Origin of the sequence: Enterobacter sp. E1, assembly GCF_016809815.1 — a bacterium.
Lineage (GTDB): Bacteria > Pseudomonadota > Gammaproteobacteria > Enterobacterales > Enterobacteriaceae > Enterobacter > Enterobacter adelaidei.
The window spans coordinates 459,222-508,576 of sequence record NZ_JAFBJM010000004.1 but is presented as its reverse complement, the minus strand read 5'-3'; the positions used below and the strand labels follow the sequence as shown (position 1 = coordinate 508,576).

Below are 49,355 nucleotides of genomic sequence, written 5' to 3'. Positions count from 1 at the left end.
GCTATCGACTGAAGCAAAAACGAAAGGCCGGGGTTATAGCGGAAGCTAATCCTGAGTAAATAAGGTGGATCAATATTAAACCGTTGGTGGTGACGGTTAGTGGATCACTTTTTACCCGTCGTTGACAGGTGCCGGAAGCCAGTTATTCACTTTATCCTCTGATGGGCGATTTTTGCTGACGTACAGTGTCAGAGAGCCGTCATCGTTGTACTTCAGATTTTTATTTTTCGTCCCCAGAGAGTAACGGTTAAGCTCATTTGGACTAAACAGATGCTTGCTGTTGTAAAGCGTGAGTGACCAGAACCCTTTTACAGGAGGAAGTTCGCCTTTTGCGAAGGTTACCGTGTAGTCATGGGCTCCGGAAAGCTGTACGTTTGCGGCATCATTGTCGGTGTAGAAATACTGGGTTTCGTTCGGTTTGTTATCGAACATATTCGATTTGGAGGTGCCGGTTCGGTTGTAGTAGTCCACGCCGAACTCGGCGTTATTTTTAGAACGGTTCCAGCCATTGCCGGCAGGTACGCCGTTATTCTTCCATTTAAAGAATTCTGCAATAACCGTTTTATCCGTCTCGATGGCCGCTTCATCCATCCATTTGCGCACCTCAGGGTTTTTCTTCCCGGCCTCTACCAGATGGCGGTACTGAGCGTACATGGCCTCTTCGCCAGGCAGTGGCGGCACTTTTTCCAGCACATTTGCGAATTGATCAAAGAATTTCTCAGGCACCACCCAGCGCGTCTCGCCTGCGCTGGCATCTGGTTTATCACCAATAGCCGGAATTTTTGAGTATTCAAAGGATTTCATTTTCCCGTCAAACTGGTTTAACGGGTAGGTCATGATTTCTTTTATTGGAGCCTGAATCGCTTTACGATCTTCCGGGGTATCATCCATCTGTACGCGCGGAATAACGTTGGCCATTTCAGTAGACGAACGGATAATCCCTGCAATCCCCTTCGGTGTTTCGCCTTTCCAGTTCGGCCCGACTAATAAATAAAATCCAGGCTTGGTGCCGTAAGGTTTACCAACATTACCAATTTGATTCGTGCGCGCGTCATAGAGAGCGTAAACCCAGAAACGCTCACCAAAATCGGGAACCTGAATAACTATCGGTTCTTTATCTAACTCGAAGAAGCCCAGACCATATGCGACATCCTGATTGGGGCAGGTGACGAAGGTTTCTTCTGGTTTAATATAGTCTGTCAGCATGCTGAGTTGACCCATTGGCGCGACTGGAACCATCCCACCATTAAGTGCAGGATAGGGCGCTTTGGTGATGGTTTCCCGGCGGTTGAATTGGTTCACCATTGGCCAGCCCCAAATGTAGGCCTGCTGCGAAATTGCCTTTACGTAACTTTCAGGCATCGTTACATCGGCAGACGGCTGAGTTAACTGATCAAACTGGGTTGGATGCGGAATAGTCAGCGGTGCTGTTTGCGCATATACGCCGGCGCTGAGCGTCAGTGCAGTGAAGAGGGCGAGGTAATGTTTATTCATATTTTCTCTCAATTATTTGTTTGTCTGAATCAGATCGTCAGGTATCCATGTCTGATCGTAGAAGCCGTCCTCGGTTCCATACAGGCGTAGGGCAACAAGGAAATTACGGTCAGGGACTGTTTTAATAAACGCACTGTCCGCTACGCCATCAGGTTTGTTTGGACCAAACCAGAGATCGATAGAGCCGTCATTGTTTTTCGGGATGTTGTAGTAACCGTTGGTGGAAGGGAGTAGCTGATCGGTTTCAGGCATCGTGCCATCAGTGATGTTGTAGGCCGTCACCGCCCAGAACAGAGCAGCTGGTGGATTTGGCGGTAAATGCAGTTTGTAAGTATTACTGCCGTTCAGGAATTTACCGGTGTTGTCTTTGGTGGCGAAAGGGTATTTCGAGCCAGCTCCGGTGGTATGCATCACCATCGCAGCCGCGCTGGAATAGGCAATCTGGAAGAAGGCCGCGCGCTGGTTAGCATCAAGTGTGCCGTACTGCATCCATTCTGCGGTAGCACCTGCCCATGAGTTTTCCCACTGTCTGTCTTTGTAGTACAGCTGCCGCTGGTCATCTCGCCCAACCTGTCGGCGCGCCAGAATCATACGTGGCGCAGTAGCGACTGCTTTGTTGAGCATCTCCTGCTGCTTCGCCGTTGGGCTGAAGGGTTTACCTTTGACCATCCCAATACTTAACAGTGCGCTCCGTGTCGCTTCTGGTATCGCTGTTAAAGGCTCATAGTCCACGAAGGTTTTCAGTTTCTGCCAGTAGCTGGCGTCTGTTGGATACATCATATTGACGCGCTTGCCGCTGGCGTCCGGGAACTGCATCGGCTTGACCTCTTTTTCTACATCCCAAAGCGGATAAATACGCGTCGTTTCTGCATTTTTTACCGCCGGGACAGGATCGGGTTTACCATCACCCTTTGCCATGATGGTTCTGAAGAAGAGGAATACGTTATAAGTTGATGATTTAAAGGCATAGTAACCCTGAGGCACTGGCCCTTCATAGTCTGGGGGTAACAGCAAATACAAGCCACCGCGAGCGCGGTCAGGACCGATAGCACCCACGTCGGTGATGGTTTTCTGGAAGAAATCAGTAAACATGCCGATGACATTTGCCGGGGCTTTTATAACCAGCGGACCTGTCTCTTTAAGATCCAGATAACTCATCGAATAGATGACATCGCCGTTTGGCGTCGGCACGACGGCACGGCTGTCCATGCGCTCTTTCCAAATTGGCAGGACATTGTACCCTTTGCCAAATGCGGCTTCCGATCCGTCACGTAACCCGATGGTGTTCAGAAGGGGCAACGTTTGAATGTATACCTGAATAGCATCCTGATAATAAAGTTCGTCGCTGAGCGACTGCGCCTCATCAGGTGCCAGCCAGTTGCCGTTATTGAGTTGTTTCATCAATGGTGATAAAGGCGCATCGGCTGCGAATACTGGCTGAGAAAATGTCAGTGCCAGTAAAACAGCAGATGTGATTATCTGAACTTTCATAACACATTCCTGAATGAATAAGCTGAAAAACCAGTAGCGAATGCCTTCTGTACCCCTGAGGACATTAACGTCTGGCACTGAAAAATGCCGAATGCCATTTAATGATAGTTAAAGCTGAAAATTTGTAATCTTTAGATTTATTTATTAATAAATCTTCGAAATAAAAGCTTTCTTCTTTCTAAATGAAAAAAAGTCTTGTACGGAGGCGCAACGGACAGCGCTTAACGATCAAAATGACACCGGGTGGCTTGCGCTTTCCTCGGTGGAAACTGCGGTGGGGTTTACTGGTTGTTTACGGAATATAAGAATAGCAATTGTGCGATTTTTATCAGTTAACGAAGAAAAACCTCCACGTTTTTCACCTGCCGATTTAAAGTTGTGGTTGAAATCGCAGCTGTGAATAAAATCAACGTGTAGAAATTAAGAAAGTCTTCCTCCAGACATAACCATACTTTTCTGCATACCAGATAAGTAGCGGTGAAAAGGGTTTCATCAATATACCTGCAGTGTGCCAAACGCCCTCAGTTGGGCTGTAACCATGACGGGTATCGAATCAAACCCCACCTAAATACGCTTTCCTCACCTCCTGATTGCCCAGCAGCTCCTCGCCGCTACCGCTCAGGCGGATCTGGCCATTAACCATCACATATCCCCGGTCAGAAAGTTTCAGTGCATGGTGCGCATTCTGCTCGACCAGAAAAATCGTCATGCCGTTGCGGGCCAGCTCGCGCAGCGTCTGGAAAATCTGTTTTACCACAATGGGTGCCAGCCCAAGACTCGGTTCATCCAGCAGCAGCAATTTCGGGCGACTCATCAACGCCCGGGCAATGGCCAGCATTTGTTGTTCACCGCCGGACATGGTCATCGCGCGCTGCTTGCGACGCTCTTTGAGGCGCGGAAACAGGTCAAACATGATTTGCATATCTTCAGTCGCAAATTGATTGCCGATGGGGATAGTCCCCATCAGCAGGTTTTCTTCAACCGTCATATCCGGGAAGATACGTCTGCCTTCCGGCGCCTGCGCAATGCCGCCGGACGCGACGTAGTGGGTGGATTTATGGCTAATATCTTCACCACCAAAAAGGATCTGCCCGTTGCGGATACGGGGCTGGCCAAAGATGGACATCAGCAGTGTCGATTTACCCGCGCCGTTTGCGCCAATCAGCGCTACGGTTTCACCCTTATTGACCTCGAGGGAGACCTGCTTCAGCGCCTGAATGACGCCGTAAAACACGTCCACCTCGCGAAATGCCAGCAGCGGTTCGTTCATAAGGTGACCTCGCTTTCGTCCGTACCCAGGTAGGCGGCAATGACCTTTTCATCATGCTGGATCTGCTCGGGTTTTCCTCTGGCAATAACATCGCCGTGGTCGAGCACGATAATGTCGTCCGAAATCTCCATCACCATCCCCATATCATGCTCGATCAACAACACCGTGATGTCGTGATGATCGCGCAGAATACGAACTATGCTGCTCAGCTTATGTGTTTCTACCGGGTTAAGCCCGGCAGCGGGCTCATCCAGGCAGATCATCTCCGGCCCGGTACACATTGCCCGCGCGATTTCCAGACGCCGCTGTTGCCCATACGACATCTCTCCCGCCAGGCGATTGGCGCACTCCACCAGATCAACCACTTCCAGCCAGTAGAAGGCTCTGTCCAGGGCGTCACTCTCCGCCCGGCGGTATGCCGGCGTATTTAAGATCCCGGCAAGAAGATTGCGGTTAACGCGCATATGCTGTGCAACCAGCAGGTTTTCCACGACCGACATTTCGCGAAAAAGCCGGATATTTTGAAACGTGCGCGCCAGTCCGGCGCGGTTGACCAGGTGGGTTCCGCCAAACATTTTGTAGAAAAGACGCTGCCCAAACTGCGCGGGGTTAATCCAGTCACCTGGCTGGAATTTTTGGCCGAGGACCTGAATGACGTTGGTCGTTTTATTGCGGGTATTAAATAAAATGTTGCCGCCCGAGGCTCTGTAGAAGCCCGTCAGGCAGTTAAACACGGTGGTTTTCCCCGCACCGTTTGGCCCAATCAGGGCGGTAATAGAGCCACGCTGCACCTCCAGGTTGACATCGTTTAGCGCCTTAATCCCACCGAAGTGCATCATCAGATGTTCAACGCGCAATATCATATCGTTCATGGCGCAACGCCCTTACGCACGGCAAACCCGCTGCGGTTTATGCGGATCAAACCGCGTGGACGCCAGATCATCATCACCACCATCAGCATGCCAAACAGCAGGACCCGGTACTCGGCAAAACTGCGCAGCAGCTCGGGCGTGACGGTAAGCACAAAGGCCGCCAGCACGACGCCAAGCGTAGAGCCCATACCACCCAGCACCACGATGGCGAGGATTAGTGCCGATTCAAAAAACGTAAATGAGGTCGGATTCACGAAGCCCTGATACGTCGCAAAGAATACCCCGGCAATCCCGGCGGTCGATGCACCGAGCGTAAAGGCCGAAAGCTTGACCAGAACATGGTTCAACCCCATTGAGCGACAGGCGATTTCGTCTTCGCGCAATGCTTCCCACGCCCGGCCAATCGGCATCCGCGTCAGGCGGTGCTTAATATAGAGCACCAGCATCACCACCAGAAACAGAACCGCATAGATAAAGATAAACTTCATATTGGGGTTGTAGGTCAGGTGGAAAAATTCGTGGAAGGGCACTCCACCTTCTTTAGCCCGACGGCCAAACTCCAGACCGAAAAAGGTAGGAGGAGGGGCTGAAACACCATTGGGCCCTCCGGTGAAGGTCAGCCAGTTGTTCAGGATCAGACGAATGATCTCCCCAAACCCGAGGGTCACAATGGCCAGATAGTCACCGTGCATGCGCAGCACCGGGAAACCGAGCAGGGCACCTGCGGCAGCGGCCATGATTGCCGCCAGCGGTAGCATGCTCCAGAAGCCTAACCCAAGATACTCATAACCCAGCGCCAGGCCATAAGCGCCGATGGCATAGAACGCGACATATCCCAGGTCCAGCAGACCGGCCAGACCCACGACGATGTTAAGTCCCAGACCAAGAAGCACGTAGATCAGCCCGAGAATGGCAACGGTCAGCACATATTTGGTGGCGACAAACGGGAAGCAAATCGCAAGGGTAATCACCAGAGGAATAATCCAGCGCATGCGGCTTTTGTATTCCGGGGGGCGGACATACACGCCCGCGCTATCGGCTTCAAAGCGTGACTGGAAACGGGCTCCGGTGGCAGTACCCAAAAAAGCGCTCAACAGAAAGCGCCCCAGCATCACAATGCCAACCATCCAGGCCAGTCGCTGCCCGGCGAAGTTAAAGCTGTACCCGTCCAGCACCACGCCCGCAATTGGACCGAAGATAATCAGCGCAATCAGCCCGGAAAAAATGGCGTCCAGAGTGCAGCGTTTGAGAGAAAAACCGTGGCTTGTCATCGTTGCTCCCTCACACTTTGGCCACAATCGGGCGACCAAGCAGTCCCTGGGGACGGAAAATAAGGATCATCACCAGAAGCCCAAACGAGAACACATCTTTATAGTCCGAGTTCACCATGCCCGAGAACTGGGCTTCCGCCACGCCGAGAATAAGTCCGCCGAGCATTGCCCCGGGCAGGGAACCGATGCCGCCGAGTACCGCCGCGGTAAAGGCTTTGATGCCAATGACAAATCCGACGTAGAAATCAAAGGTGCCGTAATTCATGGTGATGAGCACACCCGCCAGACCCGCCATTGCCGCGCCGATGACAAAGACCAGCGAAATAATCCGATCTGTGTTTATCCCCAGAATGGAGGCCATTTTGCGGTCCTGTTGCACCGCGCGGCACATCCGTCCCAGGCGGGTATGGTTGATTATCCAGGTGAGGACCAGCATGCCGGCAAATGAAGCGACCAGAATAAACACTTTGGTATAGGTTATCTGAACGAACCCTTCCCCCAGATGCAGGCGAATAACGCCATCCAGCATGGTCGGAACCCCTTGCTGGCGCGGGCCCTGGCTCAACTGCGCGTAGTTTTGCAGAATAAGCGACATCCCGATGGCGGAGATCAGTGGCGCCAGGCGTGTGGAGTTTCGCAGCGGCTTATAGGCAATTCGCTCGATGGTCCAGCCGTAAACCCCGGTCACCACAATAGTGAAAACCAGCGTCCCGAGGATCAACAGAGGGAAAGACTGCAGGCCGAAGAATGACAGCAGCGCCAGGCCAATGGCGCAGAGATAGGCGGAAATCATATACACTTCGCCGTGGGCGAAATTAATCATGCCGATAATGCCGTAAACCATGGTGTAGCCGATGGCGATCAGGCCGTAGACGGAGCCCAGCGTTAAGCCATTAATTAACTGTTGCAGGAAGAATGTACTCATCTTAGCGCGCTCGTTTTTATAGGCTGCGCGACTTACGCAGCCTGATGTTTATTACGCGCCGACAGGCTGGCCTGCCGGCGTTGAGCGTGATTCCGTCCCGTTACTGCACTTCCTTATATTTTCCTTTGTCGTCCCACTGGTAAACCACGTAGTCAGACACTTTCAGATCGCCTTTGCTGTCCCAGGCTTTTTTGCCCATCACCGTGTCGACGGCATTGGCTTTCAGCCACTCGCTGGCTTTGGCAGAGTCCTTGCCACCGGTGGCTTTGAAGGCAGCAGCAATGGCCTGTACAGAGGCATAGGAATAGAGGGTGTAACCTTCGGGTTCGAATTTACCGGCGCGGAATTTCTCGATAACCGCTTTACCGTCCGGGATCAGGCGCGGATCTTTACCGAAGGTCATGTAAATACCGTTGGTGTATTGCGGGCCGCCCGCGGCGGTTACCATCTCTTCGTTGACAATACAGTCGCCGGAGAAGAATTTCGCCTGCACGCCCTGTTCACGCATCTGGCGAACCAGCGGACCGGCTTCCGGGTGACAGCCGCCGAAGAACACCACGTCCGGTTTTTGTGCACCGATCTTCGTCACCAGCGCGTTAAAATCTTTTTCACCGCGCGAAAGTCCCTCATACATCACATCCTGAACCCCGCGTTTCGCCAGCGCCGCTTTGGTGGCGTCAGCCAGACCCTGACCGTAGGTGTCTTTATCGTGAATGATCACCACACGTTTGGCTTTCAGCTTGTCGATGATGAAGTCGCTGGCGACCTGGCCCTGCTGGTCATCGCGTCCGCACATGCGGAACATGTCGCTCATACCGCGTTCCGTAATCAGCGGGTTGGTCGAGCCGGGAGTGATGGCAATAATCCCCGCATCGCTGTAAACCTCGGAGGCGGGCATGGTGGAAGAGGAGCAGAAGTGGCCAACCACGGCGTTGACTTTATCCTGGTCCACCAGACGGTTAGCAACAGCCACAGCCTGTTTCGGCTCGCAGGCGTCATCCCCCTGAACCAGTTTGATCTTCTCCCCGTTAATGCCGCCAGCAGCATTAATGTCTTCAGCGGCTTGCGTTGCGCCGTGCCAGTACTGATCGCCATAGGTGGCATTGGGGCCTGTGAATGGTCCGGCGACACCAATCACAATATCTGCCTGGGCGGAAAATGCGGTCACCAGGCAACCGGCCAACACAAGAGAAAGAGGCGTTCTGATAAATTTCAGCGACATTATTATGTTCCTTAGCAAAGAGGTTTTTGCACCACGGCGTATACCCAAACGCCCGACGGCGCAGCCAGTCCAAAACACGAGCAAGAACAAAATGCACTAAACGAACAAGATCCAGACTGCATCCTGCGTGATACGGCGAGGTTTCCATGCGCAACTTCGCGCGAAGAACATTAAGCAAAAACGTTGCCAGAATGGTTAACCCATTGATGGGTTTGCGACATGTTTGAGTATAGAGCCCCGTGTTATGTCGCCTTGCGGGAGGAGAAGAAATTACAGCGGAGATCACATATCGTTAACAATAAAGCCCATAAGTTGTGCAGGAGTCACGATTTGCACGTTTTTGCAGCAATAAAGACCTAAACTTCAACCCGGAAAGGTGTGCGATATGTGGTAGGATCCTTTCCTTTTTATCAGGAGTGTCAGCGATGACTGAAGGCCCATTGAATGAAAGCGAAATGGAGTGGCTTGAAGAGACATTAATGTCTTACGGTCACGACGATGCGTCCGTGATTGACGTCTCCGAACTGGACGGCATGCTTACCGCAGTGCTTTCTGGCCCCGTTGTCGTCGAGCCCGATACCTGGCTGGTGGCGGTGTGGGGTGGCGAGAAATACATTCCACGCTGGAAAAACGATCGTGAGATGAACCGTTTTATCGATCTCTGCTTTAAGCATATGAACGATATCGCCGAGCGCCTGAGCGAATACCCGGATCAGTTTGAACCGATGTTTGGTTACAACGACGTGGACGGTGAAAGCTATACCGTTGTGGAAGAGTGGTGCTATGGCTACATGCGCGGCGTGGCGCTGACGGACTGGTCTGCCTTGCCGGAAGATCTAAAGGCCGATCTGGATGTGATTGCGCTGCACGGTACGGAAGAGAACAGTGAGAAACTGGATGCGCTGACAGAAGAGGAATATAAAGCCAGCATTGAAAGCATCCAGCCTGCGGCACTGCGTTTGTACAATTATTGGGTGAACAACCCGCAGCAACCGGAAGCGAAGAAGCCGATTGTGAATGGGGCGAAGGTCGGGCGTAACGATCCGTGTCCTTGCGGTAGCGGGAAGAAGTTTAAGAGCTGCTGTTTGCACTGATAAAAAAGGGGCTGATGATAGCCCCTTTTTTAGTTACCCCACTTCCGGCAGCATTCCCGCTGCAATCAAAACCTGCACCAGAATAATCACCACGCCACAGCCAAATACAATACACAGCAGCGGTTTTCCCCCCGCCACGCGATACCCTTGCTGAGGATGTTGCTGACGGCTCTTCCATGCCAGCAGGGAAGGGAGCAACAGGGCAAGGATCGACAGTGCCACCCCCGCGTAACCCAGCGCCATCACAAACCCGCGCGGGTAAAACAGCGCAAAGGCCAGCGGTGGCAGGAAGGTAATTGCGCCCGTCTGCAACCGGCCAGCCGCGGTATTGCGACGCTGGAACAGGTCAGCCAGGTAATCAAACAGGCCCAGCGCAACACCCAGGAACGACGTGGCCAGTGCCAGGTCGGCAAACAGGTGTACCGCCAGTTCCACATGTGGAGAGGTCACAACCTCGCGCAGTGCCAGCAGAAAACCATTCAGGCCAGCGTGTTGCGCCATCAGTCCAATAAAGGTCGAAGAGTCAATGCTGCCCAGCGTCACCAGTTGCCAGAAAATATAGGCAATCAGGGGGATTGCGCTGCCGATAACAAAGACACGGCGCAGCTTGCGAATATCGCCGTTCATATAGCTGACAATGCTCGGCACGCTGCCGTGAAAACCAAACGAAGTGAAAATGACCGGGATCGCGGAAAGCGCCAGCCCTTTTTCCAGCGGCAGCGTCAGCAGGTTGACCTTGTGTACATGCGGCGCGAGCAGTACCAGCATCACAATCAGGAACAGAATTTTGGCGCTGAACAGAAAACGGTTAAACAGATCGACCAGCGATGTCCCCACGCAGACCACACCCCCGCCGATGAGTGCAAAGAAAATGGCGCCGGTTGCCGGGGTAATATCGGAGCCGAACCAGTCATTGACGCTGGAGGCGATGAGCTCCCCGGCGCCGCTAATATAGGCGGCAGTCAGAGCGTACATCAGGAACATCATGCTAAAGCCGGTTATCCACTGACCGTAGCGTCCCAGATAGCGTGCTGCAAGAGAACCCAGACCGGTGTCGGCTGGCACATGCTGATACACCTCAAGCAACAATAGTGCGGTGTAGCACATTAACGCCCAGAGCATGCCAAGTAGCAGCAAGGTCATCCCAAACCCCACGCCTGCGGCTGCCAGGGGCATTGCCAGCATTCCTGCTCCAATCGTCGTTCCGGCGACGATAAAAATACTTCCCAGGGTTCTGTTTTTCACGCTTTCCTCTACAACGATTCGTAATCGCGACAAAATCTGCGGCGCAGAGTAAGGGAAAAGCGGTAACTCGTCAAATCACCGTTACAAGTAGTGTAATGAAATGTTTACGAAATCGAGCGCTCTGCGATCATGCATGGGGCGTCATCCAGACGTAACGTTAATAAGGGGAACAGGAAATACAATGAGGGTTTTGATGCAGGGAATGTAAGTAAAAAAACGCGGCACCGATTTTCGGCACCGCGCTGGAATTAATTTTGCGTATCGAGGGTAGAAAGCTCTTTATCAATAAAGTAAAGACCTTCGCCAGATTTACCCACCAGAGATAATTTATCCAGGACGGATTTAAACAGCTTCTCTTCTTCGTGCTGTTCAGCTACATACCATTGCAGGAAGTTAAAGGTTGGATAATCCTGGCTGGTCATTGCCGCATGAACCAGTTCGTTAATTTTCTGTGTGATTAATTGTTCGTGCTCGTAGGTTGCGCGGAACAGTTCATCGAGAGAAGTGTACTCAGCAAACGGTGATGCCACGTTCTCAATGCGCGGCAGGGCGCCGGTATCTGTCAGATAATCAAACAGACGTTGCATATGGGTCATCTCTTCCTGAGCGTGACGACGCAAAAACGCAGCCGCGCCTTCGAAACTGTGGAAGCTGCACCAGGCGCTCATCTGCTGGTAGAGCAGGGACGAAAAAAGCTCAAGGTTCATTTGTGCATTGAGCTTGTCGATCATTTCAGTTTTCAGCATAGTGGCGCTCCTGGTTATTATTTCTGATTCACAATGAGCGATACTATAATTTGTTATTTAATTATTTGCAAAACGTAAAATTTTTATTTCTTTATTTAAAATACGAATGGGAATAAAACGCATTGACGATTTTTATATTTATTAATGAGAATTATTTTTGTTCGTAATGAAATAAACTGCCAGCAAACACTGGCAGTCCTGATTAATACCACGGATTATTTGACTTAGGGTTAACGGCAAAACCCATACATTTATACTGGATAGTCACGCTCTCGTTCAGACACAGAGAGCCGCTAATCAGCGTGCAGGTTTTGATGGGCTGGCCATAGGCAGAGGCGGTGGCATACCCCATGCTCTGACACGCTTTTACCGCCGTACCGTTATTCACATACTCATCAGAATACGCATTTTGTAGCGCCGCCTGGCCGTAGTCGAGGCGGACTATGCCGTTGGGCGCGTCGAGACTACTGACCTCAGCCTGGCGGTTAATGCTACACCCCGCGAGCAGCAGGATCGTGCCAGCTACGATGACTCTTTTCATGGTTCGCTCTGAATGGATGGAAATACGTTATCGTACCTGCAGATGTTTGCTGCAATGCCTGGAATAGCCGGACAATCTGCCCTCTCTCTTTGCAACGGGATGGAATTGAATGTAACCCGCATCCGGTACATTTAATATTGGCGGTTTTTTTGTACCTGTACGTGACGAAGGGGAGATAAAAGAGCCTGCGTTTTGCTACTATGGCGGCCTTTAAATAAGGAGAAAGCCCCCATGTCTCAAAACCTGAGTGCCGATCAGGAACTGGTCTCTGACGTTGTCGCCTGTCAGCTGGTTATCAAACAAATTCTTGATGTCCTGGACGTTATTGCGCCGGTTGAAGTGCGCGAGAAGATGTCAACTCAGCTGAAAAACATTGATTTCGCCAGTCATCCGGCAGCGGCTGATCCGGTTACGCTTCGTGCCATCCAAAAAGCCATTGCGCTGATTGAGCTGCGATTCACGCCGCAGAGTGAGTCTCACTGAAGAGTGGAAATGGGCGACAGTATTTGTCGCCCTTCAATGCCATCAGAAGAACGTCTGGACCAGCAGGTAGCTTGCCGCGCACGCACAACTTACACCAATCAGCCCTGGCAGAATAAAGCTGTGGTTGATGATAAATTTGCCGATGCGGGTCGTGCCTGAACGGTCAAAACCGATACAGGCCAAATCACTTGGATAGGTCGGCAGGACAAAATAGCCGTATGACGCCGGGAAAAAGGCGATCAGCATTTTCGGCTCAATACCCAACATCAGGCCCATGGGCGCAACGGCCGTCAGCGCTGCGGCCTGGCTGTTCACCAGCTTCGACACCAGAAACAGTACAATGGCATACGTCCACGGGTGGCTTTTCACAACGCCTTCCAGCGCCAGTTTTAACTCGTCAAGATGCGCCTGGAAAAAGGTATCACTCATCCACGCCACGCCGAACACCGAGAAGATCGCCACCATTCCGGCTTTGAATACCGCACCGTTAGAAATAGCAGAGGCATTGACCTTGCAGGCCATCAGCATTACGGCGCCTGCAATTAACATCATCATCTGAATGACAAGGTTCATCGACAGCGCCGTCATTTTGCCTTTCAGCTCAAAGGCGGGGCGTAATTCCGGGAATGCCCCCAGCAGCACCACTACGGCAATACCGGCAAAGAAAATCCACGTGGACCAGTAGGCTTGTTTTGGAAAACGTTGATTCATTAACGTCTCTGTTCCGCCATAGATAAACTCGCGCTGCTTTGGATCTTTAAGCTTCTCCTGAAAATCCATGTCGTCGGCCAGATCTTTCCCGCGCCGCAAACTCCACAGGGCAGCGATGGCTACACCGAAAAGTGAAGCAGGAACTGACACTGCAAGTATTTCAAGGATGCCCCACGCATGGCCAATTCCATGCTGAGCGCCCAGGATGGACACCAGCGATACAACGGCAACGGAAACCGGTGATGCCGTAATCGCCATCTGCGAGGCCACGGATGCTACCGCCATTGGACGTTCCGGGCGGATCCCTTTTTTCAGGGCGATATCTGCAATGATCGGGAACATGGTGTAGACCACATGTCCGGTACCACACAGAAAAGTCAGCATCCAGGTGGTAAAGGGGGCGAGAAGTGTGATGTGCTGCGGGTGTTTACGCAGAAGGCGCTCTGCAAATTGCATCATGACATTGAGACCGCCTGCGGTCTGCAGAGTAGCAGCACAACCAATCACCGCGAGGATGGTCAACATGACGTCAACCGGGGGCTTGCCAGGTTGCAGCCCAAAAACAAAACACAAAATAAAAAGCCCAATACCGCTTATTAACCCCAGCCCCATACCGCCGAAACGTGTACCTGTCAGCAGGCAGAGGAGAATGACAACAAACTCGATGGTGATCATGATGCTCCCTCGTCAATGATTATGTAATTAAATAAATCATTACATGTTGTGTGGATAATCATTGGGAGCAAGATCTGATTTGTTAAATTTCAGCAAAAGCAGAAGGTTGGCGGTGAGATAGGAAACCTGCGCCCGGACGGGAGCAGGTTAAAAGGGATCAGTGATGTTGCACCGTCACAATGTCGAGCAGGTGACGGTCAGTTTGTTCCGGGCATAACCCTGCCTGTCGCGCATTGCGCAGTTCATCCGCCAGTATCTTCAGCAGCATGCCGTCCTGCTGCTGTTCTTTGTCCATGTCGCGTAAGAATTTAAGGGTGGTAGTGTCTTGCTGCGCTTTGGCTTCATCGGCCAGTTTACTGAGAGTGGTGCAACGTTGCTCATACTCTTCAAGCGTTTTCTGGAACAGTTCTTCCAGGGAGGAGTAGTCATCATTAATGGTATCAAGGGCTTTAACAACAGGATTGGCGCCAACGGCCTTCATGAAGTTAAAGACGCGCATCATGTGCGTGACGTTACTTTGTGCCTGAGTACGGAAAAATGTTGCTGAACCCGTAAGACTGTTCTCAGCACACCACGCACTTAAGTGAAGGTGCAGATTGGACGCATAGAACTCAAGGTTCATCTGCGCATTTAGTTTTTGCATCATCGTTGGGGTAGCCATACTCATATCCTTATTGACTGTGGGACGAGATGTCCGCTGCTTAACCTGAGCGTCAGGCATTGACGAAGAACTCGCAGATATACAATTTCCGCAGTATCTAAAATCGACCTAAAATTCACTTCCTGTGTTCGATATAAATAAGCATACCCTTGTCTCCGGGGTAAGAAAACTCCTAAGCACCTTATTTTTACCATACATTACAAAAATTAAAATACTACAAATTTGCAAATGGATTTTCATAAAGTAAATAAAGCATAAACCATTGATAATTAATTGTTATTTTAATTTGTGGCATGCTAATGTTCTTCCGTAAATATTAAGTCGGAATAATGCTCTGAGAAAAAATGAAATACGGATTATTCATTGCGAATATATGATACGCGGGAAAAATTGCGCTAAATCAATTTCTGCAGAATAACAGTCTGATGTGGTTCCCGCGCATTTGTGATGAAACGCAGTTTGATCTTTTTTTTCGTTGGTTGCCATTTTTCCCGGCGGACGGTGTCAGGGATTTCTTAGCTAATCTTATGGATAATTCTGCTTAACCCTCTTTCATTTGTCTGACAAATCCTGCCTTTTTTATGTCATTTTTCGCTGAATTTATGTACGCAATTACTGTAATTCTGCGGTGTGATGGGGCTCTCTTATGGATGATTAATTTCCCGCTAAAACTATCACCAGCAATAACGCTTATGACGAGGTAAGCGCTAATGCCTTGTTTTAAGTCCGATTAAATTAGAAGCACGCACATATTCCCTACAGAAAAGAATGCTAAAGCTGGAGTTTACCATGCACAAATTTACTAAAGCGCTGGCGGCCATCGGTCTGGCTGCCGTTATGTCACAATCCGCTATCGCTGAGAATTTAAAACTCGGTTTTTTGGTAAAACAGCCCGAAGAACCCTGGTTCCAGACTGAGTGGAAATTCGCAGATAAAGCCGGAAAAGATTTAGGTTTTGAAGTGATTAAAATCGCCGTGCCTGACGGTGAAAAAACCCTGAATGCCATCGACAGCCTGGCGGCCAGCGGTGCGAAAGGTTTCGTTATCTGCACACCCGATCCAAAACTGGGATCGGCAATCGCGGCGAAAGCGCGTGGTTACGACATGAAGGTCATTGCGGTTGACGATCAGTTCGTTAACGCCAAAGGCAAACCGATGGACAGCGTCCCTCTGGTGATGATGGCGGCGACCAAAATCGGTGAACGTCAGGGCCAGGAACTCTATAAAGAGATGCAAAAGCGCGGCTGGGATGTGAAAGAAACCGCCGTGATGGCCATTACTGCGGACGAACTGGACACGGCTCGCCGCCGTACTTCCGGTTCCATGGAAGCGCTGAAAGCAGCCGGCTTCCCGGAAAAACAGATCTACAAAGTCCCCACCAAATCCAACGATATCCCGGGTGCTTTCGACGCCGCGAACTCTATGCTGGTTCAGCATCCGGAAGTGAAACACTGGCTGGTGGTCGGGATGAACGACAACACCGTGCTGGGCGGGGTACGCGCGACGGAAGGACAGGGCTTCAAAGCACCTGACGTGATTGGGATCGGCATCAACGGCGTTGACGCCGTCAGCGAACTGTCCAAAGCGCAGGCTACCGGTTTCTATGGCTCTCTGCTGCCAAGCCCGGACGTTCACGGCTACAAATCCAGCGAGATGCTCTACAACTGGGTAACCAAAGGGGCTGAACCGCCGAAATTTACCGAAGTGACCGACGTGGTGTTGATCACCCGCGACAACTTCAAAGAGGAACTGGCGAAAAAAGGATTGGGCGGTAAGTAATTCGCTGTGATTGTGCCCCTCATTCCTGTGAGGGGCCAGATGTACACACTACTGGAATCACGGAGACGTTATGCAACAGTCTGAGCCGTATCTCTCTTTTCGCGGCATCGGTAAAACTTTCCCCGGTGTTAATGCGCTGACCGATATCAGTTTCGACTGCTATGCCGGCCAAGTTCACGCCCTGATGGGGGAAAACGGCGCGGGAAAATCCACGCTGTTGAAAATCCTCAGCGGTAACTACACGCCGACGACCGGCACGCTGGCTATTCGCGGAGACGAGGTGGCGTTTGCCGATACCACGGCGGCGCTCAACGCCGGGGTAGCCATTATTTATCAGGAACTGCACCTCATCCCTGAGATGACCGTGGCAGAAAACATCTATTTAGGACAGCTTCCGCATAAAAGCGGCGTGGTGAATCGTTCGCTACTTAATTATGAAGCGGGGCTGCAGCTTAAACATCTTGGCCTGGACGTTGATCCTCAGACGCCACTGAAATATCTCTCCATTGGTCAGTGGCAGATGGTTGAAATTGCTAAGGCGCTGGCGCGTAACGCCCGAATCATAGCCTTCGATGAACCCACCAGTTCGCTCTCCGCGCGGGAAATCGAAAATTTGTTCCGTGTGATCCGCGAATTGCGTCAGGAAGGCCGCACCATTTTGTACGTTTCGCACCGTATGGAAGAGATATTCGCCCTGAGTGATGCCATTACCGTCTTTAAAGACGGACGCTATGTACGCACCTTTACCGACATGAAGCAGGTTAACCATGACCAGCTTGTTCAGGCGATGGTTGGCCGCGAGTTGGGTGACATTTATCACTGGCAGCCGCGCGAGTATGGCCCTGAACGCCTGCGTCTGGATAGCGTAAAAGCGCCAGGCGTGCGTACGCCAATCTCCTTGTCAGTACGCAGCGGTGAAATCGTCGGACTGTTTGGCCTGGTGGGGGCGGGGCGCAGCGAGTTGATGAAAGGGTTATTCGGCGGTACCCGGATTACCGAAGGTCAGGTTTCCATTGACGGCGAGCGGGTAGATATTCAGAAACCGGCCCACGCGATCAGGGCGGGGATGATGCTCTGCCCGGAAGACCGTAAAGCGGAGGGGATTATTCCTGTTCATTCGGTGCGCGATAACATCAATATTTCCGCCCGCCGTAAGTTTATCCGCGCCGGTTGCCTGATTAACGATAGCTGGGAGTCGAGCAATGCCGACCATCATATTCGTTCGCTGAATATCAAAACGCCTGGCCCGGAACAGCTGATCATGAATCTCTCCGGCGGAAACCAGCAGAAGGCTATTTTAGGCCGCTGGCTGTCGGAAGATATGAAGGTCATTTTATTAGATGAGCCAACGCGCGGTATTGATGTGGGGGCAAAACACGAAATTTATAACGTGATCTATGAACTGGCAAAACGCGGCGTGGCGGTGCTCTTCGCCTCCAGCGATCTGCCGGAGGTGCTTGGCGTAGCCGACCGCATTGTCGTGATGCGTGAAGGTGAAATTGCCGGTGAATTACTTCATGAACAGGCGAATGAACAACAGGCGTTGAACCTCGCCATGCCTAAAGTCAGCCAGGCTGTCGCCTGAGTAAGGAGTTAATGATGTCCTCTGTTACTACATCCGGAGTGCCGAAGTCGGCTTTCAGTTTTGGACGCATCTGGGATCAGTACGGCATGCTGGTGGTCTTTGCCGCGCTGTTCCTCGCCTGTGCGATCTTTGTTCCTAATTTTGCCACTTTCATTAATATGAAAGGGCTGGGGTTGGCCATTTCCATGTCAGGGATGGTGGCCTGCGGCATGCTCTTCTGCCTGGCCTCCGGCGATTTTGACCTGTCGGTGGCGTCCGTTATTGCCTGCGCGGGTGTGACCACGGCAGTGGTGATCAACATGACTGAAAGCCTGTGGATCGGCGTCCTGGCCGGTCTGTTACTGGGCGTCATCAGCGGTCTGGTCAACGGTTTTGTCATTGCGCGTCTGAAGATAAATGCCCTGATCACCACGCTTGCCACAATGCAAATTGTCCGAGGCCTGGCCTATATTATTTCCGACGGTAAAGCGGTGGGGATTGAAGACGAGCGCTTCTTTACGCTAGGTTACGCCAACTGGCTCGGTCTGCCTGCGCCTATCTGGCTGACCGTAGCCTGCCTGATCCTGTTCGGCTTCCTGCTTAACCGGACCACCTTTGGCCGTAATACGCTGGCGATTGGTGGCAATGAAGAAGCGGCGCGTCTGGCTGGGGTGCCGGTCGTGCGAACCAAGATTATTATCTTTGTGCTCTCGGGGCTGGTTTCTGCCGCCGCGGGCATTATTCTGGCATCACGCATGACCAGCGGCCAGCCCATGACCTCTATCGGTTACGAGCTGATCGTCATTTCGGCCTGCGTTTTAGGGGGCGTTTCCCTTAAAGGCGGCATCGGAAAAATCTCATATGTGGTGGCCGGTATCCTGATCTTAGGGACGGTAGAGAACGCCATGAACCTGCTGAATATTTCCCCGTTCTCTCAGTACGTGGTTCGTGGCCTGATCCTGCTGGCAGCGGTGATTTTCGACCGTTACAAGCAAAAAGCGAAGCGTACCGTATAACGCTTTTTCCCGTCTTTTATTGCTCAACTTATAACCTTAGTTGACCCCTTAACCGCCTCGCCAGTAAAACTGGCGGGGCGGTTGTCAAATGGCGAGCCACGTCACACTGTCTATACTTACATGGCTATGAAAGAGGTAAAGGCGTTTACCTTTCGCAAACCGTAAGGAGGAAAAGGGTGGCTGACTTGTTAACCGCACCGCCTGTACTGTCCGGACACTATGCTTTCTTTTTTGATCTCGACGGCACGCTCGCCGGGATAAAACCGCACCCCGATCAGGTGGCTATTCCGGATGCGGTATTACAGGATTTGCATCAGCTCTCGCTTATGAATGAGGGAGCACTGGCATTGATATCAGGGCGCTCAATGGCCGAGCTGGATATGCTCGCCAGTCCTTACCACTTTCCGCTGGCCGGTGTACACGGAGCGGAGCGCCGCGACATCCATGATCAAACGCATATCGTTTCACTTCCCGATGCACTCACACAACGTCTTCAGGAGAAACTTTCTGCTGCGCTGGCAGAACTGCCGGGCACAGAACTGGAAGCTAAAGGCATGGCCTTTGCTCTGCATTATCGTCAGGCCCCACAACATGAAGAGCGCGTGCTTGCCCTTGCCAGAGAAATTGCGAATGCGCACCCGCAACTGGCGTTACAGCCGGGTAAATGCGTGGTGGAGCTAAAACCGCAAGGGATCAATAAAGGCGCGGCCATCACCGCGTTTATGGCGGAGGAACCTTTTAAGGGCCGGACGCCCGTTTTCTTTGGGGATGACCTGACCGACGAAGCAGGGTTCCGCGTGGTGAATCAGGCCCGAGGGATCTCCGTTAAGGTTGGGCCCGGCGACACTGTTGCCCAATGGCGGCTGGTGGATGTCGCCAGCGTCTGGCAGTGGATATCTGACATCGCTAACCAGCAACAACAACAAATAGCGCAAAACCAAGGGGGAAACCATTATGGGTAGCTTAGTCGTCGTCTCTAACCGAATCGCGCCGCCTGATGATAAAAAAGTCAGCGCGGGTGGCCTGGCGGTAGGGGTGTTAGGTGCCTTAAAAGCTGCAGGCGGGCTGTGGTTTGGCTGGAGTGGTGAAATCAGTGAAGACGAAAAACCGCTCAAAAAAGTGACGCGCGGAAATATTACGTGGGCATCGTTCGCGTTAAAAGAGAAAGACTATGACGAGTATTACTCGCAGTTCTCGAATGCCGTTCTGTGGCCTGCATTTCACTACCGTCTTGACCTGGTTAAATTCCAGCGTGAATCCTTCGAAGGCTACACGCGAGTCAACGCGCTGCTGGCGGATAAACTGCTGCCTTTAATCGAAGAAGACGATATTTTATGGATCCACGATTATCATCTGCTCCCCTTTGCCAGAGAATTGCGGGAAAGGGGCGTAAATAACCGGATTGGTTTTTTCCTGCATATCCCGTTCCCGACACCGGAGATTTTTACGGCGTTACCACCCCATGAAGCGTTGCTGGAGGCGCTATGTGATTACGATTTGTTGGGCTTCCAGACTGAAAATGATCGCCTTGCGTTTTTGGATTCTGTGTCAGGCAAAACGCGCCTGCTGACCAAAGGTGGAAAAACGCATACCGCATGGGGGAAAACATTCCACACCGAAGTGTATCCGATTGGGATTGAACCCGACGAGATTGCGGAGCAGGCCGCCGGGCCATTGCCATCAAAGCTGGCGCAGCTTAAGAATGAACTTAAGCATGTGAAAAATATCTTCTCGGTAGAGCGACTTGATTATTCCAAAGGGTTACCGGAACGCTTTCTGGCATATGAAACGCTGTTGGATAAATACCCTCAACACCACGGTAAAATTCGCTATACGCAGATAGCACCAACGTCGCGCGGCGAAGTTCAGGCCTACCAGGACATTCGGCATCAGCTGGAGACAGAAGCGGGGCGCATTAACGGCCGCTATGGCCAACTGGGCTGGACGCCGCTCTTTTATCTGAATCAGCACTTTGACCGTAAAATCCTGATGAAAGTGTTCCGCTATGCAGACGTTGGCCTGGTCACGCCGCTGCGTGACGGGATGAACCTGGTGGCGAAAGAGTATGTGGCGGCCCAGGATCCTGCCGACCCGGGTGTACTGGTACTTTCACAGTTTGCCGGAGCGGCAAATGAACTCACTTCAGCGCTTATCGTAAATCCTTACGATCGGGATGATGTGGCTAACGCCCTGAACCGCGCCCTGACAATGCCGCTTACAGAGCGCATTTCCCGGCATGCCGAAATGATGGAGACGATCCGTAAGAACGACATTAATCACTGGCAGGCGAATTTTATTCAGGATTTACGTGATATCGCCCCGAAAAGTAAGGATGGTGATCTGCAAAAAAAGATCTCGACATTTCCTAAACTCGCCTGATTTTCTACTGGGGGATTAATCTCCCCCAAGAGGTACTAACAGCACATCGACCTGACTTGAAGCAACAATAGATTTCGCCGCACATGCCGCGCGCGATAAAAAGCTATGGTTGTGGTTCCCGCATATCACTAAATCAATATTCTGTTTACGACACATGTCAAGAATATGTGCATTAAGTTCTCCCGTTGCAATAACGGTCTCATAAACAGGATATTGTGCCTTTTCAGCCAGCTCCCGCAGAAATTGCTGTGTTTCTTCCTGAAGTACCTCCCGAATATCTTCAAGCATAGGGGCTGCCAGCTGGTTATACATTTCGGGTTCGGCCGCGAGAGTGATGAGGCTGATGCGGGCATTATGGGGCCTGGCAATGGAAACTGCCCGGGCGACAAGCTGATGGCTTTCGGGTGAAACAGCAACAGAAACAAGAAGATGGGAGTAACTCATGGTGCACTCCTTAGATGTCTGACAGACTGCGTCTACCCACCTTTACCGCGAATCCCCTGGTTCTGCAAGAGTTGAATACGACATTAGTGTGAAGCTTATCATAATTATTCATTAATTATTCTTATAAGAAGAATAACTGAAAAATACGCCTAAATGAAAAAAATTAACAACTTAACGTAAATCACACAATTTTACTCTTCCACTATTAAATCATTTTAACGCGTTATAAACACAATTCGAATGATCACATACTGAAACATTTTTTTGAGCGTTACGCATAAGTATATGTTTTTTCGAGGTAAGAAAAATGTATCCAGGACATTCTCGGGATGTGAACGATTGCAGACACCGGGAATGACAGGCAAAGCACGTGATATGCCAGTTATGTTCACCCTTCTGCATGAGTATTCGGCATTTAAGAATACAAAACAGTACTGATTGTTCGATATTTGAACAAATTACAAGTCATACTGATGGATTTATGGGTGATATTCACTTAAATTATGTGACGTGGATCACATTTTTTTTAAATTTGAGGAAGGCTGCATTGTATGTATCAAATCTGACGAGTAGAGTTTGCGTCGAATTAGGAAAAATCTTAGTTATTTGTAAGAAATGATAAAAGATGTAAGAGGCGCAACGGCGTTTCTTCTCTTGCGTGTATCAAATGAATACAAACCTAAATTCAACTATGCATTTGGCCTTTTCTTTTTTATACCGGGTGATTTCCCGGCGACATCACGGGGTGCGGTCTTTCCGCATAAAAATAATAGTTGGTTATTCGGGATGGGAACAATGCATACATCCGAGTTGCTAAAACATATCTATGACATCAATTTGTCGTATTTACTGCTCGCGCAGCGTTTGATTAGTCAGGACAAGGCGTCCGCGATGTTTCGTCTGGGTATTAACGAAGAAATGGCAACCATGCTGGGGGGGTTAACCCTCCCTCAGATGGTTAAACTGGCCGAAACGAATCAGCTGGTTTGTCAGTTCCGTTTCGATGATTCACAGACAATAACGCGTCTGACGCAGGAATCCCGTGTTGACGATCTTCAACAGATCCATACCGGTATACTTCTCTCCACTCGCTTGCTTAACGAAATCAGCCAGCCTGATGACGCAGCCCGTAAGAAAAGGGCCTAGCAATGAGCGAAAAAAGCATTGTTCAGGAAGCGCGTGACATACAGTTGGCCATGGAGCTGATTACACTGGGTGCTCGTTTACAAATGCTGGAAAGCGAGACTCAGTTGAGCCGTGGTCGTCTCATCAAACTGTACAAAGAGTTACGTGGTAGTCCCCCGCCGAAAGGCATGCTGCCGTTTTCTACCGACTGGTTTATGACGTGGGAGCAGAACATCCACGCATCCATGTTCTGTAACGCCTGGCAGTATCTTCTCAAAACCGGTTTGTGTAGCGGCGTTGACGCTGTGATCAAAGCGTACAAACTTTACCTTGAACAATGCCCACAGCAGGAAGATGGTCCACTGCTGGCGCTGACCCGCGCATGGACGCTGGTGCGTTTTGTTGAAAGCGGAATGCTTGAACTGTCGCGCTGCAATTGCTGCGATGGCAATTTTATTACCCATGCTCATCAGCCTGCAGGCAGCTTCGCCTGTAGTTTATGTCAGCCTCCATCCCGTGCAGTAAAAAGACGTAAACTTTCCCGGGATGCTGCCGATATTATTCCACAACTGCTGGATGAACAGATCGAACAAGCTGTTTAACCCGAACGTGTGGGCAAGATTCCAGCAGCGGTAAGCAATTACCGCTGCTTTTTTTTACCCCGCAAACGGTAAACGCTGCGAACTGAACGTCCTTGCCATAGTCACTAGCGGAAGGATGATGTCGTGCTTATCTTATTAGGTTACCTGGTAGTTCTCGGTACAGTTTTCGGCGGTTACATGATGACCGGCGGGCACCTTGGAGCACTCTATCAACCGGCTGAACTTATTATCATCGGCGGCGCAGGGGTAGGGGCTTTTATCGTTGGTAACAACGGTAAATCGATCAAGGGCACGCTGAAAGCGATTCCATTGCTGTTCCGTCGCTCGAAATACACCAAAAGCATGTATATGGACCTGCTGGCGCTGCTTTATCGCCTGATGGCGAAGTCACGTCAACAGGGGATGTTCTCTCTTGAACGCGATATCGAAAACCCGAAAGAGAGTGAAATTTTTGCCAGCTATCCGCGCATTCTTGCCGACGCCATGATGCTGGATTTCATCGTCGACTACCTGCGACTCATCATCAGCGGCAATATGAACACCTTCGAAATTGAAGCGCTGATGGACGAAGAGATCGAAACCCACGAAAGTGAATCCGAAGTGCCGGCCAACAGCCTGGCGCTGGTGGGCGACTCCCTTCCTGCGTTCGGTATCGTTGCCGCTGTCATGGGGGTTGTTCACGCCCTGGCCTCGGCGGATCGTCCTGCCGCTGAGCTGGGCGCACTGATCGCCCATGCGATGGTGGGTACCTTCCTCGGTATTTTGCTGGCGTATGGCTTCATCTCTCCGCTGGCAAGCGTTCTGCGCCAGAAGAGCGCGGAAACGACTAAAATGATGCAGTGCGTGAAGATCACGCTGCTCTCTAACCTCAACGGTTATGCGCCACCGATCGCGGTTGAGTTTGGCCGTAAAACGCTTTACTCCAGCGAGCGTCCGTCGTTTATCGAGCTTGAAGAACACGTGCGTGCGGTGAAAAACCCAAACCAACAGACGACAACTGAGGACGCATGAAAAACCAGTCCCATCCGATCGTCATCGTAAAAAAACGCAAGCATAAGGGCGGCGGGCATGGCGCACACGGCTCGTGGAAAATTGCGTACGCCGATTTTATGACTGCAATGATGGCGTTCTTTCTGGTGATGTGGCTGATCTCCATCTCCAGCCCGAAAGAACTGATCCAGATTGCGGAATATTTCCGAACGCCGCTGGCGACGGCGGTGGCCGGTGGGCCTCGCATCTCTAACAGCGACAGCCCAATCCCGGGCGGTGGCGATGATTACACCCAGCAGAAGGGTGAGGTGAAAAAAGAGCCGAACATCGACGAGCTGAAAAGAAAGATGGAGCAGGCGCGCCTGAAGAAACTGCGTGGCGATCTCGATCAGCTGATTGAGGCAGATCCAAAACTGCGCGCGCTGCGTCCGCATCTGAAAATCGATCTGGTACAGGAAGGGTTACGTATCCAGATTATTGATAGCCAGAACCGCCCAATGTTTAAGACCGGGAGTGCGGAAGTTGAGCCGTACATGCGCGATATTTTACGTGCTATTGCGCCGGTGCTGAACGGCATTCCTAACCGAATCAGCCTGTCAGGACACACGGATGATTTCCCGTATGCCAGTGGAGAGAAGGGATACAGCAACTGGGAGCTTTCTGCCGATCGTGCCAACGCCTCGCGTCGCGAGCTGGTGGCCGGTGGGCTTGATGATGGCAAGGTACTGCGCGTGGTCGGCATGGCAGCAACCATGCGCGTCTCCGACCGCGGGCCGGATGACGCCATCAACCGTCGTATCAGTCTTTTAGTGCTGAACCAGCAGGCGGAGCAGGCCATCCTGCATGAAAACGCCGAAAGTCAGAATGAGTCACTGGACGATTTAAAACAGCCTGGGGCCGTTCCTTCGGCTGCCGTTCCAACATCGCCACCAGCCAATCCGAGGTGATAGCGTGAGCATGGATATTAGCGATTTTTACCAGACATTCTTTGATGAAGCCGACGAGTTGTTGGCCGATATGGAGCAACACTTGCTCGATTTGGTGCCTGAAGCACCAGACTCTGAGCAGCTTAATGCCATCTTCCGTGCGGCGCACTCCATTAAAGGCGGAGCCGGAACGTTTGGATTTACCATCCTGCAGGAAACGACCCATTTGATGGAAAACCTGCTTGATGAAGCACGACGCGGTGAGATGCAGCTCAATACCGATATTATCAACCTGTTTTTGGAAACCAAAGATATTATGCAGGAACAGCTCGACGCCTATAAAAGCTCGGCAGAGCCTGATGCCGCCAGCTTTGAATACATCTGCAATGCGCTGCGCCAGCTCGCGCTGGAAGCAAAAGGTGAGGTTGCAGCAGCCGTTGTTCCGGCCGCAAAACTGAGCGTTGTCGATGCCGTTGCCGCCCAGGAGTCTGCCCCTGCCGAAGCACAAGCGGGCAAATTGCGCGTTGTGCTGTCACGCCTGAAAGAGAATGAAGTTAACCTGCTGGAAGAAGAGCTGGGTAATCTGGCGACATTAAGCAATGTGGTAAAAGGCAAAGACAGTCTTGCTGCGACGCTTGATGACGGCATTGGCCAGGACGATATCGTGGCGGTGCTGTGCTTCGTCATTGAAGCCGACCAGATTGCCTTCGAAACCGAAACAGCCGTTGTCGAAACGCCAGCAGAAGAGGTCGCTGTTGTTGCTCAGAGTACTGCACCGGCCGTTGTGCCTGCGGCTCCGGCGCTGAAAGCCGTGCCAAAAGAGGCTGCGGCGCCAGGCCGTGGTGAAAAACCGGCTGCGCGTTCCAGTGAATCCACCAGCATCCGTGTTGCCGTTGAGAAGGTTGACCAGCTGATTAACCTGGTGGGCGAACTGGTCATCACTCAGTCAATGCTGGCACAACGTTCAAACGAACTGGACCCGGTCACGCACGGCGATCTGATTACCAGCATGGGGCAATTACAGCGTAATGCCCGCGATCTGCAGGAATCGGTCATGTCCATCCGAATGATGCCGATGGAATATGTCTTCAGCCGCTTCCCGCGTCTGGTCCGCGACCTTGCCAGCAAACTGAATAAACAGATTGAACTGACCCTGATGGGCAGCTCAACCGAACTGGATAAGAGCCTGATCGAGCGCATTATTGACCCGTTAACACACCTGGTGCGTAACAGCCTCGACCACGGTATCGAACTGCCGGAAAACCGCATTGCCGCCGGGAAATCTCCGGTCGGCAATCTGATCCTCTCTGCGGAACACCAGGGTGGGAACATCTGCATCGAAGTGACCGATGACGGTGCGGGCCTTAACCGTGAACGCATCCTGGCAAAAGCGATTTCGCAGGGGATGGCGGTCAATGAAAACATGACCGACGAAGAAGTGGGCATGTTGATCTTTGCGCCAGGCTTCTCGACTGCGGAACAAGTGACCGACGTGTCCGGGCGCGGTGTGGGCATGGACGTGGTGAAACGTAACATCCAGGAGATGGGCGGTCACGTTGAGATCCAGTCTAAGCAGGGCTCTGGCACCACCATTCGCATCCTGCTGCCGCTGACGCTGGCAATTCTGGACGGTATGTCAGTCAAAGTGGCAGACGAAGTCTTTATTCTGCCGCTGAACGCCGTGATGGAATCGCTGCAGCCGCGTGAGGAAGATCTGCATCCGCTGGCGGGTGGCGAGCGTGTTCTCGAAGTGCGCGGTGAGTATCTGCCGCTGGTGGAACTGTGGAAAGTGTTTGAAGTGGACGGGGCGAAGACAGAGGCCACGCAGGGTATCGTTGTGATCCTGCAAAGTGCGGGCCGTCGCTACGCGCTGCTGGTTGATCAGCTGATTGGTCAGCACCAGGTGGTGGTGAAAAACCTCGAAAGCAACTACCGCAAGGTACCAGGTATTTCTGCCGCGACCATTCTGGGTGATGGTAGCGTGGCGCTGATCGTCGACGTATCGGCGCTTCAGGGATTAAATCGTGAACAACGTGTGGCGTACACAGCCGCCTGATTAAGTAGAAGGTAATAACATGACCGGTATGAGTAATGTAACGAAACTGGCGGGCGAGCCATCAGGGCAGGAATTCCTGGTTTTCACTTTAGGTGACGAAGAGTACGGTATCGACATTCTGAAAGTGCAGGAAATCCGTGGTTACGACCAGGTTACCCGCATCGCTAACACGCCTGCTTTTATTAAAGGTGTCACCAACCTGCGTGGTGTGATTGTGCCAATCGTTGACCTGCGCGTGAAGTTCAGCCAGGGCGACGTTGACTACAACGACAACACCGTGGTGATTGTTCTGAACCTGGGGCAGCGCGTAGTGGGCATCGTGGTGGATGGCGTGTCTGATGTGCTTTCCCTGACCTCTGACCAAATCCGTCCTGCACCGGAATTTGCCGTCACATTGTCGACGGAATACCTGACCGGTCTGGGCGCGCTCGGCGAGCGTATGCTGATTCTGGTGAACATTGAGAAGCTGCTGAACAGCGATGAGATGGCACTGCTGGATATCGCGGCGAGTCACGTAGCATAAAACAAAGCCGGGTAGCACTGACGCTTACCCGGCCTACGTGTTCGAGCCATTAGTGGGCCGGGTAAGGCGAAGCCGCCACCCGGCTTTTTCATACCCTTATGCTTCCTGCTCCACCAGCTCAGCTTCCGCTTCCCGCGCACCTTCATTCTGCGACAGCATCGCGGTCGCGATACCATTCCCCAGAACGTTAATTGCAGAGCGACCCATATCCAGGAAGTGATCAATTCCCATCAGCAGCAGAATACCGGCCACCGGAATATTGAAGCTTGGAATAGTTGCCGCCAGAACGACCAGCGATGAACGCGGTACGCCCGCAATCCCTTTTGAAGCGAGCATCAGGGTCAGCATCAATACCGTCACTTCAGAGAAGCTCAGGTGAATGTTGTACGCCTGGGCGATAAACATCGAGGCGAAAGAGCAGTACACCATCGAACCTACCAGGTTGAAGGAGTAGCCAATCGGCAGGACGAAAGAGGCAATGTTGCGCGAGCAGCCAAAACGCTCCAGCTGTTCCAGCGTTTTTGGATAGGCCGCTTCAGAGCTGCTGGTGGTAAACGCTACCAGTACCGGGTCTTTCAGCATACTGACCAGGCGAAACACCTCTTTTTTCAGCACCATGTAACCCACGGCCAGCAGCACCATGCAGGTGAGAAGAATGGCAACATAGTAGCCACCAATAAAGGAGGCGTAGTTCAACAGAATGCCCAGACCCTGAGTGGCAATAACGGATGAAATCGCCGCGAAAATGGCCAGTGGCGCAACGTACATCACGTAACCCGTCACCTTCAGCATGATATGGGAAACCACATCCAGCGCGGCAACCAGTGGCGCGTTGAATTTCTGTCCCAGCGACGCGCCGCCGATGCCGAAGAACATCGAGAACACCACAATCTGCAGGATCTCATTGTTCGACATCGCCCCTGCGATACTGGTTGGAATGGTGTGAGACAGGAAGGCTTTCAGCGTCATGCCCCCAACGGCCAGACCGGTATCGACGGCCTCGGTTGGGATCGTCAGGTTCAGACCGCTTCCCGGATGCTCGAGCGTGACGATAAACAGCCCCACCAGAATAGACAGCACGGATGAGCTGATAAACCACACCATCGCTTTGCCGCCAACGCGGCCAATGGTGGAGGTTTCACCCAGTTTCATGATGCCGACGGTTAACGTGCTGAAGACCAAAGGTGCAATCACCATTTTGATCAGGCGAAGGAAGATATCGGTCAGAAGGGTAATATTATCCGACCAGGCTTTAATAGCATCCGCTGATGCGTACTCATGAATTGCTGCCCCTGAAAGAATACCCGCCAGCATGAAAATCACGATGAAGAGTGTGAGTTTGTTTGCACTTGCCACGAAAAAAGACCCTCTATGCGCTTTAGATGTAGCCCGAGTCGATACATATAAATTTTTTATTACGACGCGGGAAATTATTCGGCACATAAATTGACGCAAAGTGTAGGGGGATACAACTCCTTTTTAAGTTTTATTAATTTTGTTGTTAATTCACTGACGATATATTGTGATCGATATCACATTATTGCGGATATATTCTCTGTGGATAAAATAAAATCTCTGTTTTTTAAAGTTCAACTGACTGTTATTTATAGAAATACCTCGTCAATAAGACATTCGGCTTATGCGTCATGGGGCAGGTGGTAGAAGCGATATCCATAAACTAAATTCTCAATAACCCCCTCAAAGGAACCTTAAGCGGGGCTAACATCTTGAACGACAAAAATAAAATGCGGCAAGGGAACGGAGACGTCTTCTGGAGGGTGGTAAATGAAAAGAAAACTCCTGTTGATCTGCGCAGGCAGCTTACTGACTGCAACAACGGCCCATCAGGCGCTGGCCGTTACCAGTAGCGGCACCATCGGCGCGACGCTGACGCTGACAAACGGTTGTTTGATAAACGGATCGCCCGCGCAAAGTGGCATTAACTTCGGTACGCTCGATTTCGGTACCCATCCGGCTACCTTTTCCACTCTTACGACGCAGCTGAGCGGCGCCAGCGGCGGAAACACCTTCACCATTCAATGTACGACCGCAAGCTATACGGTCGCGATCACCGGTAATACCCACTCCACCGCGCCCGGCTCCGTTGTCGGTTCGCCGGGTACGCCTGAACGCTATCTGGTTAATACGGCCAACGCGGCACAGGGCGTGGCTTATAGCCTGTACAGCGACAGCGGGTTTAACACCGTGATTGCCAATAACGCCGCGTTGCCGATCGCCTCTACGGCCGGAGGCGTGGATAGCTACACCCTCTACGGGCGTATTACCGGCGGTGGTAACAGCGTGACGGTCGTCCCGGGAACCTACACCGACACGATTAACGTCAGCGTCACCTATTAGTCCCGAACCGCCATGAAGGCAACTCTCACAGGTCTGCGCAAACGCGCAGAGGGACGCGTGCAGCCTTTTTTCGCGCTGATTGTCGGATTGCTCGTGATGCCCTCTGCGGACGCGGTGACATCACAGTCCTTTAAGGTCAGCGCGACGATAGTACCGGGATGCGCGGTGGCCACCGGCAGCGGAGGGCTTCTCGGTACGCTGGATTTTGGCACCCATAACGGCGTCGAGAGCGCGCCGGTCAGCACCAGCTTTGTGCCAAACGGGGCGTTGTCTATCGCCTGTACGCCGGGCGTGGCGCTGAGCATGAGCATTAATGGCGGTCAAAATTTTTCATCCGTGCGTCGGATGAAGCGGTCCGGTGGAACAGAACTGGTGCCGTACCGGCTCTACAGCAGCAGCTCGCTGGCCGCGAACAGCGAAATTGGCGTAAACCAGGCGATACCGGTGACGTATACCAACAGCAATAACATCGCGCTGCCGCTTTTTGGCGTGGCGCTACTGACCGGATTTAGCCCGGCAGGAACCTATTCCGATCAGCTCACCGTGACCTTGTCATGGTAATAAAGGGAGAGTGTTGATGAAGCCATTTTTCAGACCGGTATGTCTGGCGGGTGCGTTGGGTATGGCTGCGGTAACCGGCCAGGTGCAGGCGGCGGCGACTATTCTGCTCTGGCCGATCGATCCGTGGCTTGCTGCAGACGCCAACGCCACGGAACTGTGGATCCAGAATCAGGGAAACAGCGCCACGACGATGCAGGTCCGCATCGTGCGCTGGAAGCAGGAGGACGGACACGAGCGTTATACCTCGCAGCAGGATGTGGTCGCCAGCCCGCCCATCGTCACGATTGGTACTGGCAGCAAGCAGCTTATTCGCCTTATCAAACAGGTTTCTGTTCCCGCTGGTGTCGAACAGGCTTACCGCATTATCGTAGATGAAATCCCTCAGCCTGATACCAAAGCCGAACCTGCCATCGGCCTCAAATTGCAGATGCGTTACTCCATCCCTTTGTTTGTGTATGGACAGGGGATCCCGACCATCAAAGAAGGCGCGCATCACGCGCTGGCGGAAACCCAAAACCTGAGCTGGCGGGTGACGCGCGCGGAGGGGCAGCCTGCGCTGGAGGTCAGAAATCGGGGTGATGTCCATGTCAGGCTGAGCCAGGTGGCGCTGGAGCAGGGAGGTCGGAAACACACGGTAGCGGATGGACTACTGGGTTACGTTCTTCCCGGCAGCACCCGCAGTTGGCCAATACCCGCCGGGGTTCGCCAGCCAGACCGGATGAGTGCGCAAATTAATGCCAGGGACGCACAATGGCAGTCGACGCCCGTCAACTGAAACCGGCGATGATGATACTGCTTTGCGTCAGTACCACTTCCTGGGCTGAAACCGGCGACGACAGTTTACCGCCGCCCCCCCAGGCTCAGGCGATCAATGATGAGGCGGTCTTCCAGCTCGCCCTCGTGCTGAACCACTACGATACCGGTCTGGTGGTGCCTGTGACGCAACGTAAAGGCGCTTTCTATATCTCCAGCGCAGATTTGTTACGCGCAGGGCTTCCCCCTGAGCATGTACCAACCGGGGACGTTAATCTCTCTTCGCTTTCTCAGGTTAGGGTGGAGTATGACAGCGCTGCGCAACGGTTATTGCTGACCGTTCCCCGCGACTGGGTCACGACCCGCGTGACGCCGTTCAGCACACAAACGGCGCAGAGCAAACCGCACTTTGGACGCGGGGCATTGCTGAATTATGATCTCTACACCAACCACACGGAACATCTTGGTGGTCAGGCGTCGCTCTGGCACGAATTCCGCTACTTTAACGAGAACGGCTCGTTTTCCTCTACCGGCTACGCCCGGGAAAATTTCACCGGGAATAATGGTCAGCAGGAAGGATATGTCCGCTATGACACCACTCTGCTATTCACCAATGAGGATGAGGCGATTTCCTGGAGTGCCGGGGATGTGATCAGCGACGCCCTGAGCTGGAGTACCAGCGTGCGTATGGGCGGGATAAGTTACGGACGGGATTTCTCCCTGCGTCCGGACCTGGTCACATGGCCGCTACCCGAATTTTCGGGAGAAGCCGCGGTACCCACCTCGGTTGATCTCTTTATTAATGGCTATCGGTCCGGCTCAACTCAGCTCCAGCCGGGGCCATTTACGCTGACTAATCTGCCCTATATCAACGGTGCTGGGGATGCGGTGCTGGTCACCACCGATGCATTGGGTCGTCAGGTAAGTACCACGCTACCGTTTTATGTCACCAGTGATTTGTTAAAACAAGGCCTGAGCGACGGGGCCGTGACGCTCGGAAGCCTGCGGCGTAATTATGGCATCAGGAATTTTGACTACGGCCCTGCGGCAGGCAGCGGTTCATATCGCTATGGTTTGACGGACTGGCTCACGCTGGAGGGGCATGCGGAAGGGGCACAAGAGCTGGTGTTAGGGGGAGCTGGCACTGTGGTTAAACTCGGACAGTTTGGCGTGGTGAATACCTCTTACTCGCAAAGCCGCATGCGCGGTGATGCAGGCGGGCAAATCAACTGGGGTTACCAGTACAGCACCAGCGAGTTTAGCGTGGCAACCCAGCACACGCGGCGCGATCGCGGCTTTGGCAATCTGGCTCTCTACGACCAGCCGACGGTCTATGACGAAAATGACAAACCCATCGCCAGTTTTAGTCGCAATACGGATCAGTATTCTCTCACCTTTAATCTGGGGCAGTACGGCAATATTGGCGCAGCCTGGATCGGCGTAGAGAGCTTCGACAGTCAAAAAACCGAGCTGCTGAATCTCTCCTGGAGCCGTAATCTGTGGGGTGCGAGCAGTATTTATCTGGCGGCAAGCCGGGATCAGCAGCGGGGAGACTGGACGGTGGCGCTGTCGCTGCAGGTGCCGCTGGGGGCGCGTGACAGCGCCGCCGTCACTTTCGAAAACACCCCGGATGCGGGCAGCACGCAGCGCATCAACTATAACCACTCAATGCCTTCCGACGGCGGGTTTAGCTGGAACATGGCATGGGCTAACCAGTCGAAAGCCAGTGACTATCAGCAGGGAACGCTGGGCTGGCGCAATAACAACATTGAGCTACAGGGAGGCGGTTATGGTGAAAAGGACAACATGACCTGGTGGGGCGAGGCGATGGGGGCGATTGTTCTGATGGACGGCGAGCTGTTTGCGGCCAACAAGATCAACGATGCCTTTGTGGTCATCAGTACCGATGGTCACCCGGATGTCCCGGTCAGCTACGAGAACCAGCCCGTCGGTAAAACCAATAACAACGGTTATCTGCTGGTGAGCGGGGTGTCGGCGTATTATCCGGCCAGTTACCGGATTGATACGCTGAATTTGCCTGCGGATACTCGGCTGAAAGAGACCGAACGCCGGATTGCGATCCGCCGCCATAGCGGCTACCTGGTCGATTTCCCGATGGAACAGGAGCGGGTGGCGAGCGTTATTCTGCATGATGCGCAGGGACAGGCTATTCCGGTGGGAAGCCAGGTCCGACGCGCATCGCGTAGCAATGCGGTGGTAGGGTATGACGGTATCGCCTGGCTGGAAAATCTCAGTGATGTGAACCCGCTCGACGTTATCACCCCTGACGGAAAGCACTGCTCGGTCACGCTGACGGTGAGTGCCAATCCGCAACACAAACTGCAAACCTACGGTCCTCTGGTTTGTCGGGAGGGACAGTGAAACGCTTGCTGCTGTTGATGTTGTTGCTGTTCTCTGGCAGCGGCTGGGCGGCGTGTAACATCAGCACGGTCAATGCGTCGTTTGGTAGCGTTACCTCGTTCGCACTCAGCGGAAGCGGAGAGGTCGAAACCACGGGCACGCTGGTGGTGGCGTGCGATGCCATACTGAATCTGTTGACCAGCGACTCAGTGACGCTGACCTATAGCTCGGCATCGGTCTCGGGCAGCAGTCGGGCCACCATGAAACGGACGGATAATGCGACCATTACGGACGTGATCCCCACGCGATTGTGCGGTCTATCGGGGTGCGCAAGCAGCAGCGAGGTACAGATAAGTAAATCGTATACCTGGAGTGGGAATACCTTGCTGGGGCTGCTGGGGTCAAAGCAGTACAACATTCCGCTCTATTTTCGCACCGTCGCCGGGCAAAACGTCACTGCCGGGCCATATCAGGTGCAGTTAACCTTCAGCATTAACTACAGCGTGTGCTCCGTGGGCGCGCTCGGCATTTGCACAATCAATCAGACGGGAACCTCGACAACCACCATCCTGTTAGATATGACCGTCACCAATGACTGCAGCGCGATGACCACGCCGGACGTGAGCTTCAACAGCGCGCCGCTGGTGCAAAGTTTCCCCACCGTCTCACAGGCGATTGCCGTCACCTGTACCAAAGGAAGTTCGTATACCATCGGCATCAATAACGGAGCCAACGCGCTGAACAACGTGCGGCGTATGGTGAATGGTAGCAACTTTATGAGCTACGACATCTATAAAGAAGCCACCAGTAACCGCTGGGGGGGAAGCGGCAGCGAGCGCTGGTCCAGCGCGATATCGTCGCAGGTCAGTACTGATGGTTTACTGCGCACCTACAACTACACCGCGAAAGTCCTGACCAATCAGGCCACGCCCCCCGCCGGAACCTACACCGATACGCTGATTGTCGACGTGGCGTTTTAACCCCGCGCTTTTCCCTTTCTCAAATGTAAAGTTCCTGTGGGCAGTGCCGATAACACCGTTAATAAATCTATGAGAAGGTGTTGTATGTTGAACCGTATCCGCGTTGTCACAATGCTCATGATGGTGCTGGTCATTTTCGCACTTCTTCAGCTCATCTCCGGCGGGCTTTTTTTCTCGTCATTAAAACAGAACCAGGACAGTTTCGCGGCCTCGAACGATCTCCGCCTTCAGCAGAGTGAACTCACGTCGACGTGGGATCTGATGCTGCAAACGCGTATCAATCTGAGCCGCTCGTCCGCGCGCATGATGATGGATCCGAATAATCAGCAGAGCAGCGCGAAAACCGATCTGTTGAAAAATGCCCGTGCTACTCTCGCTGACGCCGCAAAACATTACGACGCCTTCAAAAAGATCACCCCGCAGCCTGCCATGGAGCAGGTGAGCCAGAATATTGACGAAAAATACAACGCCTACAATGCCGGTCTGACGGAGCTGATTCAGTTCCTGGAAAGCGGCAACATGGACGCCTATTTCGCACAGCCAACGCAAGGGATGCAAAACGCACTCGGCGCGGCGCTGGGGGAATATGCGAAGGTCAGTAGCGATCTGTATCACTCGGCCTTTACCGAAAGCCAGAATGACTATCGCTTTGCGAAATGGCAGATGGCCGTGATGGCGCTGGCGCTGGTCATTGTGCTGGTCGCGGTCTGGTACGGCATTCGCCATATCCTGCTGAACCCTCTCGGCCGCGTCATTGCCCACATTCGTGAAATTGCCGGTGGCGACCTGACCAAAACGCTGACCGTTTCCGGGCGCAATGAGATCACCGAACTGGCCAACAGCGTTGACCATATGCAGCGTTCATTAATTGAAACTGTCGCCAACGTGCGAAACGGGTCGGAGGCTATCTATACCGGCACCAGCGAAATTGCGCTGGGGAATAACGATCTCTCTTCCCGTACTGAAGAGCAGGCATCCGCCCTGGAAGAGACGGCCGCCAGCATGGAACAACTTACCGCGACCGTGAAGCAGAACGCCGATAACGCCCGTCAGGCTTCTCAACTGGCTGAAAGTGCCTCTGAGACGGCGCAACGTGGTGGTCGCGTGGTGGATGGCGTGGTGAAAACCATGCACGAAATCGCCGACAGCTCGAAGAAAATCGCCGACATCATTAGCGTCATCGATGGCATTGCTTTCCAGACCAACATCCTTGCGCTGAACGCCGCCGTGGAAGCGGCACGTGCGGGCGAGCAGGGGCGTGGGTTTGCCGTGGTCGCGGGTGAAGTGCGTAACCTCGCCAGTCGCAGTGCCAATGCGGCGAAAGAGATCAAAGCGTTGATTGAAGATTCCGTTTCCCGCGTGGATACCGGCTCCGTGCTGGTAGAAAGTGCCGGGGAAACCATGAATGACATCGTGAATGCTGTTACTCGCGTAACGGACATCATGGGTGAAATCGCCTCTGCATCTGACGAGCAGAGTCGTGGTATCGACCAGGTTGCTCTGGCGGTATCGGAAATGGATCGCGTGACACAACAAAACGCCGCGCTGGTGCAGGAGTCCGCTGCGGCGGCCGCTGCCCTGGAAGACCAGGCGAGCCGTCTGAAGATGGCCGTCTCGGCGTTTCGTCTCGCTTCACTCGCTGGAAACACGGTCACCCCGCAAGCCACCTATCGTGTGCCCGCTGCAGAATCAGCGGCAACCCGTACCCGTGCTGCGACGACCGGACAAGATGAAAACTGGGAAACATTTTGACTGACAATTAAACCGCGGCTGCTTGCCGCTTGATGGGAGCGTGGATGTTAAATCGTATTCGTATCTCGACCACACTGTTTTTGATTCTGATCCTTTGCGGTGTGTTGCAGGTTGGCAGTAACGGGTTGTCTTTTTGGGCGTTTCGCGATGGCTATCAGAATTTGCAGGAAGTTGAGGCGAGTAATCAGCAGCGCTCCGCACTGGCACAAACACGTGCCGTGCTGTTGCAGGCAAGCACTGCGCTGAACAAGGCGGGAACCTTAACCGCGCTAAGTTATCCGCCGGATGACATCAAAGCGCTGATGGCGACCGCGCGTGACAGTCTGAAACAGGCAGACGGGCAGTTTAAAGCCTTTACGGCGCAGGAAGCCGTTAGCGAGAAAGAGAAAACGCTAAAGGCTGCCATGAAAAAGAACTTTGAACAGTGGTACAGCGATCTGGACCACCAGGCAACCTGGCTTGAGAACAACCAGCTGTCAGATTTTATGACCGCACCGGTTCAGGCGTCTCAGGCGGCGTTTGATGGCAGCTTTAACGCGTGGCAGCAGGATATTAACCAGTTTGTTCAACGTGCAGAGGAAGACAGCAAAATGAGCTACCACATGTCCGGCGTGATTTTTGCCGTGGTGGTGATTTTGGCGGCGCTTCTGACCGGCGGGGCACTGATCTGGTCTCGCAAAATGATTGTGCAGCCGCTGGCGATTATCAGCAGCCACTTCGACAGTATTGCGAAGGGGAATCTGGCGCGTCCGGTGGCGGTTTATGGCAAGAACGAAATTTCGGCGATCTTTGCCAGCCTGAAGGCGATGCAGGGATCGCTGCGGGAAACGGTATCCGATGTGCGTCAGGGCAGTTATGCCATGCACACCGGGATTTCAGAGATTGCGGCAGGTAATAACGATCTCTCGTCCCGTACCGAGCAGCAGGCGGCCTCGCTGGCGCAGACGGCAGCCAGTATGGAGCAACTGACTGCGACGGTAAGTCAGAACGCCGATAACGCGCGTCAGGCGTCTGACCTGTCGAAACAGGCAGCAATGACGGCGAAAAAGGGTGGGGATCAGGCGTCTCATGTTGCGAGCACCATGCAGGAGATTGCCACCAGTTCGCAGAAAATTGGTGACATCATCAGCGTGATCGACGGTATCGCGTTCCAGACCAACATTCTGGCGCTCAATGCCGCTGTCGAAGCGGCGCGCGCCGGTGAACAGGGTCGTGGTTTTGCGGTGGTGGCGGGTGAAGTGCGTAACCTGGCAAGCCGAAGTGCCAACGCGGCGAAAGAGATTAAGGTGCTGATAGAAGAGTCGGTTTCACGCGTCCAGCAGGGCTCTACGCTGGTCGATACGGCGGCACAAACCATGCACGAGATCGTCACCTCTGTCACGCGGGTGAACGACATCATGGGCGAAATTGCCTCGGCGTCGGACGAACAGCGTCGCGGGATTGAGCAGGTTGCTCAGGCAGTCAGTCAGATGGATCAGGTCACGCAACAGAACGCCTCGTTAGTTGAGGAAGCGGCAGCGGCAACCGATCAGCTGGCCAGCCAGGCGGATCATCTCACCGGACTGGTCGCGGTATTTAATGTGAAAGAGCACGTTGAAGCAGTAACAGAAGTCGGGCGGTCGCAGGCCGTGCCAGTTGTATCCTGAATGTAATTAAGAAGGCGCTATGACATCACCAATGCCCTCCGGGCAAACGTCATTATTGTTGCAGATGACACAGCGCCTCGCGCTGTCCGACGCGCATTTCCGTCGGATATGTCAGTTAATCTACCAGCGTGCGGGGATCGTGCTTGCGGATCATAAGCGAGACATGGTTTACAACCGTCTGGTGCGGCGCTTGCGTACGCTGGGGCTGGATGACTTTGGTCGCTATCTGAGCATGCTCGAAGCGAACCAGAACAGCGCCGAGTGGCAGGCTTTTATTAACTCATTAACCACGAACCTGACGGCGTTTTTCCGTGAAGCGCACCACTTCCCGGTCCTGGCAGAGCACGCGCGTCGCCGCACCGGGGAGTATCGCGTCTGGAGCGCGGCAGCCTCGACGGGTGAAGAGCCTTACTCGCTGGCAATCACCCTTGCCGATACCCTGGGCATGGCACCCGGACGCTGGAAAGTCTACGCCAGCGATATCGACACCGAGGTACTGGAGAAGGCGCGTAACGGTGTTTATCGCCAGGATGAGTTGAAAACGCTGTCACCGCAACAGCTACAGCGTTATTTCATGCGTGGAACCGGTCCACATGAAGGCCTGGTACGCGTACGCCAGGAACTGGCGAACTGCGTCGAATTTGCGCCCGTTAACCTGCTGGATAAGCAGTACAACGTGCCGGGACCTTTTGACGCTATTTTTTGCCGTAACGTCATGATCTATTTTGATAAAACGACGCAACAGGACATTCTGCGTCGGTTTGTTCCGTTGCTCAAGCCTGACGGTTTACTGTTTGCCGGGCACTCGGAAAACTTCAGCAACCTCGTGCGTGAGTTTAGCCTGCGTGGGCAAACGGTATATGCGCTGAGTAAGGAAAAAGCATGAGTAAAATCAGGGTGTTGTCTGTCGATGATTCAGCGCTGATGCGTCAGATCATGACTGAAATTATCAATAGCCACAGCGACATGGAGATGGTGGCCACTGCGCCGGATCCGCTGGTAGCGCGGGATTTAATTAAAAAATATAACCCCGATGTGCTAACGCTGGATGTCGAGATGCCGCGCATGGATGGCATAGATTTTCTGGAAAAATTAATGCGACTGCGCCCGATGCCGGTGGTGATGGTCTCCTCCCTGACGGGAAAAGGATCGGAAATCACGCTGCGCGCGCTGGAGTTAGGGGCGGTGGATTTTGTCACCAAACCGCAGCTCGGCATTCGTGAAGGAATGCTGGCCTACAGCGAGATGATCGCAGAGAAGATCCGTACCGCATCGCGAGCGAAACTCGCCGCTCACAAACCGATGGTTGCACCGGCAACGTTGAAGGCTGGTCCATTGCTCAGCTCGGAAAAACTGCTGGTGATTGGGGCGTCAACCGGGGGAACAGAGGCAATTCGTCATGTACTCCAGCCATTGCCGCTTTCAAGTCCGGGTATTCTGATCACTCAGCATATGCCGCCTGGCTTTACCCGCTCGTTCGCTGAACGTCTGAACAAGCTGTGTCAGATCAGCGTGAAAGAGGCGGAAGACGGCGAACGCGTGCTCCCGGGGCATGCGTATATTGCGCCGGGTGACAAACATATGGAGCTGGCGCGCAGCGGCGCTAACTATCAAATCAAAATTCATGACGGGCCGCCGGTCAACCGGCACCGTCCGTCGGTGGATGTGCTGTTTCATTCGGTGGCGAAACATGCGGGGCGCAACGCCGTTGGGGTGATCCTGACGGGGATGGGCAACGATGGTGCCGCCGGAATGCTTGCAATGCACCAGGCTGGCGCCTGGACGATTGCGCAGAATGAAGCAAGTTGTGTGGTGTTCGGCATGCCGCGCGAGGCCATCAATATGGGTGGCGTGAGCGAAGTGGTCGATCTTAGCCAGGTAAGCCAGCAGATGTTGGCGAAAATCAGTGCCGGACAGGCAATACGTATTTGACTCAGGAGTAGAATTAGATGGCGGATAAAGAGCTTAAGTTTTTGGTTGTGGATGACTTTTCCACCATGCGTCGCATTGTACGCAACCTGCTGAAGGAGCTGGGCTTCAACAACGTTGAAGAAGCAGAAGATGGTGTTGATGCGCTGAACAAACTGCAGGCGGGTGGGTTTGGTTTTGTTATCTCCGACTGGAACATGCCAAACATGGATGGTCTGGAACTGCTGAAAACCATTCGTGCAGATGCGGGCATGGCGTCTCTGCCGGTTCTGATGGTCACCGCAGAAGCGAAAAAAGAGAACATCATTGCCGCTGCACAGGCGGGCGCAAGCGGCTACGTGGTGAAGCCATTCACTGCTGCGACCCTGGAAGAGAAGCTCGGCAAGATCTTCGAGAAACTCGGCATGTGAGGTGTTGGTTATGATGCAACCTGCTATGAAACCCGTTGAAGAACACTCGCCGAGCGATATCATCGTACGCATCGGCAGCCTGACGCGCATGCTGCGTGACAGCCTGCGTGAACTGGGGCTGGATCAGGCGATTGCCGAAGCGGCGGAAGCCATTCCTGATGCGCGCGATCGCCTGGACTATGTCGTGCAGATGACTGCTCAGGCGGCTGAACGTGCGCTGAACAGCGTTGAAGCGTCACAACCGCACCAGGACGCGATGGAAAAGGGCGCGAAAGCGCTGACAAAACGCTGGGATGAGTGGTTTGAGAATCCGATCGAACTGGCGGACGCCCGTGAACTGGTTACCGATACCCGTCAGTTCCTGGGGGATGTTCCTGGCCATACCAGCTTCACCAACGCACAACTGCTGGACATCATGATGGCGCAGGATTTCCAGGACCTGACCGGTCAGGTTATCAAGCGCATGATGGATGTTATCCAGGAGATTGAACGTCAGTTGCTGATGGTGCTGCTGGAGAATATTCCAGAGCCTGCAGCCCGCCCAAAACGCGAGAACGAAAGCCTGCTCAATGGTCCACAGCTCGACGCCAGCAAAGCGGGCGTGGTAGCAAGCCAGGACCAGGTGGACGATCTGCTCGACAGCCTCGGCTTCTGATTGTCCATTCCGCCTCAGAGGGTTAACACCGTCTGAGGCGGTTTACGACAAAATCACTGAAAAGAGCCCGAATAAACGGGCTTTTCCCGCCATTGGATTTTCGCTGCACTGGCATGATACCCGTGACTTAATAGGTTGGGCATGCACTGTGGCAGAAGAGAACGACGACAAAACGGAAGCCCCCACACCCCACCGACTAGAAAAGGCGCGTGAGGAAGGGCAGATCCCCCGATCCCGAGAACTGACTTCCCTGCTGATCCTTATCGTAGGGGTGTGCATTATCTGGTGGGGTGGGGAGTCGCTCGCCCGCAAACTGGCGGGAATGTTGTCTACTGGCTTACGTTTTGACCACAGCATGGTCAATGACCCGAATCTGATCCTCAGCCAGATTATCCAGCTAATAAAAGGGGCGATGGTTGCACTGCTGCCGCTGATTACAGGGGTTGTGCTGGTCGCGCTGGTTTCGCCGGTGATGCTGGGTGGTCTGGTCTTTAGTGCCAAATCGCTGCAGCCGAAATTTTCCAAACTGAACCCGCTGCCGGGCATTGCGAAAATGTTCTCTGCGCAGACCGGGGCGGAGTTGCTCAAAGCCATTCTCAAATCGGTACTGATGGGGAGTTCAGCGGGGTTTTACCTCTGGTACCACTGGCCGGAAATGATGCGTCTTATCAGTGAATCCCCCCTCACCGCAATGAGCAATGCGCTGAACCTGGTCGGACTCTGCGCGCTGCTGGTGGTGCTCAGCATTATTCCGATGGTGGGTTTCGACGTGATCTTCCAGCTTTATACCCACTTCAAGAAACTGCGCATGTCACGCCAGGATATCCGTGACGAATACAAACAGATGGAAGGTGACCCGCACGTCAAAGGGCGTATCCGCCAGATGCAGCGCGCCGCTGCCCGTCGACGCATGATGGAAGACGTGCCAAAAGCTGACGTGATCGTCACCAACCCGACACACTATTCCGTTGCGCTGCGCTATGACGAAAACAAAATGAGCGCGCCGAAAGTGGTGGCGAAAGGGGCGGGTCTGATAGCACTTCGCATTCGTGAGATTGGTACTGAACATCGTGTACCTATCCTGGAAGCCCCTCCGCTGGCGCGTGCCTTATACCGCCATGCGGAAATTGGACAACAGATCCCCGGACAACTCTACGCCGCCGTGGCGGAAGTGTTGGCCTGGGTATGGCAGTTGAAGCGCTGGCGTCTGGCTGGCGGACAACGACCTGTGAAACCTGAGAACCTTCCGGTGCCTGAAGCGCTGGATTTTTTGAACGAGAAGGACACTGATGGCTAATCTGGTGGCAATGTTGCGCCTGCCCGGCAACCTGAAATCGACCCAATGGCAGATCCTTGCCGGGCCGATTCTCATCCTGCTAATTCTGTCGATGATGGTACTGCCGCTCCCGGCATTCATCCTCGATTTGCTTTTCACATTCAACATTGCGTTGTCCATCATGGTGCTGCTGGTGGCGATGTTCACCCAGCGTACCCTTGAGTTCGCGGCGTTCCCGACCATTCTGCTGTTTACCACCTTGCTGCGACTGGCGCTGAACGTGGCCTCCACGCGTATCATTCTGATGGAAGGTCATACGGGTGCGGCTGCGGCGGGTAAAGTGGTTGAGGCCTTCGGCCACTTCCTGGTAGGCGGTAATTTCGCCATCGGTATCGTGGTGTTTGTGATCCTCGTAATCATCAACTTTATGGTTATCACCAAGGGGGCAGGGCGTATCGCGGAAGTGGGCGCGCGCTTTGTGCTGGACGGGATGCCAGGCAAGCAGATGGCGATCGACGCCGACCTGAACGCCGGTCTTATCGCGGAAGATGAAGCGAAAAAACGCCGTGCGGAAGTGACGCAGGAAGCGGACTTCTACGGCTCCATGGACGGTGCGAGTAAGTTTGTGCGCGGTGACGCCATCGCGGGCATTCTGATCATGGTGATCAACGTGGTGGGTGGCCTGCTGGTCGGTGTTCTGCAACATGGCATGGACATGGGCCACGCGGCAGAAAGTTATACGCTGCTGACCATCGGTGACGGTCTGGTCGCGCAGATCCCGGCGCTGGTTATCTCTACGGCGGCGGGCGTGATTGTGACCCGCGTGAGTACCGATCAGGACGTTGGCGAGCAGATGGTCGGCCAGCTCTTCAGTAACCCGCGCGTCATGCTATTGGCCGCTGCGGTACTGGGGTTACTCGGTCTGGTCCCAGGTATGCCAAACCTCGTGTTCCTGCTGTTCACTGCGGCACTGCTGGGTCTTGCCTGGTGGATGCGAGGGCGTGAAACCCAACCGGCAGCCGAGCCTGTTGCGGTTAAAATGCCGGAGAACACCCAGGCTGTCGAAGCGACCTGGAATGACGTTCAGCTGGAAGATTCGCTGGGTATGGAAGTTGGGTATCGCCTGATCCCGATGGTCGATTTCCAGCAGGATGGCGAACTGCTTGGCCGCATCCGCAGTATCCGTAAAAAATTCGCCCAGGACATGGGCTTCCTGCCGCCGGTGGTACACATCCGCGACAATATGGACCTGCCGCCCGCGCGCTATCGCATCCTAATGAAAGGCGTTGAAATCGGCAGCGGCGATGCCTATCCGGGACGCTGGCTGGCGATTAACCCCGGCACCGCCGCAGGCACATTGCCAGGCGAGCAAACCATCGATCCGGCTTTTGGTCTGGCCGCGATCTGGATTGAAAGTGCGCTGAAAGAGCAGGCGCAAATTCAGGGGTATACGGTAGTCGAAGCCAGTACCGTGGTGGCAACCCATCTTAATCACCTGATTGGCCAATTCTCGGCAGAACTGTTTGGACGTCAGGAAGCGCAGCAGCTCCTTGACCGCGTCACGCAGGAGATGCCGAAGCTGACGGAAGACCTGGTGCCAGGCGTGCTGACGTTGACTACCCTGCACAAAGTGTTGCAAAACCTGCTCGACGAGAAAGTACCGATCCGCGATATGCGTACCATTCTGGAAACCCTTGCCGAACATGCGCCGTTACAAAACGATCCGCATGAGCTCACCGCGGTGGTGCGCGTGGCGCTGGGGCGCGCGATTACCCAGCAATGGTTCCCTGGAACCGGAGAAGTGCAGGTTATTGGTCTCGATACGCCGCTTGAACGTCTGCTGCTGCAGGCCTTGCAGGGTGGCGGCGGGCTGGAACCGGGTCTGGCGGACCGCCTGCTGGCGCAAACGCAGGAGGCGCTGGCGCGTCAGGAGATGCTGGGAGCACCGCCGGTGCTGCTGGTTAACCATGCGCTGCGTCCGCTGCTGTCGCGCTTCCTGCGTCGTAGCCTGAACCAACTGGTCGTGCTGTCAAATATGGAGCTGTCGGATAACCGTCATATCCGCATGACCGCGACGATTGGAGGAAAATAATGCGTAAGTGGTTATGGATCTTATTCTTCCCGCTGGTGGCGCAGGCTGCCGGGGAAGGGACCTGGCAGGCGAGCAGCATGGGCGTGACCCTCAGCAATCGCGGGGTTGCCATGTCATCAAACCCGTTATCGCCCTCTGAGCCGGTTTCCGGCCAGATGGGGCTTGTGGTGTGGAACTACAGGCTGATTGGCCCAACGCCAGCAGGGTTGCGGGTACGTCTCTGCTCTCAGACTCGCTGCACGGAAATTGACGGAGAGAACGGCACCACACAGGCATTTAATGGCGTGCCGGCCATCGAACCTTTGCGTTTTATCTGGGAAGTACCGGGTGGAGGGCGTTTGATTCCGGCGCTGAAAGTTCAGAGTAACGCTGTCATCGTTAACTATCGTTAACGGTGTGAAAAAAGAAACCCGGCGCTTGCCGGGTTTTTTGTATTACATGCGTTCTACGGTTTCGATACCCAGGGTATCCAGACCCAGCTTCAGGGTCTTCGCCGTGAGCTGCGCCAGCTTCAGGCGGCTGTTACGTACCGCGTCGCTTTCCGCAGACAGGATAGGGCAGTGCTCGTAGAAGCCGGAGAACAGGCCTGCCAAATCGTACAGGTAAGCACACATCACGTGCGGTGTTCCGTCTCGCGCCACAACCGTCAGTGTCTCTTCAAACTGCAGCAGACGCGCTGCCAGCTGCGCTTCGCGATCTTCAGTGATGGTCACGGCAGCATTCGCCAGTACGCTTTCGTCGATATTGGCTTTACGGAATACAGAGAGCACACGGGTGTAGGCATACTGCATGTACGGCGCCGTGTTGCCTTCAAACGCCAGCATGTTATCCCAGTCGAAGATATAGTCGGTGGTACGGTTCTTGGAAAGATCCGCGTATTTAACCGCACCGATACCCACGGCATTCGCCAGTTTTTCCAGCTCATCGGCAGGCATATCCGGGTTCTTCTCCGCCACCAGGCGACGGGCGCGTTCCAGCGCTTCGTCCAGCAGGTCGGACAGCTTCACGGTACCGCCCGCACGGGTTTTGAACGGCTTGCCGTCTTTACCGAGCATCATGCCGAACATATGGTGTTCCAGCGGAACGCAATCCGGCACGTAACCGGCTTTACGCACGATGGTCCACGCCTGCATCAGGTGCTGGTGCTGACGGGAGTCGATGTAGTACAGCACGCGATCGGCATGCAGCGTTTCGTAACGGTATTTTGCACAGGCGATATCGGTAGTGGTGTAGAGATAGCCGCCATCCTTTTTCTGGATGATCACGCCCATCGGTTCACCTTCCTTGTTCTTGTACTCATCAAGGAACACGACCGTTGCGCCTTCGCTCTCAACTGCCAGATTTTTGGCCTTCAGGTCAGCCACAATGCCCGGCAGCATTGGGTTATAGAGACTTTCACCCATCACATCGTCACGGGTGAGGGTGACGTTCAGACGGTTATAGGTGAGTTGGTTCTGAGACATCGTAATGTCAACCAGCTTGCGCCACATCTCAAGGAAGTATTGATCGCCGCCCTGCAGTTTTACTACGTAGCTGCGCGCGCGCTCGGCAAAGGCTTCGTCTTCATCGTAGTGTTTTTTGGCTTCGCGGTAGAACCCTTCGAGATCGGCCAGCGCCATTTCACCCGCGTTTTCCTGCTGCTGTTTTTCCAGGTAAGCAATCAGCATACCGAACTGAGTACCCCAATCGCCCACGTGGTTTGCGCGGATCACCTTGTGACCGAGGAATTCAAGGGTACGCACGGCAGCATCACCAATGATGGTGGAGCGCAGGTGACCCACGTGCATCTCTTTCGCCACGTTCGGGGCAGAGTAGTCGATCACAACGGTCTGCGCTTCCGGCTGGGAGACACCCAGACGGTCAGATTTCAGCGCCGCGTCAACGTGGCTTGCCAGGAAAGAAGGTTCCAGGAAGATGTTGATAAAGCCCGGACCGGCGATTTCGGTTTTGCTGGCGATACCGGTGAGATCCAGATGCGTCAGTACCTGCTCAGCGAGTTGTCGCGGCGGCATGCCCAGTTTTTTAGCCACTGCCATCACGCCATTAGCCTGATAGTCGCCAAACTGTACTTTTGCTGACTGACGAACCTGCGGTTCGCAATCCGCAGGCGCACCTGCGGCAATCAGTGCCTGACTGACTTTTTCGGAGAGAAGAGCCTGAATATTCACCTGGATACCTTACTTTTTTGATGCGGGCTCACAACCACCCGCGCCAGTTATAGAATTTAGGGCGGGAGTATACTGCAAATGCCCTCTGGCGTCAGCATTGCGCGGGCCAAAGATTGTTCAGAATCCAGGCTAAGAAGGCGTGCATAATCATGCAGTCATAAAAAGCCGTATTCTGCGGTTGGTCAAAACTGGGCAACAGAGTAAATTAGCGGCTTTGCGACATGAAAAGAGACTGACTTATGGCGAACTGGTATTCCATTGACGAACTGCATGATATTTCCGCAGATTTACCGCGCTTCACCCAGGCGTTCACAGAACTTGCCACCCGCCTTGGTCTGGATATCGCACCGCTTGAAGCGGATCACATCTCTTTGCGCTGTCATCAAAATGCGACCGCCGAGCGCTGGCGTCGAGGTTTTGAACAGTGCGGTGAGCTGCTCTCTGAGAACATTATTAACGGTCGCCCAATATGCCTGTTTAAACTGCATGAACCCGTGAAGGTAGCGCACTGGCAATTCACCGTTGTCGAACTGCCGTGGCCGGGGGAAAAACGTTATCCGCACGAAGGCTGGGAGCATATTGAAATTGTTCTGCCGGGTGAGCCAGAAACACTGAACGCGCGCGCACTGGCCTTGTTATCTGATGAAGGCTTAAGCAAACCGGGGATTTTTGTCAAAACGAGTTCACCCAAAGGCGAGCGCGAGCGTTTACCTAACCCGACGCTGGCCGTCACGGACGGACAGGTCACCGTGAAGTTTCACCCGTGGACCATTGAGCAGATTGTTGCCAGTGAAGCGTGAGAGTTGTGAGTTAACGCCGGGACTAAAAACGGGCGGCGTGTCATGATGATTCGTTTAGTGGGATGTCAGGAGGATTAAATGGCACTGCTGGAGATTTGTTGTTACAGCGTGGAGTGTGCCGTGACTGCGCAAAAACACGGTGCTGATCGCATCGAACTGTGCGCGGCACCCAAAGAGGGTGGGCTGACGCCATCCTACGGCATGTTAAAGTCTGCCCGTCAGGCCGTCACCATTCCCGTTCACCCGATTATTCGTCCTCGCGGCGGCGATTTTTGTTACACGTCGGGCGAGTTCAGTGCCATGCTTGAAGATATCACTCTGGTTCGTGAACTGGGATTTCCCGGGCTGGTTATCGGGTTGCTTGATGAAGACGGTCAGGTCGATATGCCACGTATGCGCCAGGTCATGGATGCCGCGAAAGGGATGGCAGTGACTTTCCATCGCGCATTTGATATGTGCAAAGACCCCCTTCAAGCATTTGATTCGCTTACCGAACTGGGCGTGGCACGCATTCTGACATCGGGGCAGCAGTCCTCTGCGGAAAAAGGTCTGCAATTAATTACGGAACTAAAAGCCCATTCTGGTGTTCCAATAATAATGGCGGGTGCGGGTGTCCGTGCCAGCAATCTGGAACGGTTTTTAAACGCCGGGGTAGAGGAGCTTCACAGCTCGGCAGGCAAGTGGATGCCGTCTCCCATGCGTTATCGCAATACAGGGTTGTCAATGTCGACAGATGCTGAAGCGGATGAGTATTCACGCTACGGTGTAGAGGGAGAGTCGGTTGCGGAAATGAAGTCGCTGATTGAGCGTCATCACGTGTAGCAACGTACCGATTTTTACCGCGCATCATGTCGCCCAATATGATGCTTGCTTGTACCAGGCCCCTGCAATTTCAACAGGGGCCTTTTTTTATCCTTCATATTTCAAGCCGCAGCTGCGTTGGCCACCAACGGCTAAAAGGCTACGGCTTCGTGGCAATCAACACCGCACGCATCGGCGCAGGATAGCCTTCAACGGTTTTGCTGCGATCGGCCGGGTCAAGGAATTGCTCCAGCGATTCGGTAATCATCCAGTCGGTGCGGCGCTGTTCTTCGATTGACGTCACGCAGACATCTGCAATGCGTACATCCACAAACCCGCACTTCTCAAGCCAGTTTTTTAGTGCCAGCGCGGAAGGGATGAAGTAGACATTTCGCATTTGCGCGTAACGGTCACCCGGCACCAGAACCGCATTCTCATCACCTTCGATAACCAGCGTTTCCAGCACCAGTTCGCCACCGCTGACCAGCTGATCTTTAAGCTGCCATAGATGCTCCAGCGGGGAACGGCGGTGGTACAGCACGCCCATGGAAAACACGGTATCAAAGGCTTTAAGGGCTGGCAGTTGCTCAATACCCAGCGGCAGCAGGTGTGCGCGCTGGTCGTTACCCAGCAATTTACGCACTGCCTCAAACTGGCACAGGAACAGCTGCATCGGATCAATGCCCACTGCCAGATGCGCACCTGCGC

General features: G+C 53.5%; 45 protein-coding genes (1 of these 45 only partly in view). 29 read left to right on the top strand and 16 right to left on the bottom strand.

Going from position 1 to position 49,355, the window contains the following annotated elements:
- Positions 1–111: 111 nt before the first annotated feature.
- The 7 genes from JGF26_RS14190 to JGF26_RS14160 form a co-directional block, all read right to left on the bottom strand.
- Positions 112–1,494 carry a DUF1254 domain-containing protein gene (locus tag JGF26_RS14190; RefSeq protein WP_134708038.1) on the bottom strand — a complete coding sequence of 461 codons (1,383 nt, stop codon included), beginning with the start codon at positions 1,492–1,494 and terminating at the stop codon, positions 112–114.
- A 12-nt stretch (positions 1,495–1,506) separates the two neighbouring features.
- Positions 1,507–2,985, bottom strand: coding sequence for a DUF1254 domain-containing protein (locus JGF26_RS14185; protein ID WP_134708039.1), 1,479 nt, complete (start codon positions 2,983–2,985; stop codon positions 1,507–1,509).
- A gap of 553 nt (positions 2,986–3,538) precedes the next feature.
- Complete coding sequence (locus JGF26_RS14180) at positions 3,539–4,255, bottom strand: ABC transporter ATP-binding protein (protein WP_049006585.1); 717 nt, start codon at positions 4,253–4,255, stop codon at positions 3,539–3,541.
- Positions 4,252–5,127 (bottom strand): ATP-binding cassette domain-containing protein, encoded by an 876-nt coding sequence (locus JGF26_RS14175; protein ID WP_134708040.1) that lies wholly within the window; start codon positions 5,125–5,127, stop codon positions 4,252–4,254. Before JGF26_RS14175 ends, JGF26_RS14180 begins: the two co-directional genes overlap by 4 nt.
- Complete coding sequence (gene livM / locus JGF26_RS14170; RefSeq protein WP_134708041.1) at positions 5,124–6,398, bottom strand: high-affinity branched-chain amino acid ABC transporter permease LivM; 1,275 nt, start codon at positions 6,396–6,398, stop codon at positions 5,124–5,126. Before livM ends, JGF26_RS14175 begins: the two co-directional genes overlap by 4 nt.
- Positions 6,399–6,408: 10 nt before the next feature.
- A complete protein-coding gene (locus JGF26_RS14165; protein WP_028018589.1) occupies positions 6,409–7,323 on the bottom strand; it encodes a branched-chain amino acid ABC transporter permease in 915 nt (304 codons plus the stop codon).
- 100 nt (positions 7,324–7,423) lie between these two features.
- Positions 7,424–8,545: a branched-chain amino acid ABC transporter substrate-binding protein gene (locus tag JGF26_RS14160; RefSeq protein ID WP_028021355.1), complete on the bottom strand. Its 1,122-nt coding sequence runs from the start codon at positions 8,543–8,545 to the stop codon at positions 7,424–7,426.
- Between the two features lie 425 nt (positions 8,546–8,970).
- Between JGF26_RS14160 and JGF26_RS14155 the strand changes: the two genes are divergently transcribed.
- Positions 8,971–9,639, top strand: a complete 669-nt coding sequence (locus tag JGF26_RS14155; RefSeq protein ID WP_028018591.1) for a YecA family protein — start codon at positions 8,971–8,973, stop codon at positions 9,637–9,639.
- Positions 9,640–9,672: 33 nt separating this feature from the next.
- On the opposite strand, the gene tyrP is transcribed toward JGF26_RS14155, so the two are convergent.
- The 3 genes from tyrP to yecR form a co-directional block, all read right to left on the bottom strand.
- Positions 9,673–10,884 carry a tyrosine transporter TyrP gene (gene tyrP, locus JGF26_RS14150; protein WP_114979694.1) on the bottom strand — a complete coding sequence of 404 codons (1,212 nt, stop codon included), beginning with the start codon at positions 10,882–10,884 and terminating at the stop codon, positions 9,673–9,675.
- Between the two features lie 248 nt (positions 10,885–11,132).
- Positions 11,133–11,630: a non-heme ferritin gene (gene ftnA, locus JGF26_RS14145; protein WP_028018593.1), complete on the bottom strand. Its 498-nt coding sequence runs from the start codon at positions 11,628–11,630 to the stop codon at positions 11,133–11,135.
- Positions 11,631–11,832: 202 nt separating this feature from the next.
- On the bottom strand, positions 11,833–12,171 hold the full coding sequence (gene yecR / locus JGF26_RS14140; protein ID WP_128347508.1) for a YecR family lipoprotein: 339 nt from the start codon (positions 12,169–12,171) through the stop codon (positions 11,833–11,835).
- A 231-nt stretch (positions 12,172–12,402) separates the two neighbouring features.
- Between yecR and JGF26_RS14135 the strand changes: the two genes are divergently transcribed.
- Positions 12,403–12,654 carry a DUF2766 family protein gene (locus JGF26_RS14135; RefSeq protein ID WP_028018595.1) on the top strand — a complete coding sequence of 84 codons (252 nt, stop codon included), beginning with the start codon at positions 12,403–12,405 and terminating at the stop codon, positions 12,652–12,654.
- 42 nt (positions 12,655–12,696) lie between these two features.
- Here the strand turns inward: JGF26_RS14135 and JGF26_RS14130 are convergent, their stop codons facing one another.
- Together JGF26_RS14130 and JGF26_RS14125 are read right to left on the bottom strand one after the other, a co-directional pair.
- The gene (locus JGF26_RS14130; protein WP_028018596.1) at positions 12,697–14,040 is read right to left on the bottom strand and encodes an anaerobic C4-dicarboxylate transporter; all 1,344 of its coding nucleotides are present in this window, start codon (positions 14,038–14,040) and stop codon (positions 12,697–12,699) included.
- 157 nt (positions 14,041–14,197) lie between these two features.
- Positions 14,198–14,701, bottom strand: a complete 504-nt coding sequence (locus JGF26_RS14125; RefSeq protein WP_028018597.1) for a non-heme ferritin-like protein — start codon at positions 14,699–14,701, stop codon at positions 14,198–14,200.
- Positions 14,702–15,490: 789 nt separating this feature from the next.
- On the opposite strand from JGF26_RS14125, the gene araF reads away from it, so the two are divergent.
- From araF to otsA, 5 genes are all read left to right on the top strand, one after another.
- Entirely contained in the window at positions 15,491–16,480 is a 990-nt protein-coding gene (gene araF / locus JGF26_RS14120) for an arabinose ABC transporter substrate-binding protein AraF (RefSeq protein WP_134708042.1), read from the top strand.
- Between the two features lie 70 nt (positions 16,481–16,550).
- Positions 16,551–18,065, top strand: coding sequence for an L-arabinose ABC transporter ATP-binding protein AraG (araG, locus tag JGF26_RS14115; protein ID WP_134708043.1), 1,515 nt, complete (start codon positions 16,551–16,553; stop codon positions 18,063–18,065).
- Positions 18,066–18,079: 14 nt separating this feature from the next.
- A complete protein-coding gene (araH, locus tag JGF26_RS14110) occupies positions 18,080–19,060 on the top strand; it encodes an L-arabinose ABC transporter permease AraH (protein WP_032666953.1) in 981 nt (326 codons plus the stop codon).
- A 176-nt stretch (positions 19,061–19,236) separates the two neighbouring features.
- A complete protein-coding gene (gene otsB, locus JGF26_RS14105) occupies positions 19,237–20,022 on the top strand; it encodes a trehalose-phosphatase (RefSeq protein WP_134708044.1) in 786 nt (261 codons plus the stop codon).
- Positions 20,015–21,439 carry an alpha,alpha-trehalose-phosphate synthase gene (gene otsA, locus JGF26_RS14100; protein WP_134708045.1) on the top strand — a complete coding sequence of 475 codons (1,425 nt, stop codon included), beginning with the start codon at positions 20,015–20,017 and terminating at the stop codon, positions 21,437–21,439. The genes otsB and otsA overlap by 8 nt, the downstream gene beginning before the upstream one ends.
- Positions 21,440–21,454: 15 nt before the next feature.
- On the opposite strand, the gene uspC is transcribed toward otsA, so the two are convergent.
- Positions 21,455–21,883, bottom strand: coding sequence for a universal stress protein UspC (uspC, locus tag JGF26_RS14095; RefSeq protein ID WP_028018602.1), 429 nt, complete (start codon positions 21,881–21,883; stop codon positions 21,455–21,457).
- Positions 21,884–22,678: 795 nt separating this feature from the next.
- Here uspC and flhD point away from each other — a divergent pair.
- The 6 genes from flhD to cheW all read left to right on the top strand — a co-directional run bounded on the left by flhD (position 22,679) and on the right by cheW (position 28,105).
- Positions 22,679–23,029: a flagellar transcriptional regulator FlhD gene (gene flhD / locus JGF26_RS14090; protein ID WP_023312264.1), complete on the top strand. Its 351-nt coding sequence runs from the start codon at positions 22,679–22,681 to the stop codon at positions 23,027–23,029.
- A 2-nt stretch (positions 23,030–23,031) separates the two neighbouring features.
- Positions 23,032–23,610 (top strand): flagellar transcriptional regulator FlhC, encoded by a 579-nt coding sequence (flhC, locus tag JGF26_RS14085; RefSeq protein ID WP_010432486.1) that lies wholly within the window; start codon positions 23,032–23,034, stop codon positions 23,608–23,610.
- A gap of 123 nt (positions 23,611–23,733) precedes the next feature.
- A complete protein-coding gene (motA, locus tag JGF26_RS14080; RefSeq protein WP_008500417.1) occupies positions 23,734–24,621 on the top strand; it encodes a flagellar motor stator protein MotA in 888 nt (295 codons plus the stop codon).
- On the top strand, positions 24,618–25,547 hold the full coding sequence (motB, locus tag JGF26_RS14075) for a flagellar motor protein MotB (RefSeq protein WP_028018604.1): 930 nt from the start codon (positions 24,618–24,620) through the stop codon (positions 25,545–25,547). Before motA ends, motB begins: the two co-directional genes overlap by 4 nt.
- 4 nt (positions 25,548–25,551) lie before the next feature.
- Positions 25,552–27,582 carry a chemotaxis protein CheA gene (gene cheA / locus JGF26_RS14070; RefSeq protein ID WP_049006612.1) on the top strand — a complete coding sequence of 677 codons (2,031 nt, stop codon included), beginning with the start codon at positions 25,552–25,554 and terminating at the stop codon, positions 27,580–27,582.
- 19 nt (positions 27,583–27,601) lie between these two features.
- Positions 27,602–28,105 (top strand): chemotaxis protein CheW, encoded by a 504-nt coding sequence (cheW, locus tag JGF26_RS14065; RefSeq protein ID WP_008500420.1) that lies wholly within the window; start codon positions 27,602–27,604, stop codon positions 28,103–28,105.
- 96 nt (positions 28,106–28,201) lie between these two features.
- On the opposite strand, the gene JGF26_RS14060 is transcribed toward cheW, so the two are convergent.
- Positions 28,202–29,461, bottom strand: a complete 1,260-nt coding sequence (locus JGF26_RS14060) for a dicarboxylate/amino acid:cation symporter (protein ID WP_028018606.1) — start codon at positions 29,459–29,461, stop codon at positions 28,202–28,204.
- A gap of 429 nt (positions 29,462–29,890) precedes the next feature.
- Here JGF26_RS14060 and JGF26_RS14055 point away from each other — a divergent pair, with 429 nt between their 5' ends.
- The 14 genes from JGF26_RS14055 (at position 29,891) to JGF26_RS13990 (ending at position 45,270) form a co-directional block, all read left to right on the top strand.
- A complete protein-coding gene (locus tag JGF26_RS14055) occupies positions 29,891–30,463 on the top strand; it encodes a spore coat protein U domain-containing protein (protein ID WP_028018607.1) in 573 nt (190 codons plus the stop codon).
- A gap of 12 nt (positions 30,464–30,475) precedes the next feature.
- Positions 30,476–31,024: a spore coat U domain-containing protein gene (locus JGF26_RS14050; RefSeq protein ID WP_134708046.1), complete on the top strand. Its 549-nt coding sequence runs from the start codon at positions 30,476–30,478 to the stop codon at positions 31,022–31,024.
- A 16-nt stretch (positions 31,025–31,040) separates the two neighbouring features.
- Positions 31,041–31,799, top strand: coding sequence for a molecular chaperone (locus JGF26_RS14045; RefSeq protein WP_134708047.1), 759 nt, complete (start codon positions 31,041–31,043; stop codon positions 31,797–31,799).
- Positions 31,775–34,159 (top strand): fimbria/pilus outer membrane usher protein, encoded by a 2,385-nt coding sequence (locus JGF26_RS14040; protein WP_134708048.1) that lies wholly within the window; start codon positions 31,775–31,777, stop codon positions 34,157–34,159. Before JGF26_RS14045 ends, JGF26_RS14040 begins: the two co-directional genes overlap by 25 nt.
- Positions 34,156–35,118 (top strand): spore coat U domain-containing protein, encoded by a 963-nt coding sequence (locus tag JGF26_RS14035; RefSeq protein ID WP_134708049.1) that lies wholly within the window; start codon positions 34,156–34,158, stop codon positions 35,116–35,118. The genes JGF26_RS14040 and JGF26_RS14035 overlap by 4 nt, the downstream gene beginning before the upstream one ends.
- 84 nt (positions 35,119–35,202) lie before the next feature.
- Positions 35,203–36,870 (top strand): methyl-accepting chemotaxis protein II, encoded by a 1,668-nt coding sequence (gene tar, locus JGF26_RS14030; RefSeq protein ID WP_049006624.1) that lies wholly within the window; start codon positions 35,203–35,205, stop codon positions 36,868–36,870.
- 44 nt (positions 36,871–36,914) lie between these two features.
- The gene (tap, locus tag JGF26_RS14025; RefSeq protein WP_129323366.1) at positions 36,915–38,516 is read left to right on the top strand and encodes a methyl-accepting chemotaxis protein IV; all 1,602 of its coding nucleotides are present in this window, start codon (positions 36,915–36,917) and stop codon (positions 38,514–38,516) included.
- Positions 38,517–38,535: 19 nt separating this feature from the next.
- Positions 38,536–39,402 (top strand): protein-glutamate O-methyltransferase CheR, encoded by an 867-nt coding sequence (cheR, locus tag JGF26_RS14020; RefSeq protein WP_028018614.1) that lies wholly within the window; start codon positions 38,536–38,538, stop codon positions 39,400–39,402.
- Positions 39,399–40,448 carry a chemotaxis response regulator protein-glutamate methylesterase gene (locus tag JGF26_RS14015; RefSeq protein WP_028018615.1) on the top strand — a complete coding sequence of 350 codons (1,050 nt, stop codon included), beginning with the start codon at positions 39,399–39,401 and terminating at the stop codon, positions 40,446–40,448. Before cheR ends, JGF26_RS14015 begins: the two co-directional genes overlap by 4 nt.
- Positions 40,449–40,465: 17 nt before the next feature.
- Positions 40,466–40,855 carry a chemotaxis response regulator CheY gene (cheY, locus tag JGF26_RS14010; protein ID WP_000763862.1) on the top strand — a complete coding sequence of 130 codons (390 nt, stop codon included), beginning with the start codon at positions 40,466–40,468 and terminating at the stop codon, positions 40,853–40,855.
- A gap of 10 nt (positions 40,856–40,865) precedes the next feature.
- Positions 40,866–41,510 carry a protein phosphatase CheZ gene (gene cheZ, locus JGF26_RS14005; protein ID WP_008500432.1) on the top strand — a complete coding sequence of 215 codons (645 nt, stop codon included), beginning with the start codon at positions 40,866–40,868 and terminating at the stop codon, positions 41,508–41,510.
- A gap of 148 nt (positions 41,511–41,658) precedes the next feature.
- Positions 41,659–42,807: a flagellar biosynthesis protein FlhB gene (flhB, locus tag JGF26_RS14000; RefSeq protein WP_028018616.1), complete on the top strand. Its 1,149-nt coding sequence runs from the start codon at positions 41,659–41,661 to the stop codon at positions 42,805–42,807.
- Complete coding sequence (gene flhA / locus JGF26_RS13995; RefSeq protein WP_028018617.1) at positions 42,800–44,878, top strand: flagellar biosynthesis protein FlhA; 2,079 nt, start codon at positions 42,800–42,802, stop codon at positions 44,876–44,878. Before flhB ends, flhA begins: the two co-directional genes overlap by 8 nt.
- Positions 44,878–45,270: a flagellar protein FlhE gene (locus JGF26_RS13990; protein ID WP_049006633.1), complete on the top strand. Its 393-nt coding sequence runs from the start codon at positions 44,878–44,880 to the stop codon at positions 45,268–45,270. The genes flhA and JGF26_RS13990 overlap by 1 nt, the downstream gene beginning before the upstream one ends.
- A gap of 42 nt (positions 45,271–45,312) precedes the next feature.
- Here JGF26_RS13990 and argS read toward each other — a convergent pair whose 3' ends face one another.
- Positions 45,313–47,046 carry an arginine--tRNA ligase gene (gene argS / locus JGF26_RS13985; RefSeq protein WP_134708050.1) on the bottom strand — a complete coding sequence of 578 codons (1,734 nt, stop codon included), beginning with the start codon at positions 47,044–47,046 and terminating at the stop codon, positions 45,313–45,315.
- A gap of 239 nt (positions 47,047–47,285) precedes the next feature.
- Between argS and JGF26_RS13980 the strand changes: the two genes are divergently transcribed.
- Together JGF26_RS13980 and cutC are read left to right on the top strand one after the other, a co-directional pair.
- Positions 47,286–47,846 (top strand): VOC family protein, encoded by a 561-nt coding sequence (locus tag JGF26_RS13980; RefSeq protein ID WP_028018620.1) that lies wholly within the window; start codon positions 47,286–47,288, stop codon positions 47,844–47,846.
- 78 nt (positions 47,847–47,924) lie between these two features.
- Positions 47,925–48,668 (top strand): copper homeostasis protein CutC, encoded by a 744-nt coding sequence (cutC, locus tag JGF26_RS13975; RefSeq protein ID WP_028018621.1) that lies wholly within the window; start codon positions 47,925–47,927, stop codon positions 48,666–48,668.
- 139 nt (positions 48,669–48,807) lie between these two features.
- On the opposite strand, the gene cmoB is transcribed toward cutC, so the two are convergent.
- Positions 48,808–49,355 carry the 3' portion of a tRNA 5-methoxyuridine(34)/uridine 5-oxyacetic acid(34) synthase CmoB gene (gene cmoB / locus JGF26_RS13970; protein ID WP_134708051.1) on the bottom strand. Its footprint extends 424 nt past the window's final position, so only the last 548 of its 972 coding nucleotides appear in the window; its start codon lies off the right edge, out of view; its stop codon occupies positions 48,808–48,810.

Excerpts from the sequence above, each read along its gene's own strand:
- JGF26_RS14190 (WP_134708038.1), bottom strand. The coding sequence starts at position 1,494 with ATGAATAAACATTACCTCGCCCTCTTCACTGCACTGACGCTCAGCGCC.
- JGF26_RS14185 (WP_134708039.1), bottom strand. The coding sequence starts at position 2,985 with ATGAAAGTTCAGATAATCACATCTGCTGTTTTACTGGCACTGACATTT.
- JGF26_RS14180 (WP_049006585.1), bottom strand. The coding sequence starts at position 4,255 with ATGAACGAACCGCTGCTGGCATTTCGCGAGGTGGACGTGTTTTACGGC.
- JGF26_RS14175 (WP_134708040.1), bottom strand. The coding sequence starts at position 5,127 with ATGAACGATATGATATTGCGCGTTGAACATCTGATGATGCACTTCGGT.
- livM (WP_134708041.1), bottom strand. The coding sequence starts at position 6,398 with ATGACAAGCCACGGTTTTTCTCTCAAACGCTGCACTCTGGACGCCATT.
- JGF26_RS14165 (WP_028018589.1), bottom strand. The coding sequence starts at position 7,323 with ATGAGTACATTCTTCCTGCAACAGTTAATTAATGGCTTAACGCTGGGC.
- JGF26_RS14160 (WP_028021355.1), bottom strand. The coding sequence starts at position 8,545 with ATGTCGCTGAAATTTATCAGAACGCCTCTTTCTCTTGTGTTGGCCGGT.
- JGF26_RS14155 (WP_028018591.1), top strand. The coding sequence starts at position 8,971 with ATGACTGAAGGCCCATTGAATGAAAGCGAAATGGAGTGGCTTGAAGAG.
- ftnA (WP_028018593.1), bottom strand. The coding sequence starts at position 11,630 with ATGCTGAAAACTGAAATGATCGACAAGCTCAATGCACAAATGAACCTT.
- yecR (WP_128347508.1), bottom strand. The coding sequence starts at position 12,171 with ATGAAAAGAGTCATCGTAGCTGGCACGATCCTGCTGCTCGCGGGGTGT.
- JGF26_RS14135 (WP_028018595.1), top strand. The coding sequence starts at position 12,403 with ATGTCTCAAAACCTGAGTGCCGATCAGGAACTGGTCTCTGACGTTGTC.
- JGF26_RS14130 (WP_028018596.1), bottom strand. The coding sequence starts at position 14,040 with ATGATCACCATCGAGTTTGTTGTCATTCTCCTCTGCCTGCTGACAGGT.
- JGF26_RS14125 (WP_028018597.1), bottom strand. The coding sequence starts at position 14,701 with ATGGCTACCCCAACGATGATGCAAAAACTAAATGCGCAGATGAACCTT.
- araF (WP_134708042.1), top strand. The coding sequence starts at position 15,491 with ATGCACAAATTTACTAAAGCGCTGGCGGCCATCGGTCTGGCTGCCGTT.
- araG (WP_134708043.1), top strand. The coding sequence starts at position 16,551 with ATGCAACAGTCTGAGCCGTATCTCTCTTTTCGCGGCATCGGTAAAACT.
- araH (WP_032666953.1), top strand. The coding sequence starts at position 18,080 with ATGTCCTCTGTTACTACATCCGGAGTGCCGAAGTCGGCTTTCAGTTTT.
- otsA (WP_134708045.1), top strand. The coding sequence starts at position 20,015 with ATGGGTAGCTTAGTCGTCGTCTCTAACCGAATCGCGCCGCCTGATGAT.
- uspC (WP_028018602.1), bottom strand. The coding sequence starts at position 21,883 with ATGAGTTACTCCCATCTTCTTGTTTCTGTTGCTGTTTCACCCGAAAGC.
- flhD (WP_023312264.1), top strand. The coding sequence starts at position 22,679 with ATGCATACATCCGAGTTGCTAAAACATATCTATGACATCAATTTGTCG.
- flhC (WP_010432486.1), top strand. The coding sequence starts at position 23,032 with ATGAGCGAAAAAAGCATTGTTCAGGAAGCGCGTGACATACAGTTGGCC.
- motB (WP_028018604.1), top strand. The coding sequence starts at position 24,618 with ATGAAAAACCAGTCCCATCCGATCGTCATCGTAAAAAAACGCAAGCAT.
- cheW (WP_008500420.1), top strand. The coding sequence starts at position 27,602 with ATGACCGGTATGAGTAATGTAACGAAACTGGCGGGCGAGCCATCAGGG.
- JGF26_RS14055 (WP_028018607.1), top strand. The coding sequence starts at position 29,891 with ATGAAAAGAAAACTCCTGTTGATCTGCGCAGGCAGCTTACTGACTGCA.
- JGF26_RS14050 (WP_134708046.1), top strand. The coding sequence starts at position 30,476 with ATGAAGGCAACTCTCACAGGTCTGCGCAAACGCGCAGAGGGACGCGTG.
- JGF26_RS14045 (WP_134708047.1), top strand. The coding sequence starts at position 31,041 with ATGAAGCCATTTTTCAGACCGGTATGTCTGGCGGGTGCGTTGGGTATG.
- JGF26_RS14040 (WP_134708048.1), top strand. The coding sequence starts at position 31,775 with ATGGCAGTCGACGCCCGTCAACTGAAACCGGCGATGATGATACTGCTT.
- tar (WP_049006624.1), top strand. The coding sequence starts at position 35,203 with ATGTTGAACCGTATCCGCGTTGTCACAATGCTCATGATGGTGCTGGTC.
- tap (WP_129323366.1), top strand. The coding sequence starts at position 36,915 with ATGTTAAATCGTATTCGTATCTCGACCACACTGTTTTTGATTCTGATC.
- cheR (WP_028018614.1), top strand. The coding sequence starts at position 38,536 with ATGACATCACCAATGCCCTCCGGGCAAACGTCATTATTGTTGCAGATG.
- JGF26_RS14015 (WP_028018615.1), top strand. The coding sequence starts at position 39,399 with ATGAGTAAAATCAGGGTGTTGTCTGTCGATGATTCAGCGCTGATGCGT.
- cheY (WP_000763862.1), top strand. The coding sequence starts at position 40,466 with ATGGCGGATAAAGAGCTTAAGTTTTTGGTTGTGGATGACTTTTCCACC.
- cheZ (WP_008500432.1), top strand. The coding sequence starts at position 40,866 with ATGATGCAACCTGCTATGAAACCCGTTGAAGAACACTCGCCGAGCGAT.
- flhA (WP_028018617.1), top strand. The coding sequence starts at position 42,800 with ATGGCTAATCTGGTGGCAATGTTGCGCCTGCCCGGCAACCTGAAATCG.
- JGF26_RS13990 (WP_049006633.1), top strand. The coding sequence starts at position 44,878 with ATGCGTAAGTGGTTATGGATCTTATTCTTCCCGCTGGTGGCGCAGGCT.
- JGF26_RS13980 (WP_028018620.1), top strand. The coding sequence starts at position 47,286 with ATGGCGAACTGGTATTCCATTGACGAACTGCATGATATTTCCGCAGAT.
- cutC (WP_028018621.1), top strand. The coding sequence starts at position 47,925 with ATGGCACTGCTGGAGATTTGTTGTTACAGCGTGGAGTGTGCCGTGACT.